The organism is Martelella mediterranea, from assembly GCF_021021415.1.
GTDB classification, from domain to species: Bacteria; Pseudomonadota; Alphaproteobacteria; order Rhizobiales; family Rhizobiaceae; genus Martelella; species Martelella mediterranea_C.
In genome coordinates this window covers 1-56828 of sequence record NZ_JAINWJ010000008.1, presented here as the reverse complement: position 1 = coordinate 56828, position 56828 = coordinate 1, and the positions used below count along the sequence as shown (strand labels likewise).

Below are 56828 nucleotides of genomic sequence, written 5' to 3'. Positions count from 1 at the left end.
TTGCGCAAGGATGCGCAGGTCACGGTTGAGGAGCTGCATGAATTCCTGGTTCCGCGCCTCTCCAAGATCGAATTGCCGCGCGACATCGAAATTCGCGATACGCTGCCGAGAACCATGGTTGGCAAGCTTTCGAAAAAGGAATTGATCGAGGAAGAGCGTCGCGCCTCTCATGATGGCGCAAAGGCGAATGCCGGGGAGGCAGACAGTCATGTTGACGCCTAGGTCAGGGGGCCGCTATGGTGAATCGTTCAGGAAAGAGAAGGTTTTACGTGGCGGATCAGTTTTTTACGGTGACCCAGTTGGCCGAAGAGCTCGGGCTCACGCCGCGTGCCTTGCGGTTCTACGAGACCAAGGGTTTGATAACCCCGGGGCGCGCCGGAAAGACGCGCATCTATACGCAGCGCGATCGCGCCCGTCTGATCCTGATTCTGCGCGGCAAGCGGCTTGGCTTCTCGCTCGAGGAGATCAAGGAGTTTCTGGACCTATACAAGGTCGACCATACGCAGCAGGAGCAGTTGACGGCGCTTTTGCGGGCGGTGCACGAACGTATCCAGCTTCTGGAAGAACAGAAGGTCGCGATCGATCTTACCCTGTCGGAGTTGAAGGCTGTGGTGAGCGAAACCGAAGAGCGGCTGTCGCAAAAGGCGGGCAAACTCGCCAGCTGATCGGCTCAGGCTGCGCCAGAGCGCCGGGCGATCATATGGCCGCCGGTTTTTCCGCCCCTTTCAAACGGATGCAGGCGTGCCCGTTTTCTGAAATCGCTGCCACAGTTTCACGGCCGGTTGCCCGCTCATGGGGAACCGGCGGACACCGCATTGTGCCTGAAGGCCGAAAGGCGCGGGCTTTTGCGGATCGATTTTCAAATCAAAACATCACCTTTCTTGGGAGTATGCCATGACCAACGTTGTCATCGCGGGCTATCAGCGCTCGCCGTTTTCTCTTGCCACAAAGGGCGAACTGGCCCGTGTCCGTCCGGATGATCTGGCTGCCCAGGTGGTGCGCGGGCTCGTCGAGAAGACCGGCGTCAAGGTGGAGGATATCGAGGACCTGATCCTCGGCTGCGCCTTTCCGGAAGCCGAGCAGGGCTTCAACCTCGGTCGTCTCGTCGTGCTGATGGCGGATCTGCCGCAGTCGATCGGCGGCGTCACGGTCAACCGCTTCTGCGGCTCGTCGATGCAGTCGATCCACATGGCCGCCGGCCAGATCCAGCTCGGCGCCGGCGAAGTCTTCATTTGCGCGGGCGTGGAAAGCATGAGCCGGGTGCCGATGACCGGCTTCAACCCGCTGCCGAACCCGGCGCTCTATGCCAAGGTGCCCGGCGCCTATATCGGCATGGGCGATACGGCGGAAAACGTCGCGACCAAATGGCAGATTTCACGCGAGCAACAGGAAGCCTTTGCCGTGAAGAGCCAGGAAAAGGCCACCGCTGCCCGCAGCGAAGGTCGGCTGAAGGACGAGATCGTGCCGATCAGCGTGAAGGGCGGAACGGTTTCTGAAGACGGCTGCATCCGTCCGGAAACCACGGCCGAGGCGCTGGCCGGCCTGAAACCGGCTTTCTCGTCCGACGGCACGGTCACCGCCGGCACCTCCTCGCCGCTGACGGATGGCGCTTCGGCCGTGCTGGTGTGCTCGGAGGAGTATGCGATGAGGAACGGCCTGACGCCGCTCGCCCGCCTGACCTCCGTCGGCATCAGCGGCTGCGCGCCGGAAATCATGGGCATCGGACCGGTCGGCGCCAGCCGCAAGGCGCTGGAGCGCGCCGGCCTCGATGCCGGCGCCATGGATGTGATCGAGCTCAACGAAGCCTTCGCCAGCCAGTCGCTGGCCTGCATCCGCGATCTCGGCCTTGCCGAAGACCGGATCAATATCGATGGCGGCGCCATTGCGCTTGGCCATCCGCTCGGCGCCACCGGCGCGCGCATCGTCGGCAAGGCGGCGTCGCTGTTGCAGCGCGAGGGCGGCAAGTATGCGCTCGCCACCCAGTGCATCGGCGGCGGCCAGGGCATCGCAACCATATTGGAGCGCATCTGATGTCTGATACAGCATTCAAGATCAACACGGTCGCCGTCATCGGCTCCGGCGTGATGGGATCGGGCATTGCCGCCCAGGTCGCCAATGCCGGTCACAAGGTGCTGCTGCTGGATATCGTTCCGGATGGTGCTGAAAACCGCAATGTGATCGCGGAAACCGCGGTCGCCAGGATGAAGAAGGCTGATCCCGCGCCGTTCATGTCGAAGCGGGCCGCGAAACTGGTGGAAACCGGCAATATCGAGGACGATCTCGAAAAGCTCGCCAGCGTCGACTGGATCATCGAGGTCGTTGTCGAAAAGCTCGATGTCAAGCAGGCGCTCTACCGGCGGATCGACGCGGTGCGCAAGCCGGGCACGGCGATCTCGTCGAACACCTCGACCATTCCGCTCGCCCGCCTTGTGGAAGGCATGCCGGAGGCGTTCGTCAGTGATTTCATGATCACCCACTTCTTCAATCCGCCGCGCTACATGCGACTGATGGAACTGGTGACGGGGCCTGATACCAACGAAGCGCTCGCCGCGGCCGTGACTGATTTCGCCGACCGCAAGCTCGGCAAGAGCGTCGTGGTCTGCAACGATCGTCCCGGCTTCGTCGCCAACCGTCTCGGCGTCACCTGGATCCAGCTCGGCGTGCTGAAGGCGATGGAAGAGGGGCTGACGGTGGAAGAGGCCGACGCGGTGATGGGCAAGCCCTTCGGCATTCCCAAGACAGGCATATTCGGCCTGATCGATCTCGTGGGCCTCGACCTGATGCCGCATATCGGCGCAAGCCTGAAGAGCGCGTTGCCGGACGGCGACATGTTCCACGCGACCAATCGCGACCTGCCGCTGGTCAACAAGATGATCGCCGACGGCTATACCGGCCGCAAGGGCAAGGGCGGCTTCTACCGGCTGAACCGCGAAGGCGGCCGGAAGATCAAGGAGGCGATCGATCTTGGCAGCGGCCGCTACAGCACGTCCGCAAAGGTCGAGAGCCCCGAACTGAAGGCGGCGCGCAAGCCGCGTCAGGTGATGGAAATCGACGGACCGCTTGGCCGCTATGCCTTCGGCGTCATGGCCAATACGCTGTCCTATGCGGCAAGCCTCGTCGGTGACGCAGCCGACGATATCGCGTCGATCGACGAGGTCATGCGGCTTGGCTACAACTGGCGCTGGGGACCGTTCGAACTAATCGACATGATCGGCGCGCCGTGGCTCGTCGCGCGCATGCGTGAGGAAAATATTCCTGTTCCCGACGTGCTGGAAAAGGCGGGCGAGCGCACATTCTACCGCATCGAGGACGGAAAGCGTCAGGCCCTCCAGCCGGATGGGAGCTACCGCGATATCGCGCGGCCCGAGGGCGTGCTGATGCTCGAGGATATCAAGCGCGTCAGCAAGCCGCTTCTGAAGAACGGTTCGGCCTCGGCCTGGGATATCGGCGATGGCGTCGTCTGCTTCGAGTTCACCTCGAAGGCCAATGCCATGGACGACCAGATCATGACGCTGCTCGACAAGACCATCGGGCTTGTGAAGAAGAACTACAAGGCGCTGGTGATCTATAATGAGGGCACGAATTTCTCGGTCGGCGCCAATCTGGGGCTGGCGCTGTTTGCCGCCAATATCGCCGCCTGGGGCGAAATCGAGAAGCTGGTCAGCAACGGTCAGGCGACCTATCGCAAGATGAAATATGCGCCGTTCCCCGTGGTTGCCGCGCCCTCCGGCATGGCGCTTGGCGGCGGCTGCGAGATCGTGCTGCATTCCGATGCGGTGCAGGCGCATGCCGAAACCTATATCGGCCTCGTGGAATGCGGCGTCGGCCTGGTGCCTGCCTGGGGCGGGTGCCGGGAAATGCTGACCCGCTGGCAGAACAATCCGGCGGCGCCCAAGGGGCCGATGCCGGCAACGGCCAAGGTCTTCGAAATGCTGTCGACCGCGACCGTCGCCAAGTCGGCCGACGAGGCGCGGGAACTCCTGTTCCTCGGCAAGGATGACGGCGTGACCATGAACCGCTACCGGCTGCTCGCCGATGCCAAGGCGCGGGCGCTTGCCATGGTTGACGGCTACCAGCCGCCGGAGCCGCGGGAAATCGTGCTGCCCGGGCCATCTGGCAAGATCGCTCTGGAAATGGCCGCCGAGGGCTTCGCCCGGCGCGGGATCGCCACGCCGCACGACCTGACGGTGGCGCGCGAGCTTGCGACCGTCTTGACCGGCGGCGACACCGATATCATCGATCCGGTGGATGAGGACACAATTCTCGAGCTGGAGCTCGACAGCTTCATGCGTCTCGTGAAGACCAAGAAGACGCTCGACCGGTTCGAGAGCGTCATCGAAACCGGCAAACCCCTGAGAAACTAGGAAAGAGGACGAAAACCATGCAAGTCTATAATGCGCCCATAAGGGACATGCGTTTCGTTCTGCAGGAACTGATCGGCATCGGCGACTATCCCGAGATTCCCGGCCTTGAAGAGGTCACGCCGGACCTGGCCGACGCCATTCTCGAGGAATCCGGCAAGTTCTGCACCGAAGTCCTGTTGCCGCTGAACGCGACCGGCGACGAAGAGGGCTGCGTGCTGGAAAACGGCGTCGTGCGCACGCCCAAGGGCTTCAAGGAAGCCTACAAGGCGTTTGCTGAAAGCGGCTGGACGGCGATGGCGTCGGCTCCGGAATGGGGCGGGCAGGGCCTGCCGGAATCCATCAACAAGCTGGTGGAAGAGATGAGCTGCGCGGCTAATCTCTCCTTCGGCCTCTATCCGGGCCTCACCCACGGCGCCTATCAGGCGATCGTCGACCATGCGAGCGAGGAGTTGAAGCAGACCTATCTGCCGAAAATGGTCGAGGGCACGTGGTCGGGCACGATGTGCCTGACGGAGGCCCATTGCGGAACCGATCTCGGCCTGCTCAGAACCCGCGCGGAGCCGCAGGATGACGGCTCCTACAAGATCACCGGCTCTAAGATATTCATCTCCGCCGGCGAGCATGACCTCACCGAAAACATCATCCATCTGGTGCTGGCGCGGCTTCCCGATGCGCCGAAGGGCGTCAAGGGGATCAGCCTGTTTCTGGTGCCGAAATTCCTGCCGAACGCCGATGGCACGCCGGGCCAGCGCAATGGCGTGACCTGCTCGGGCATCGAGCACAAGATGGGCATCAAGGCGTCCGCCACCTGCCAGATGTCGTTCGACGAGGCCACCGGCTGGCTGGTCGGCGAGCCGCACAAGGGCATGCGCGCCATGTTCACGATGATGAACAGCGAGCGTCTGTCCGTCGGCATCCAGGGGCTCGGTGCGGCGGAAGCGGCCTATCAGGGCGCCGTCGCCTATGCCAAGGAGCGGCTGCAGGGTCGCTCGCTTGCCGGCGCCAAACATCCGGACAAGCCCGCCGACCCGATCATCGTCCACCCCGACGTGCGCCGCATGCTGATGACCATGCGCGCCAATGTCGAGGGTTGCCGAGCGCTTGGCGGCTGGGTTGCGCGCAATCTCGACATGATGAAGCACCACCCCGATCCGGAAACGCGCAAGGAAGCGGAAGACTTCACCGCGCTGATGACCCCGATCGTCAAGGCGCTGTTCACCGATCTCGGCTTCGAGACCGCCTCGATCGGCATGCAGGTCTATGGCGGCCATGGCTTCATCCGCGATCACGGCATGGAGCAATATGTCCGCGACAGCCGCATTTCGATGATCTACGAGGGCACTAACGGCGTGCAGGCGCTCGACCTCGTCGGCCGCAAGATGCCGGCGCATATGGGCCGCTATCTGCGTGCGTTCTTTCATCCGGCGCTCGCGGAAATCGATGCCGCGATCGACGATGACCGGCTTTCCGATCTGGTTCAGCCGCTGTCGAAGGCCTTTGGCGGGCTGCAGCTCTGCACCGCCGAGATCGCCCAAAAGAGCCTGAGGGACCCGGAGGAGGCCGGCGCGGCCGCGACCGAATATCTGCGGCTCTTCGGCCTCGTCGCGCTCGGCGTGATGTGGCTGCGGACGGCCAAGGTCGCCCATGCCGCGCTCGATGGCGAATGCGACGATCCCGAGTTCTACAAGGCCAAGCTCGTCACCGCAGACTTCTACATGACCCGCATCCTGCCGCAGGCGGCCGGCCTCGTCGCCGCGATCCGCTCCGGCAAGTCCGCGATGATGGCGCTCGACGAGATGGCGTTTTGATGCGGCGAAGCGTCGAAAGGGAAAGGAACGACAATGGCTGAGATCGGCGCGCTTATCGCGGCAATGGAAGCAAAGTCCGATGCGCTCGAGGAACTGGGCTACCGGGTCCGATTCGACATGAAGGATGCCGGGTCAATTTTGCTCGATGCCACGGAGGGCAATGTCGAGATTGAAGAGGATGAGAGCGGAGAGGCCGAGGCCGACACGGTGCTCATTCTCACCTCGGACAATCTCGAAAAGCTGATCAAGGGAAAGCTGAACCCGATGCTGGCCTTTTCCACCGGCCGTCTGAAGGTGCGCGGCTCCCAGGGCGTGGCGCTGAAACTCGCCGGTCTTCTGGAGGAAGCCTCCTAAGTCCGCCTGAAACACGAAAGGCAGCGCCTGTTCAGGGCGCTGCCTCCAGGCTGCTGACAAAGCCACAGCGTCTGAGATTGTCACGCACGCCAACCCCACCCACAGGCGTCATGCTCGGACTTGATCCGAGCATCCAGGCGGGTCAACCGATTGATTTCCTAAGTCTTATCGCAGACACTGGCCGTGCTGCCTGGATCCTCGTGTCAAGCACGAGGATGACCCCGAGTTTAGGGACGGGTTGGCAACAAACTGAAGGCAGCGTCTGTTCAGGGCGCTGCCTCAATCTGGCGCGACCGGCCTGCCTTTCGGCGGCCGGTCGCGCGTTTTTGATATCTCCTATTTCGTCCGGCGCCAGGTCTGGCTCTTGCAGATCACGCCGCCCATGATGCAGCCGGAGAGCTTCAGCGTGTTGGCGTCGGTCAGCTCCATCTTGCCGGTATAGGTCTTGCCGTTCTCGAAATTGTAGAGCTTGCCTTTCCAGGCATTGTCGCCATCGGCCGAGAGGCCTGAGAGCATCTCAGTCCCGACGAGCGGGCGGCTGCGCTTTGCGGCGTCGGGGTTCTTGACGTCGTTGGACGGCGTTTTCTGCCAGACAATGGTGCCGCAGTAATTGCTGCCGCAAGGCGCGATCTGAACCTGTGTCTTGCCGCTCTCCGTCAGCCACTTGCCGTCCGGCGAGGCGGCGCCGGCCATCGAGGCCATCATCAGGTTTGCTGCGAGTGCAGCGCCGAGAACTTTTCTGATCATGAAACTCCTCCCGTTTCGTTTTTCCGAGCCATCGGCCGGTGCGGCGGTATCCTCCCCAGAAACCGCCACAGGCCGTGCCGCCCCCGGTTTCGGCCGGGGAGCGGCGCTATCTCTTTGTTTTTACGCAATTCCGGACGGTGAACCGGTGTCCACTTCACCTGGAATTGCTGTAAGCCTCAGAAGCGATAACGCAGGCTGGCCGATACGATATTGACGTTCGCATCGACGTCGCCGAAGAAGGCGAGACCCGCGTAATGCGGATTGTTGGCGTCGAGCTGGATGTCGGTGTCGCCGGTGGTGAAGATATGCTCATAGGCGAAGTCGAGCGACAGCTTGTCGTTCCAGCTGTAGGTGCCGCCGATCGAGGCATGAACGCGATCGCTGTCGGGCAGGCGCAGGTCGCGGTTGGTGGTCGAGATCGGCGACCATTCATAGCCGACGCCGCCGCGCACGGTGAACCGCTCGTTCATGGCATATTCGAGGCCGACGGAGAGGTAGTAGCCGTCATCATATTCGAAGGGCAGGTCAGTGAGCTGCATGCCATTGGTGAAACCGGACGTGCCGTAGACCGGGAAATTGTTGAAAACGCTCCAGTTGGTCCATTCGAAGCCGGCGTTCAGGGTCAGCTGATCGGTGAGCGCCTGGCTGAGGCCGACCGTGATCTGGTCGGGCAGTGTGATGTCGGTTTTCACCGGATAGGAGCCGGGCGGAAGCGGTCCCATCATGGCGCCGATATCGAGATGGCCTTCGAGGTTCTGCTTGATCTGCGAGCGATAGCCGACGCCGATCACCGTGCCGTCCATCGGCGTCAACGTGAAGCCGAGCGTGAAGCCGACGCCCCAGGAATCGCCCTCAAGCTCGGCCGAGGGCGCACCCGGGAACGGGCTCATCGCCTGCGTCAGCCGGGTCTTGAAATACATCGCCTCGATGCCGCCGCCGATCGCCAGCCAGTCATTGACCTGCCAGGCAATGGTCGGGTTGATATCATAGCTGAGAACTTCCGAGGTGCGGGCGTAAATCTGCCCCGCATAATTGAACGGATTCTTCGTCTCGAGGCCGAAGGGCGTGTTGAGGCCCAGGCCCAGCCAGACATCGTCGCTGACCTGATAGCTCACATAGCCGGCCGGCAGCGCCGCATCGAGCGCCATATCGCCGGTCGAACCGGTGCCGCCCAGCATCAGAAGTGCCGGCGCGGTCCCGCTTGTCGGCGTTATGTCGGAATAGGGGAAGATGCCTGAAAGGTCGACTTCGACCTGAAACCCTTCAAAGGCGGCCATCGTCGCCGGGTTCCAGTACATCGAGCCGATTCCGGCCTGTCCCGCCGCCGCGCCCGCAAAGGCCTGCCCCTGGCCGACAGCGCTCTGCTCACGCAACGCAAACGAGCCGGCGGATGCCGTTCCCGCTAACAGTACCGTGGCCGCGCCCAGCATCAGAAAATGTATTCGGCTGGTTTTGTTCATCGCTTGCTCCTCCTCACGCTAAACCGGAACGCTCTTGGCTCCTCGTCCCAAATGGAAAGATATATGACGTTAAGGTAATCTAGTATCCTAATAAGGAAGAAGGCGCCCGAATTTCCCAGCCTGTGGCCGAATCGTCACACATTTTGCGCGCCAGATGGCAGACGCACTGATGCTGGCGCGCCCGTTCCGGCAACTTTACGACTCTCGAATTTGTGGACTCACACCAGCGCCACATTCTCGCGGAGGCTGAAGATTTCAGCTGCGCGGGCGCATTTTCGCGCGCAGCAACCTCGATGGCTCGGCATCATGAACAGGCCGCCACGTCCCGACCCGTGGAATTGATTTCAGAATAATGATCAATGAGGGCTTTCGGCGGACGCCCGCTCGGAAAAATTGCCGGCGAGAAAAGCGTCATAGGCATCGCGGATACCGTCCTCAAGGCTGATCTTCGGCGTCCAGCCCATGGTGCTGAGCTTGTCCGCGCTCATCAGCTTGCGCGGCGTGCCGTCGGGCTTGGAAACGTCGTGGACGATCTCGCCGTCAAAGCCGACCACCTTGCAGACCAGCTTTGTCAGATCGAGGGTCGAGATATCCGTGCCGGAACCGACATTGACGTGCTCTTCCCCGGAATAATTCTCCAACAGGAAGACCAGCGCGTCGGCGCAGTCGTCGGCATGGAGGAACTCGCGCAGCGGTGTGCCGGTGCCCCACACCACGATTTCCTTCGCGCCCGAGGCCTTGGCCTCATGCGCCTTGCGGATCAGCGCCGGCATCTCGCATCGACATCGGCGGTATATTCCGGCGCTTCGAACGACACTGCCACATGGTATTCCCTGTCCGGTCGAGCTTCCCGATACCATCCGGTAACTGCCAGGGTTTTCCTTCGATATATGGAACGCCGCATCCAGGCTCGGGGCGGGAAAGGGATTATGGGTGCTGGTGTCAAGAAAGCGGCCGTCTGCGATGCCATTGCGTTGCCTTCTGAAAGGCCATGCCGGCGCGCGCCAGCGTGGCTTCGCCGTACAGCGGCCCGATCAACTGAATGTTGATCGGCATGCCGTCGGAATGAACGCCGCCGGGCATGGAGAGCACGGGATGGCCCGACATTGTGAAGGGGCATGTGAAGCGATGAATGCCGGAGATCATGTCGTCCGAGAGGTTTTCCATCGCTTCATTGGGTGGCGGCGAGAAGGCCATGGCTGGCGAGAGAACAAGGTCCAGATCGGCGAACAGCGCTTCGAAATCGCCGCGAAAAGCATTGGCGCGATTGATGACCATCTGGTAATCGGTACCTTGCAGCGCCCTGCCACGCGCGACCAGCGCTGTAAGCGCCGGGCCAAGCGCGCCCGGCTGCTCAGCGGTGACGGTGCCATTGACCAGCGCGTTCTGGACGGCGCAGACATCGAACCAGTCCCAGATGATCTGCCCGGAATTCGGCAGTGTGATGGCGATTAGTTCGGCGCCCAGATCACGCAGCGTGTCGGCTGCGGCCAGCATGGCCGAGACGTGTTCGGGGTCCGTACCGGCGTAGGAGAACGCCATGTCGATGCCGATCCGCATCCCCTTCAGAGAAGCATTGGCCTCCGCAAGATAGTTTTCAACGGGCCGGCGCGATGATGTCGGGTCGGCGCTGTCGCGTCCGGCGATGATGCCGAGCACCGCGGCTGCGTCTGTGGCGCTGCGGGCGATCGGTCCCGCATGGTCGAGCGAGGCGGCGAGTGGATAGATGCCGGCGCGGCTGACGCGGCCCCAGCTCGGCTTGAAGCCGGTGACGCCGTTCATGGCCGAGGGAATGCGGATCGAACCGCCTGTCTCTGTCGCCAACCCGGCAAAGAACAGGCCGGCCGCGACGCCGACGGCGCTGCCGCTTGACGATGCGCCGCACCAGCGATCTGGATTCCAGGGGTTGACCGGCGTTTTAAAGGGCGCGCGGTGTTCGGCGTAGGCGCCTTCCGTCAGGCAGGTCTTGCCGAGAATGACCGCGCCGGCGTCGATCAGCCTTTGGGTGACCGTCGCGTTGGCGGTGGCAATCGCGTCGAGGCGAGAGGGCATGCCGGCAGTGGTGGGCGTGCCCGCGAAATCATAAAGGTCCTTGAGCGCGATCGGGACTCCGTGCAGCACGCTGCGCCGCAGGCCCGTAGCGATGTCGCGGTCGGCGGCTTCAGCCTGGGCAAGCGCGCGCTCGGCGAGCAGGGTGATGAAGGCGTTGAGGGAGGCGAGGCTTTGGCAGCGCTCAAGCTGATGCCGCGTCACCTCGACGGCCGAAACCTGCCGGCTGGCGATCATCGCGCCGATTTCGACAAGGCCTTGATAGTGCAGAGCCGTCATCATCTTGTCCTGACCGCCTCAACGCCTGAGTCGGCGGTGTCAGCCTTTACCGCCGGTCGGTGTCTGTTCGAGAAGGGCAAAGGCGGCATGGACGAACAGGCGGGTGCCCATCGCCAGCGCATCCTCGTCGATATTGAAGGCGGCGTCGTGATGTGGGGCGGTGATCCCCTTTGCCGCATTGCCGGCGCCCAGCAGAACGAAACAGGCTGGCGCTTCGTGCGCGAAGGCGGAAAAATCCTCGCCGGGCATGATCGGCGGCAATTCGCCAATGCCGTCGGGGCCGAACAGGTCGGCGGCCACGGCGGACATGACCGCCGCGGTTTCCGGATCGTTGATCACGGCGTCGTAGATGCGGGTGTATTTGTAATCGCAACTCGCCCCATGGGCCGCGCAGAGTCCCTTTGCGACCTCGCCAATGCGGCGCTCGATCAGGTCGCGCACATCCGGATCGAACGTGTTTGTGCCGCCGCTGATCGTTGCGGTCGCCGGAATGACGCCGACCGAACGACCCGAGTAGAATTCGGTGACGCCGACCACGGCGGCATGCAGCGGATCGACCTCGCGCGCCGCCAGATGCTGCAGATTGGTGACGATCTGCGCGCCGATGGCGATCGGGTCGACGGCCGTGTGAGGCGTGCCGATATGGCCGCCCTTGCCCTTCACCTCGATCGAGAAAATATCGCAGGCCGCCATGACCGCGCGGGCGTTGATCTGCACCACGCCGGTTTCATAGGGCGACCACAGGTGCAGGCCAATAACGCGATCGACGCCGTCCATCGCGCCATTGGCGACCATGCCCACCGCGCCACCCGGCGGCTTTTCCTCTCCGTTTTCGAACAGAAAACGGATCTCTCCGGCAATCCGGTCTTTAAGGCTGGACAGCGCCGCCGCCGCGCCGAGAAGAATGGCCGTGTGCCCGTCATGGCCACAGGCATGCATGACGCCGGAATTCTTCGAGGCAAACGGAAGGTCCGTCGCCTCGGTGATCGGCAGTGCGTCGAAATCGGCGCGAATGGCGATCACCGGTCCAGGCTGCGCGCCCTTGAGACGACCGACGACGCTGGTGCCAGACGGGCGCGAGATCTCGATGCCGCCAAAGCTCTCCAGTGTGCTTGCGATAAACGCGCCGGTCTGGTGTTCTTCGAAAGAGAGTTCGGGATTGGCATGCAGATGGCGTCGCCATTCGATCACCTTGGCCTTCAGGTCATCACAAAGCGCGTCGAGCTGTTCTTTCATCTCTATCTCCCTGAAGGCCTGCTTTTTCTTGAACTGGAAGTCCCGTGGCCAGCGTCAGCCGAAATCCGGTGATTCCAACCGCATGCAGACCGCGCGCGGTTCGGTATAGGCATGCACGACCTCGCTGCCGAACTCGCGGCCGAGCCCGGAAAGCTTGGTGCCGCCGAAGGGCATGGCGGTATCGAGGATGTTGTGGGTGTTGATCCACACGGTTCCGGAATCGATCTGGCCTGCCAGCAAGTGCGCCTTGTTGATGTCGCGCGTCCAGATGCTGGCCCCGAGCCCGTATTCGGTGTCGTTGGCCAGCGCCTTGATCTGGCGCGGATCCTCGATCGGCATCGCCAGCACCACCGGTCCGAATATTTCCTCGCGGGTGATGCGCATGTTGGCGCGGGCGCCGGTCAGCACCGTTGGCTGGTAGAAATAGCCCTTGCCGTCGGCGGGGGCCGCGCCGCAGAGCGGTTCGGCGCCTTCTTCCACGCCGCTTTCAACCAGCGAGGACACCCGTTCCATCTGACGCGATGAAATCAGCGGGCCGAGTTGGTTGGACGGGTCGAAGCCGCTGCCGAGGCGCAGTTCCCGGGCGATCTGGGCGACACCCTTGGTTACTTCGTCAAAGATCGAGGCTTCGACAAAAAGCCGGGAGCCTGCCGTGCAGACCTGCCCGGAGTTGGGGAAGATCGCATTCGCAGCGCCAGGGATCGCCTTGTCGAGATCCGCGTCCGCGAGCACGATCGCCGGAGATTTGCCGCCGAGCTCAAGCGTCACGCGCTTCATCTGGCTGGCCGAGGATTGCAGAATGCGCTGGCCAGTCGCGGTTGAGCCGGTGAAGGCAATCTTGCGCACCAGTGGATGGTCGACGATGGCCTGGCCGGCATTGTGGCCGTAGCCGGTGACGATGTTGATCGCGCCGTCGGGAATACCAGCTTCGAGAATGAGCTCGCCGAGCCGCAGCGTCGTCAGCGAGGCTTCTTCCGATGGTTTCAGAACGATGGTGCAGCCGAATGCGATGGCCGGCGCGATCTTCTGGATCGCCTGGCCAAGCGGGAAATTCCAGGGCGTGATTCCGCCGACCACGCCGACCGGCCGACGCTCGGTGTAGGCGCGATAGGTGCCGCCGTCATCGAAGAAAGGCGAAAGCTGGATATATTCGCCGGCGATCTTGGAGGCCCAGCCGCCATAATAGCGCAGAGCGTCGACGGTGAATTTCAGGTCGACATTCTTCGAGACAAGATAGGGCTTGCCGTTGTCGAGCGTCTCGAGACGGGCGAGCTCCTCGGCGTCGCGTTCAACCAGAAGCGCGAGCTTTTCCAGCAGCCGGCCGCGGTCGAGCGGGCGCATTTTCTGCCACAGCGCGCTTTCGAATGTGCGGTGCGCGGCCTGCACGGCAAGATCGACATCGGCCGCTGTCGCCGCCGCGATGTCAGCGATCTTGTCTTCGGTGGCCGGGTCATAGACCGCGATCGTCTGCCCGTCGGCGGCGTCGCGCCACTTGCCGTCAATCAGCATCTTGCCTTCAGGAATGCGGATAGACGACCCGCCAGGCCTTTCGATCATCTCAAGCATGTGTTTACTCCCGGTGCCGCCGGAGAGTGCATTCCGGCTGGATATTTCAGGTTCCCAAGAAGCGGCTCCGCGTTCCATACCGGTCGCGAACCGTTCCATCTCATTGCTTTACGGCATTTTCGCAGACATCAGGTGATTGCGTCCGTCAGCGAAATGCTTTGGCGGCGTTTCCCGCTCGTCTTGTTCTGTTCGTTGATAAAGTCATCACCGGATGCGGCTCTGGGTCCAATAGTATTGAAGCGACCGACCAATCGCAAAATGCTATTGCGCAGCCTTCACGACTATTGTGTTTGCTCTCGAATGGGCTGTTTCAGCGTTTCAGCAATGTCAGGAAACGGCGCAGCGCCGGCACTGATTGGTTGGCGCGATAAATCAGCGCCAGATTCAGGCCGACGTCCAAACCTTTTACCGCAAGAAACTCGATACCCTGAGGCTTGCGCCATCTCTGGCATTCATTGACCAGGGCGCTACCGAGCCCTGTCGTGACCAGCGCCAGCATTTCCGCCTCGTTTTCAGCTTCGTGGACCACGTCAACAGTGACGCCGGCCTGGAACAGACCGCGATGTATTTCATCGTAGTAGGCGGGGCTCTCGCGCCGGTGAAACAGGATCAACGGCTGACCGGCCAGTTCCGAGACGTCGATGGATTTCCGCTGGGCGAACTCCGAGTTCGAGGATACCGCGAGCATTATGGCGTGGCGCGTTATCGGCAGGGTCGTCAGCAACGGATCATTGGGCGGATTATAGATGAAGCCGGCATCGATCCGACCGTCGTAAATGCCCTCTATCTGGCCGAGACTTGTCATCTGGCTCAGCACGAGCCGTACATCCGGATTGGCGCGGCGGAATTCCATGATCGTCTCGGGAATGACGCCGCTCCATGCCGCGACCTCGATGAAGCCGAGCTTGAGCATGCCGGCCTCGCCGCGCGCCACCGCTTGGGTTTCGCTGACCGCGTGGTTAAGGTTGACAAGGATCTGGCTGCAATGTTCGCGGAAGGTATGGCCGGCGGCCGACAGTTTCACTCCGCGCGGCAGGCGATCGAACAACGTCACTCCGAGTTCGGCTTCGAGCAATTGAATCTGCCGGCTCAGCGCGGGCTGGGCAATGTGAATCCGCTCCGACGCGCGCCCGAAATGCTCGTCTTCGGCAACGGCTATAAAATATCGAATTTGTCTCAAATCCATGGTGATTGATAGCAATTCGTTATGTGTCATGGCAAGCGATAATATTGGACCTGAAAGGTCGGCTGCCACTATCCGTTAGGGAAAACATGTCCTTGGCGGCATCCGTTGATTGCCGCGACAACGGCAAAAAGGGACCATCCATGCATTCCCCCTTCTCCGCTTTCCTGGCCCAGTCGAATGCGCGACCGGACGCCACCATGCTGCTTGCGCCCGCAAGCGCCGGCCTGTCCTACGCCCCTCAGGGGTTTCGCATCACCTATGGTGAAATGCGGGTCACGGTCGAGGCGGTCCGCAAACGGTTCGGCGATGCCGGATATGGCGTGGGCCATCGCGTGGGGTTGCTGTTGGAGAATCGGCCGGAATTCTTCAGCCACTGGCTGGCGCTCAACGCCCTTGGCGTTTCGATCGTGCCCATCAATCCGGATCTCAGGCCCGGCGAGCTGGACTATCAGCTTGAGATGGCGGATGTGGACCTGATCGTTACCCATTCGAAACAGGCTCCGACGCTTTCCGCTCTCGACCGCAACCGCATTCGGGTGATCGAGGTTGGCGAAGCGGTGCCGGCGGCGGGAGTGTCGGCGGTGCGCCAGAGCGGTCTTGCCGATGACGAGTGTGCGCTGCTGTTTACGTCGGGCAGTACCGGCAAGCCGAAGGGTTGTATTCTGTCCAACACCTATTTCATGATTCTGGCCGACTGGTATGTCACGCAAGGCGGTATCGCCGCGGTCGTCCCCGGCGAGGAAGTGGCACTGACACCGCTGCCGATGTTCCACATGAATGCGCTGGGCTGCACCGCGCTCGGCATGATCGTGTCCGGCGGCACCATCGTGCCGCTCGACCGCTTCCATACCAGCCGCTGGTGGCAGTCGGTCAGCGATTCCGGGGCGACCATCATCCATTGCCTCGGCGTTATTCCGGCCATCCTGCTGCGCCTGCCGGAAAGCCCCTACGATCGCAACCACCGGGTCAAATATTCGCTCGGTCCGGGCGTTGACGCCAAGCACAAGATTGAGTTCGAGGAGCGCTATCGCATCCCGATCGTCGAAGCCTGGGCAATGACGGAAACCGGCGGACGGGCGACCACGACGACGGCGTGTGACGATTATACACCCGGCCAGCGCTGTATCGGCCGGCCGCGCGAGGGCATGGAATACCGTATCGTTGACGATACAGGCGACGATGTGGAACTCGGAACGCCAGGCGAACTGCTCGTGCGCGCCGAAGGCGATGATCCCCGCCAGGGTTTTTTCAGTGGCTATCTCAAGGATGAACGGGCGACGGAGGAGGCTTGGACGGGTGGCTGGTTCCATACCGGCGACGTGGTCTATGAGGATGAGGGTGGACTTCTTTATTTCTTCGACCGCAAGAAAAGCATCGTTCGCCGCAGCGGCGAAAACATCGCGGTTCTGGAAGTGGAGGCGGCCCTGGCTGGCAATGACGCAATCGAGACGGTGGTTGTGACGCCGGTAGCCGATGACCTGCGCGGGGAGGAGGTTTTCGCCTTCTTCGTCCGGGCCGGAAACGGTGCGAGCGGTGACGATGCCAGACTGGCGGAGGATGTCATACGGGCAGGCGCGGAACGGCTCGCCTATCATAAGCTGCCGGGCTATGCCGCTTTTATCGACGCTCCGCCGTTGAGCTCGACCCAGAAATTGCAGCGGGGCGAGGTCAAGGCAATGGCCGCCGAGTTCATACGAACCGGCAAGGCGCTCGACTTCCGGGAGCTCAAGGCCGGCATGCGACGCAAGACGGAGCATGGCTGAAGAGCGTCGTATCCGGCGTTCTCCCGCTGCGCCGCGCGCGGCCCAGACAGGCGAGGCGCGAGGTTTTCGGCAAGCTCTGCTTGCCCAGGGAGGCGTCGCTCCGCGAGCTGTGACTGCAGGTTTCTTCCAGACGAAATTGTTCGGCTTCAGAGCGAAGCCGGACTATTCCTGACAGTTGACTGTTATCAAGGCTTCAATCTCCGATCGATCATTTCAGTCCCCCGGTTCATCGCAAATCGTTATGGAAAGCCGGCATCTATTTTATTGGATGCCCGCGCGAAATTCCGTTCTTCTGGTTTCATGCAAAGCGTCGGCCGAATGCCGCGCATTTGCCCGGTGCGACCGGAAAATGAGGAATTTCGGCGGTCGCGAACGACATCAAAAAACGAAAGGGGAATTCAATGACCATGAAATGCCTGAAAACGCTTCTCGGGACCACCGTGATCCTGTCGGCGGGCGCGTTTGGCGCTCATGCCGAAACGCTTGTCGGTTACATTTCGCCGATCGCCGCCCAGCCCGGTCAGCAGATGATCAACCAGGCGATCGAGGCCGCAGCCGCGGAAAACGACTGGACCTATCGCGTGCTTGACGCCAACCTGTCCGCCGACCGGCAGGTTTCTCATGTCGATACGCTGTTGACGATGGGCGCAAAAGCCATCGGCTCCTGGTCGCTCGACGCCAATGCCGTCGCCGGGGCCTATTCCCGCGCCAACGCGGCGAACGTTCCCGTCATCGGCCTGAACTCGGTCGGCCAGGGTGTGACCAACACCGTCTGGTGGGAAACCAATCTCTGCAAGCCGGGTGGTGCCTACGATCAGCAGGCCGCCTGGATCGCCGAGCGCAAGCCGGGCGCCAAGGTCATCGTGTTTGGCGGCCCGCCCGTTGAATCGATCATCAACAACAAGAACTGCTTCACGGCCGCCGCCAAGGCCGCCGGCCTCGAGGTGATTGATCAGGTCGACAACACCAAGGATTCGACGGCCAATGCTGCGACGCTGGCCGCCGACGAATTGTTGAGGTTCCCCGATGTCCAGGTGTTCTGGGCCTATAATGATTCCAGCGCGCTCGGTATCGCCGCTTCGGTCTTCGCCAATGGCAAGTCGATATATAACGGCGAGAATGAAGACGGCATCATGGTGTTCGGCATCAATGGCGATCAGGATGCGATCACCGCGGTCAAGGAAGGCCGTCTGACCGGCACCTGGGATCCGGACTCCTATGCCACCGGTCTTGCCGTTGCGACCGCGATGAAGCGCGCTATGGCCGATCCCTCGGCCGAGCAGGAGGATATCGTCGTCGCGGCCAAGCTGTTCACCTTCGAAAACATCGATAGCTGGAAGGACGGCACGGAGCGCGGTTACACGGTGGACGACTACCCGCTGGCGAACTGACGCGCTTCCACGGACTGTGGAGACCGGTTTGGCATCCGGAAATGTTCCGGACTGAAACTGAAAATCTAAGGTGAGTGGGGCCCGGAAGCATGCTTCCGGGCCCTTTTTGTGGGATAGGCGAGCGGCTGTGGAAGATGTTGGAAGAGACAGCGACGTCGGCTCATGGTCGGCGCAGAGGAAACCCGAACGACCACGCCGGTTGCAGTTCTTCGCGCAAAAAAGTGTCCCGCCTGAATGCCACAGGCAACCAGGCGGGAGGCCGCGCGCTATGGGGGGAACACCGCGCGCGAGGGAGGTTATTCCACGGCGGATTGACGGCGGCGACGCAGGATCTGGCGCAGTCCGCCGAGCCAGACCGCCAGGATCAGAATGCCGCCGCTGACCATGCCCTGCCAGAACGAGGAAACGCCGCTCAGCGTCAGGCCGTTCTGGATGACGCCGAGGAACAGCACGCCGATCATCGTTCCGAACACCCCGCCTTCACCGCCGGTGAAGGCGGTTCCACCGATCAGGACCGCGGCAAGCACGGTCATCAGCAGCGTGGGGTCGACATCCGCCGAAGCCGAGGTCAGCCGTCCGACCTGGACGATGCTGCCGAGGGCAGCCATGAAGCCGGCGATGATAAACACCGCGAGCACGACGCGCCGGACGTTGATGCCGTTGAGCCGGGCAGCCTCCTGATTGGAGCCGATGGCATAGAGGGCGCGGCCGAAGGCGGTATAGCGCAAGATTCCGCCGGCGATCAGCAGCAGGGCAAGATCGAAGACCAGAATGATCGGAAACGGACCGATGCTGCCATTGACGAATGTGTTCAGCGGCTTGAAGCCGGCGGTCGCGAACACGCTGACGCTGGTGCCGTCATTGATGATCAGCGAAAAGCTCTGGAACATCGATAGCGTGCCAAGCGTCACAACAAAAAACGATATCTTCAGATACGAGATCGCAAAGCCGTTGATCGCTCCCAGGAACGCGCCGAACAGGAGTGCGGCGACGATCGCGATCGGTGCGGATACGCCGGTGAGCAGGGTTAGGCCGAAGATCATTGCCGAGGCCGCCGAGGCGCTTGCCACCGACAGGTCGACGCCGCCCGAAATCACCACATAGGTCGCCCCCAGCGCCAGCACGAAGACCACGCTGTTGGATTTGACGATGTTCATCAGGTTCGGCCAGGTGAGAAATACCGGCTGGGTAAGGCTCAAAAACAGGCCGACGATCACAAGGCTGATCAGCGCGCCGGCGTAGCGGTTCTGGAAGATACGGGCAAGAATGGAGGGCGCCGGCGTATAGCGCGCGGCCGCCTGCGGCTTTTCTAGAGGGGTGGCGGTCATTGACGTGCTCCGGAGAGGTGGTTGTTTTGATCGGGTTTGTCGGCGCCGGCTACCGCCACATGGGCGATGGCCTGCTCGGTTGCTTCGCTGCGGTCGAATTCGGCCTGCAGATCGCCCTCGAAGAAGACGGCGATACGGTCACAGATGCCAAGCAGTTCCGGCAGTTCAGAGGAGATGACGATAACGGCGGCGCCGGCTTCGGCCGCATCCTGCAACATGCGGTAGATTTCACTTTTGGCGCCGACATCGATGCCTCGCGTCGGCTCGCTCAGCACCAGCACATCCGGTGCGCGAACGAAGGTGCGACCGAGGATGACCTTTTGCTGGTTTCCACCCGAAAGGGTGACGATCGACGTCGCATGCGATGAGGTCGCGATCCGATATTTGTCGATGGCTGCCATCACATCGCCGCGCTCGCGCCGCGTGTTGAGAATGCCTCCGGAACACAGCCGGTCCATCCAGGCAATCGAGAAGTTCTCGAGCACGCTGCGCACCAGCAGCAGAGCCGAGGCCTTGCGGTCGTCGGGCACATAGCCGATGCCGGCGGCAATGGCCTTGCGGGGATCGCCGAGCGACACGGGCTTGCCGCCGACCCTGACCGTGCCCGCCCCCTCGATCGCGCCGCCGAGCACCATGCCGAATTCGGACTTACCCGAACCGACAAGACCGGCAATACCGACAATTTCACCGCGCTTCACATTGAGCGTGGTCGGCTTCAGCAGGCCCTGCGGCGTGTGGAGGTCGCGGATTTCGATCACGGTTTCACCGGCGGGGATCTCGCGTTTACCGTAGAAATCGGTGATCTCTCGGCCAACCATCAGCCGCACCAGGTCGGTTTCCTGCGTTTCGGCGAGCGGCACGGTGGCAACCAATTGGCCGTCACGCAGTACGGTCGCGATGGACGCGACGGCATAGATCTCGGGCATGCGGTGGGTGATCATCAAAATGGCCATGCCCGCGTCGCGCTCCTGCCGCACCAGAGCGAGCAGACGTTCGGTCGCCGCCTCGGACAGGGAACTGGTGGCTTCATCGAGGATCAGCAGCCGGGCATTGGACGACAGCGCCCGGGCGATCTCGATCTCCTGGCGCAATTCGACGCTGTGATCGGAGACGATGGCCCGCGGCGAGACGTGGACGTTGAGCCGGTCAAGGGCCTCGGTGGCCGCCTGTTCCAGCCGCGGCCAGTCGATCAGGCCGAGCCGTGTGCGCGGCAGGCGACCGAGGAAGATATTCTCCGCCACCGTCAATGTCGGCGCGAGGGTCAGTTCCTGGCTGATCATCACGAATCCCATTTGCAGCGCATGAGCGGGGCTTTCGATGTGACAGGCCACACCGTCGACGAAGATTTCGCCTTCGTCGGGCTGGATCAGGCCGGCGATGAGTTTCGAGAGCGTGGATTTGCCGGAACCGTTCTCGCCGGTCAGCGCGTGCACTTCGCCGGCCCGCACGGTGAGGCTTACGTCGCTGAGCGCCCGCACTCCCGGAAAGCTCTTGGATATCCCCTCCAGGCGGACGATGACATCGTTCTCCGCCGCTCGTTCGCTCTGTGCGTTGAACGCGATGGCCTCACTCATGCTGCCCGCCTCCGTATAAGGTCCGCCGCCTTTTCGGCGATCATGATGGTCGGTGCGTTGGTATTGCCTGAAATCAGTGTCGGCATGATCGAGGCATCGACCACGCGCAAGCGCTCCACGCCGTGCACCTTCAATTCCGGATCGACGACCGCCATCGCATCGGTGCCCATCTTGCAGGTGCCGACCTGATGCGACACGCAGCCGCCATTCTCGACAAGATAGGCCTCGATCTCGGCGTCGCTCGCCGTCTCCGCGCCCGGCAGGTGTTCCGCGATCACGAAATCGGCAAGCGGTTTGCTTGCAGCCATGCGCCGGGCGAGTTTAAGCCCCTCGACCGCGATACGGCGATCGCGTTCGTCGGAGAAATAGTTCGGCGAAAGTCTCGGCTGATCGAACGGATCGGGCGACCGCAGTGTAATTTCACCGCGGCTTGCCGGGCGAACGGGACAGAGGAAATTGGCAAAGCCTGAGAACTTGAACAGCCCGTCTTCGTAATAGCCGCCGGAAAAGGTCTGGAACAGGAATTGCAGATCCGGCGAGGCCGATTCCGGCAACACGCGGGTAAACAAGCCGGCCTGTCCCGCCGGCACCGACAGCGGTCCCTTGCGCGTCAGCAGCCATTGGAGGCCGACGCGCAGCTTGCGGAACCGGCTCAGCATCACGTCGTTCATCGTGATCGGCTGGTTGCATTTCCACGTTATCTGTCCGCCGTAATGGTCCTGCAGGTTCTTGCCGACGCCGGGCAGATGATGAACGCTGGCGATGCCGTGCCCCGAGAGCGCTTCCGCATCGCCGAGGCCCGACAGCATCAACAATTGCGGCGACTTGACCGAGCCGGCGGCGAGAACGACCTCGCGGCGCGCCTTCACCGTCACCGGAGCACCGTTCCGGCGAAAGCGCACGCCGGCGGCGACGCGGCCGTCGAACAGGATGCGCTCAGCTTCGGCATTGGTGGCGACGGTGAGGTTGGTCCGCGTCATCGCCGGCTTGAGATAGGCGGTTGCCGCCGAAGCGCGCCGCCCGTTTCTGATCGTTGCCTGGAAATAGCCGGCGCCTTCCTGTTCGGCGCCGTTGAAATCATCATTGCGCGGAATGCCCTGCGCGCCGGCGGAGCCAATGAAGGCATCGCATAGCGGATTGCGCTCGGTAAGGTTGGTCACGGCCAATGGACCGCCGCGGCCGTGGTACTGATCGGGTCCGTTTTCCTGGTCCTCGGCCTTGCGGAAATAGGGCAGCACGTCGTCATAGGACCAGCCCGGATTGCCAAGCTGGCGCCAATGATCGTAATCCTCCGCCTGGCCGCGAATGTAAATCAGACCGTTGATCGAAGAGGAGCCGCCGAGAACGCGGCCCCGCGGCCAATAGATCTCGCGACCATTCAGCGCCGGATTGGGGTCGGTCTTGAACTTCCAGTTGACCCTGGGGTCGACGATGGTCTTGCCGTAGCCGACGGGAATGTGAATCCAGAAGCTGGAATCCTTGCCGCCGGCCTCCAGCAGCAGCACCGTCGCGTTTGGGTCTTCGCTGAGCCTTGCTGCGAGCACGCAGCCGGCCGAGCCGGCGCCCACGACGATGTAATCGAAACTCTGTCCGTCGAGCACGGATACTCTCCCGGTAGTCCGGCGCTCGTGCGCCGGTGCCTCGTCTCAATCCCCGAGCGCTGTTCCCGCTTTTCCGGCTTTTGTTTTCGACCGGGGACTTCGTATGTCAGTTTGCGCAGGCCGGTGTTCAGGCGGCCTGACCGCGGATCATATCCGCGGCTTTTTCAGCGATCATGATCGTCGGCGCATTGGTGTTGCCGGAGATCAGCGTCGGCATGATCGAGGCGTCGACCACGCGCAATCCGGAAAGACCATGAACCTTGAGTTCGTTATCGACCACGGCGAGCGGGTCCTGCCCCATCTTGCAGGTGCCCACCTGATGGGCGATCGACAGACCGGTCTCACGGGCGTAGGCGAGGATTTCGTCATCGGAGCGCACCTGATCGCCGGGTGCGTATTCGGCGATGATCTGGGCGGCGATCGCGCCTTTTTCCGCAACCTTGCGCGACAGTTTGATGGCTTCGACGAGCACGCGGCGATCGGTCTCGGAGGACAGGTAATTGGGCTGCATCAGCGGCATGTCGGCCGGGTTGGCCGAGCGCAGCCTGAGCGTGCCCCGGCTTTCCGGCCTTACCGGACAGACGGCATTGGCAAAGCCCGAAAACGGGTGCAGACCATCATCATATTCGTCATGGCTGAAAGTCTGGAACAGGAACTGGATATCGGGCGTGGCAAGTCGCGGATCGGACTTTGCGAAGGCGCCGACCTGTGCGGCGGAAATCGTCAGCGGACCGCTGCGCGTCAGGATATACTGAAGCCCGGCCCGCAACTGCTTCATCCGGCTCATCATGATATCGTTGACCGTAACGGCGAGGCGGCTCTTGTAGGTGACCAGCGCGCCGTAGTGATCCTGCAAATTCTCGCCGACGCCCGGCAGGTCGTGCACGGTTTCGATGCCGTGCCGCGCCAGTTCAGCTACGGGACCGACGCCCGAAAGCAGCAGAAGTTTTGGCGAGTTGATCGATCCGGCGCTGACGATGACCTCGCGACGCGCCTTGATCAGCGTGCGTATGCCAGCGCGCTCGAGAAGCACCCCGACGGCGCGCTTGCCGTCGAACACGATGCGCTGGGTTTCCGCGCGGGTGATGACGCGCAAGTTGGGCCGCTTCATCGCTGGCTTGAGATAGGCCACGGCCGCCGAGCAGCGGCGCGCTCTGCGCGTCGTGGTCTGGTAGTAACCGACGCCCTCCTGGACAGCGCCGTTGAAATCGTCGTTTCGCGGGATACCGGCCTCGACGGCGCTGGCGATGAAGGCCTCGCACAGCGGATTGCGCTCCTTGAGATTGGTGACTGCCAGCGGGCCGCCGATGCCATGGAATTCGCTCTCGCCGTTTTCCTGATCCTCGGCCTTGCGGAAATAGGGCAGGACATCGTCATAGGACCAGCCGGCATTGCCGAGCTGGCGCCAGTGGTCGTAATCCTCCGCCTGGCCGCGGATATAGAGAAGGCCATTGATCGAGGAGGAGCCGCCCAGAACCTTGCCGCGGGGCCAGTACATCGGCCGGTTCGCGATCTCGGGTCCGTTTTCGGTTTCGTACCGCCAGTTGAGGCGCGCGTCGACGATGGTCTTGCCGTAGCCGATCGGAATATGAATCCAGGGATTGCTGTCCTTGCCGCCGGCCTCCAGCACTGTCACCTGCGTACGACCATCCTCGCTCAGGCGCGCGGCCAGCGTGCAGCCCGCCGACCCGGCGCCAACGATCACAATATCGGTTTCTATGGATTCCGGATGGTTTCGCATGGGGTATCAAGTTGCCCGATCTCTGCCATGGCAAGTGCGGTCATGGCCCGCCCAGGCCGTTTCTGTCTTTATCCCGGTGAGGTTTGTCGGCAAGATGCCCTCCCACACGCCACCTACAAGAGAACTACAGAGACCGATAGAATTCCAATAAAAACATTGGGGTCGATTCATGCCGGAATGATATTGGTGCCTATGTAAAGACAGAGTTTCTGTCCGCCGCGAAAGGGAGTGAACCCCTGACAATCGCGCTGTCTGGTCTGTGGCGGGCGGACGGCGCAAGCCGACAGGCGACTCCACCAAAGTTTCGTCATTCCTCGGCCGACTGTCGAAAGGCGGGGGGCAGGCGCGGATGAGACCATCGATCCGGACGCCGCGTCGGTCTCACCGACTTACCTACATCGCCTTTGTCCTGTACCTCAAAGATGGACCAGATTTCGTGGAAATCATCAGTACTGTTTGTCGTGCAAGGGCTTCCGGGTCATTGCCGGTTAGTGAGCTGCCTGGAAATGCGCTCGGAGCAACAGATTGCATGCGATAGCGTGATCGCCCGAGACAAGCTTGCGCGAGATCGGGCGGAATGACGCGATAAAAAGGTCTCATGTTTCAGCCGTCCCGCCATCGTCGCAGAACGGCATGCCGGCTGAACGGGGCAATCGTCGTCGGCTTTTCAGTCGGTACCCACGCGCCGGTCAATCCGGAGGGGTGTAGCCGTCGGGGAATTGCAGCAGGCGGTCGCAGGCGCCGCGATTGCCGTAAAGGGTCTGATATTGATCAGCCTGCTGACGGGCGCGCAGGCGGGCTGCTTCGATGTCGGCTTCGGTTGCGCCCGCCTGGAGCGCCTTTGCGAAGGTCGCGTCGGCGGCGTCGTTGAGGCGGCGGGTGGCGCGCAGGCCGCCATAGGACTGGCAGTTCGCGGCGCCGAGTTCGGCGCGTGCCGCCTGATCGAGCATGATCTCGTCCGGTGTTTCCGGCGCGGCCGTCTGGCAGCCGGCGAGCGCAAGCATCGCGGCAAGCGGAATGGCAATACGGAATGGGACGGTCATCTGGCACCTCCTGAAATCGCCCGCCGGCGGGCAGGGCATTGCCGCGAATATCCGATACTCGCGGCGGGAGCGCAAGCGCCCCCGTGAAATGATTGTTCTATCCGCGCGACGCCGCCTTGAGGGCAGAAATGCAATCCTCGCGACTGCCGCCGCTTGCAAGAAGGAGCTGCAGCAGCAGTCGCGCCTTCAGGCCGCTGAGTCTGCCGGCACTGACGAGGCCTTTCGAAAGCAGGTCGATCTCTCCGCCCTTGTAGCCGTAGGTGCTGCTGAAAACCGGTCCGTTCCCGGTACGGCTGGCAAGCACAACGGGCATGGTTGTAGCCAGCGCGCCGAGCGACTCCGACAAACGTTCCGCCACATGGCCCGCGCCCATCGCCTCGATGACGGCGCCCTTGTAGCCAAGGCCCGGCAATGCCTCCACCAGCCTGGCATCTTCGCCCAGCCCGAGCTTCAATAGCGCCACCGGCGGCACGGGCACCGAGGGAGGTACGATTGCCGGAAGCCGGCGCGGCGAAGGCGGCGCGAAGAAGAAGGGGCGTCCCTCCATGATTTCGCCGGCGGGGCCGATCGCGCCAGATGTAAAGGCCGAGCAAAGTCCGGTGTGGGATTTCACCACGGCGCGGGCCGTGTGAATGCAGTCATTCATCACCACCAGCGCGCCGCGCGAACGGGCCTGATCGGAAGACGCGGCGATGACCGAGGCCAGGATATTGGCAGGACCATCGGCGCTGGCCGCTTCCGGCCCGCGCATCGCGCCGGTGACGATGATCGGGGCGTCCTCTCCCCACATGCAGTCGAGGGCGAAAGCGGTTTCCTCGATCGTATCGGTTCCCTGCACGACCACAATGCCGGAAGCGCCGTCTTCGACCGCACGCCTGGCAGTCCGCGCCACCTCGCCAAGTTGCTCGAGCGTGAGCGATGCGCTTGGAAGCTTGAACGGTGAGAGCGGCTCCACATCTGCAATCTCGGCCAGACCGGGTACGGCGTCGACCAGCGCCTGCGCACTCAGCTTTGGCGTTATGCCCCCGCCGACGTCGGCCGTCATGGTGATCGTACCGCCGAGGACGATCAGCGTAACCTTCGCCTTGGTGTTTCGAGCCGTTTCGATCATCGGTGTACCTTTCTTTTTGTGTCGTCGCCGCATGCCGGTGGCATCAGATCCGGTGCATGGCCTCGATGAACTGCTTCGCCTTCTGCGCAATCGCCGCGACATCCGCCCCTGGCTTGTAAAGCGCGCCGCCGATGCCGAAGCCGGATGCGCCGGCCTCGACGTAGGCTTTCATGTTCTCGGGCGTCACGCCGCCCACGGCGAAGACCGGGATGTCCTTCGGCAAGACGGCTTTCCATGCCTTGATGGCGATCGGCGGGATGGCCTCGGCGGGAAAGGCCTTGACGCCGGTGGCACCGGCGGCGATGGCGGCGAAGGCTTCCGTTGGCGTGGCGACGCCCGGCAGGCTGATCATGCCCCGCGCGGCGGTCGCTTCGATCACGGCCGGGTTGGCATTGGGCGAAATGATGACGCCCGCGCCGGTCGCGGCGACATCGGCAACCTCAGCCGGCGTCAGCACGGTTCCCGCGCCGATCAGCGCGTGATCGCCGAAACGGGCCTGCAGCTTTTCGATGCTCTTCAGAGGATCAGGCGAGTTCAGCGGCACTTCGATGATGCGCCAGCCGGCCTCGATTAGGGCCTCGCCGATCGGCTCCGCTTCCTCCGGCCGGATGCCGCGCAGGATCGCGATCAGATTGCAGGCTTCAAGCGCTTCGGTGAAATTCATCTCGTTCATTCCTGTTCCGTCAATTGCAGTTTGCCGATGATCCGTTGGACGCCGAGGGTCGCGGCATCTTCGGGGCCGGGTTTGATCGTAAGGCCGAAAAGCGGCGCGACCCGCCCGTAGCGTTCGCTCAGCGCCGAGTTGCCGATGATGCCGATCGCGTCTCCGGGGTGAAGCCACCCGGCGGCGCGCGCCTGCCGGAATTCCGAGGCGATCAGCAGGCCGGAGACGTAATCCCCGACCTCTTCGGGCTGAAGCGCCCCGGCCAGAATGCCGCTGCGGGCGCTGAAGACGGCCGAAAGCAGGGCATCGGCGGCGGGCTCGTCGCTCGCGGCAAATTCCGCGGCGCGATCGAAGGCCGACCAGGCCGGCTCGCTGCCGGGGGCGGGCTCGGCGGCGCGGGCGATGAAGGAATGCCGGGTGAGCAGGGCATAGATTTCGCCGGTGGCATAGGTCTGGAAGGCAGTGATCCGGCCTTGAGCAATGCGCGCCCACTTGCTGTGGGTGCCGGGGAGCACCAGCGTGCGGTCTTCCGCAAGCCCGTAGCCGACGATCTGCGTTTCCTCGCCGCGCATCACGTCGGGAAACGGCTTTGCCGCAGGGTCGCGCAAACCGGGGAGGAAGGTCATGGTCGCGCCGTTTTGCAGCGTGACGCGCCTTGCGCCCGCGGCGAGTTCCGCAAGACCCGCCGGCGCATCCACATACGGCACCTCGACCCAGCCGCTGCGGCTGGTGATCATGCCGCAGGCAGCGACCGGGAACGGGCCATGCTCCTCAAACCACGCGCCGATCGCCGTCATCAGCGCCGCCTCGAACGCGCCGCCTTCCACGAACTGGATGCCGCCGTTCCGGCTTTCGCGTCTGTCGAGCACACGGCCATCAGCGGAAAGCAGCGTGGCGCGGAGCGAACTGGTGCCCCAGTCGACAATGGCGGAGACGGTTTGGATCATGTGTCAGGCCTCATTTCAGGAACAGGCGGCTTGGTGAGTTGCAGATATCTCAGCCCTTCTTAAGGGTTTTCACCGGCGGTTTCACCTGCCCGCAAAAGCTTTGGGGCCGCGGACGGCGATCCGCAAAATGGAGGAAGCTAGTTTTGGGGTTTATGTATGATCTTTTTAATGATTTTTAATCATCCTGATGTGTTTTGGCGGCGATCCGGGTCCGGCGCAGCGCATCGGTCATCTCGCTTCTGGCAACGCCAATGAGCTGTTCCATGGCATGGCGCGCGGCATCCGGCCGCCGCATCCTGATGGCTTCGAGCACGTCCTGATGGGCGAGGATTGCCTGTTCATGGGATTGGCTGGCGCGGTTCGTCAGGCGGAAGCTCGCCAGCAGAGCGGCGCGGATGGCGCTGGCGAACTGGCGATACACCCAGTTGCCGCTGGCATTGATGATCGCGGTGTGGAATTCGAGGTCGGCCCGGCTCCACGCCTCGTTGTCGCGGGCGTTCGCCTCGACCATATCCTCGAATGCTTTGGCGATCTGGTAGAGTTGCCGCGCATTGGCGTTGGCGGCCGCCTGTGCCGCCGCTGCCGGTTCCAGCAATTGCCGGGCGTCGATCAGCGATGAATAGAACGAATCGTCCGCGCCGACCGCCAGCATGACATCCAGCACGACCGGATCGAGATAGTTCCAGTTTTCCCGCGGCAATACGATGGTCCCGGCGCGGGTGCGGGAGCGCACCATGCCGAGGGCGGAAAGATACTGCATCGCCTCGCGCAGGCTGGTGCGGCTGACCCCGAACCTCTCCGTCAGCTCCATCTCGTTGGGAAGTGTGGCGCTCTCGGCAAATGTGCCGGAAACGATCAGCTCAATGAGGGATTGGAGCAACGCTTCCCGTACGCTGCGCTTGCCGCGCTGGGCAATCGGCGTGCCGTGTTCCGTCAGTATTTGAGTCATCGCTTCGTCCGGGTCCCCTTCGTTGCGAATGCTTTCCCGCCGCGTGTCTCAGGCGGACCTCGCTCCCGCATTCATTGTCGGTAATATGATCGATATATCATTCTCATTCAAATTCAAAAATAAATCATATTTATAATTGACATTGATCTGACCTATTATAATTATCGTGCCGCCGGGACGGCATGGCCTCCGGCAGGGAAAACGTCCACAGGGAGGAGCACAAATGAAGCTCATCATCAAGGCGGCCTTGTTGGCCGCCGCCGCATTGTCGAGTGCGACAGCCGCATCGGCGCAGGAAGACCTCAAGGTCGGCGCGATCTACATGGACGCGCAGGGCTTCTATGCCGGTGTCCGCAAAGGCATCCAGGATGGCGCGGAAGAGGCCGGCCGCAACCTCGTCATCGTCGAAACCAATGCCCAGGGCGATGTCAGCAAGGAATCCTCCTTCATCGACTCGCTGATTTCCGCCGATGTTCAGGCCATCATCGTCTCGCCGGTTTCCGCCGACGGTTCGTATCGCGCGATCCGCCGCGCCCATGACGCCGGCATCCCGGTGGTGTGCTACAATACCTGCCTCAACGAACAGGACATGAAGGAATATATCTCCGCCTATGCCGTCGGAGACCCCTATGATTTCGGTCACAAGCTCGGCGATGCCGCCGCCGACTACTTCATCGCGGAAGGCAATGACGCGCCGAAGATCGCCGTTCTGAACTGCGAATTCGTCGAAGTCTGCGTCACCCGCAGGAAGGGCTTCGAGGATGCGTTGATGGCCAAGGTGCCGGGCGCCGAGATCGTGGCCAACCAGGAAGGCGCGATCCTCGACAAGGCCGTTTCGGTCGCCAGCACCATGCTGACCTCCAATCCCGAGATTGACGCCTTCTTCGGCGAGGCCGGCGGCGCGACGCTGGGCGCCGCCCGCGCCGTGCGCTCTCAGGGCAGGGAAGGCGAGGTTGTGGTCTTCGGCGGCGACATGACCACCGAAATCGCCCAGGAACTTGCCGATTTCACGGTCATCAAGGGTGTCGTCGACATCTCCGGCCAGGGCCTTGGCAAGCTGGCGCTGGCGCAGGCGATCAAATCCATCGACGGCACCCCGCCGGAAGGCATCGAGGTTCCCTATGATATCGATCTCTACGAGTCGTCCGAGGACGGCAAGGGATGGCTTGAGGCTCACGCCGACGGTATTCCGTGATCGATAGCCCGGCGCTGCGGCGCTGCTGAGGCAGCGCGCTGAAGGCAAATTCCGATGCCGCCGTAACCCGGCGGCATCGCCATCAACGGGAAGAGCAATGACGTCCGCATCTCAGATCAAAAAGCCGGAAGCAACCGCGCTCGTCTCCATGACGGGGTGCACGCGGCGCTATCCCGGCGTGCTGGCGCTCGACAATGCCGATTTCGCAGTCGCGCCGGGCGAAGTGCGCGCGCTTCTCGGCAAGAACGGCGCCGGCAAGTCGACCCTCATCCGCATGCTGACCGGCGCCGAAGTGCCCGACAGCGGAACAGTCTTCATCGACGGCGAGGAGCTGACGCATGTGGGTTCCGCCCGCGCGCAGCAGGCGTTTTCGCACGGCGTGCGCGTGGTCTATCAGGAACTCAGCCTCGTTCCCGGCATGTCGCTTGCCGAGAACCTGTTTCTCGGGCGCTGGCCGCGCAAGGGCGGGGTCATCCGCCACCGCGCCATGATCGCCGAGGCCAAAGAGGCGATGCACCGTCTCGGTCTCGATCTTTCGCCCGATACCCTCGTCTCGGCGCTCAGTCCTGCCGAGCGCCAGCTTCTGGAGATCGCAAGGGCGCTGCTCGGCAATCCCAAGCTGGTGATCCTCGATGAGCCGACAAGCTCGCTGGCGGCGGCCGAAGCCGAAAAGGTGATGGCGGCGGTGACGCGCGTCGCCGCTGAGGGCATCGCGGTCATCTATGTCAGCCACCGGATGAACGAAATCCGCCAGATCGCCCATTCCGCCACGATCATGCGCGACGGCCGGATCATCGACACCGTCGATGTGCAGAATGCCGACACCCGCGAGATCGTTCGCCTCATGCTCGGCTCGGAAGGCGCCGAGGCGGCCGTGCTCGAGGATGCCAGCCAGTCCGAGACCGTGCTTGAGGTCAGGGAACTGGCGGTGGCGCCGAAGCTTTCCTCCGTGTCCTTTTCGCTGAAGAAGGGCGAAGTCTTGGGAATTGCCGGCCTGCTCGGCTCCGGCCGCACGGAATTGCTGCAGGCGATCATGGGTGTGCGTCGCGGCGAGGCCGGCGAGATTTTCGCAAACGGCAAGCCGGTGAAAACCCTCGGCTACAAGCAGATGATCAAGCTCGGCTTCGGCTATACGCCGGAGAGCCGCAAGGAAGAGGGCATCGTTCCGCTTCTCGGCGTTGACGAGAACACGCTGTCGACGCGCTTTGAGGGCGTCACCGTCAATGGCGTGCTTTCGGCCCGCCGCATGGCCGAGGCGACGCGCGGGATCATCGATCGGCTGCATATCAAGACGGCGCGCACCGATACGCCGATCGGCACGCTTTCGGGCGGCAACCAGCAGAAGGTCGTGATCGGCCGCTGGGTCTATGCCGGCAGCCGCATTCTTCTGCTCGACGAGCCCACACGCGGCGTCGATATCGAGGCCAAGGCCCAGATCTATTCAATCATTCGCGAACTCGCCGCCGAAGGCCGCAGCATCGTTTTCGTCTCCAGCGAGATCGAGGAACTGCCGCTGGTGTGCGACCGGGTGCTCGTCCTGAGAGACGGCGCGCTCAGGGACGAGTTCCGTTCCCCCAACATCGATCAGGACACCTTGATGGCGGCCTGCATTTCAGGACACTGACGGAGACGATGATGTCGCACAACAACGCTGCCGACACGGCCGCCCCGAAGAAGAAGAGCGGCTTCGGCGTTTCGAAGCATATCAACGAACTCAGCCTGTTCCTGGCGATCGCTTTGCTCTATGTGATTTTCGGCACGACCGCCTACGGCTTCCTGTCGTTCAACAATCAGGTCAATATTCTGCGCGATGCGGCCACGATCGGCATTGCGGCCTGGGCGATGACGTTCATCATCATCTCCGGCGAAATCGATGTCAGCGTCGGCCCCATGGTGGCTTTCGTTTCCGTCGCGCTGGCCTACCTCTTGCAATGGGGTTTTCCCACGCCGATCGCCTTTCTGCTGGCGGTGGCGCTCGGCGCCGGGCTTGGCGGTATTTCCGGCGTGTTACGGGCCTATTTCGACGTGCCGTCCTTCGTGGCTACCCTCGGCATGTGGAGCGCGTTGCGGGGGCTGGCGCTGTTCTTCACCGATGCCCTGCCGGTTTCGATCGGCCGCAATGACGTGCTGGATGCGCTGGACCGCTCGGTGCTTGGCATCCCGCCGGCGGCGATCATCATGCTCGTGCTGTTCGCCGTGTTCGCCTTCGTCAGCCGCAAGACCGCGTTCGGACGCTCGGTGTTCGCGATCGGCGGCAATGCCCATGCGGCCTATCTCAGCGGCATCAACGTGGCGCGTATCCGGGTGGCGATCTTCGCGATCGGCGGCGCAATGGCGGCGATCTCCGGCATTCTGCTGGTGTCGCGTCTCGGTTCGGGCAATGCGACGGCGGCAAGCGGTCTGGAGTTCGATGTGATCGCGGCCGTGGTCGTTGGAGGCACGGCGCTTTCCGGAGGTCGCGGCTCCATGCTCGGCACGCTGCTCGGGGTGCTGGTGATCACGCTGATCGGCAACGGTCTGGTGCTGCTTGGCATCAATCCGTTCTTCCAGCAGGTTGTCCGGGGCCTTATCATCGTCATCGCGGTGCTCGCCAACATGCAGGCGATCAAGCGCAGCCTGGCCCGCAATAAGGGGTGAAGGGCATGGCGGTCGTTGATATCAGCTCCGGGGCCCTGTCGCTGCGCGCCTCGACAAAGGGCGGATTGATCCTCGGTCTCTGGCGGGATGGCGCTGAGGGGCGGGTGCCGCTCCTGCGTGAAGCGCCGGCTGGAGCGGATGCGCTGTCGTCCGCCTGCTATCCGCTGGTGCCGTTCGGCAACCGGGTGCGGGATAACAGGTTCGCCTTCAACGGCAAGCAATACACCCTGACCGCGAATACCGACTGGGACCCGCATTACCTCCACGGCGAGGGCTGGCTTTCGCAATGGTCGTTGGAAGAACACGAGGCCGACCGGCTGGCGATGCGTTTGCGGCATGCGGGCGGCGGCACGCCCTATGTCTACGAGGCATGGCAGCATTTTTCGCTTGCCGATGGCGAATTGCAAATGACGTTGAGCGTCGAGAACCGGGGAGACGAACCACTGCCGTTCGGGCTCGGATGGCATCCCTATTTTCCGATGACGCCGCAAACCACGCTCACGGCGCCCGCCCGGAAATTCTGGACCGAGGTCGAGGGATGGCTGCCGGGCGAGGCCACGGACATTCCCGCCGATCTCGATTTCAGCAAGCCTTCGCCCCTGCCACACCGCTGGGTCAATAACGGCTTCGAGGACTGGTCCGGCGAAGCGGTGATCGCCTGGCCGGAACGGGCGACGAAGCTATCCCTGAAGGCGGAACCGTTGTTCCGGCACGCTTTCCTGTTTGTCTCTGATACCGCGTTCGACCCGGATTTTGAACGGGACTATTTCTGTTTCGAGCCGATGTCGCATCTGGCGGACGGACACAACATGCCCGATCTCGGCGGGCTTCGCATTCTTCAGCCCGGCGAGAAACTGACGGGCAGCATCTGGATGGGAGCGCAGGACCTATGAGCAAGACGAGCGACGGACGGTACGACTATATCCTCGTCGGCGGCGGCAGTTCGGCCTGCGTGGTTGCCGCCGGTCTGGTGAAGTGCGGCGCGAGCGTGCTTGTGCTGGAGCGCGGCCCGGCCAAGGCCAATCCGATCATGCATTTCCCCGCCGGCTACATGAAGTTCCTGGCGAAGGACACCTATCTTGCAATGCACAGGACCGCGCCGCAGCCCCAGCTTGACGGGCGCGGGCCGATCGTGCCGCAGGGCAGGGTGCTTGGCGGCGGCAGCACGGTCAATGCCATGGTCTATATGCGCGGTCAGGCGGCCGATTTCGACCACTGGAACGAACTGGTGACCGAAGGCGACGATGCCTGGAGCTATCGCGATCTTCTGCCCTATTTCAAGGCGCAGGAGGATAACGACCATCTCGCCGGTGAATATCATGGCGTTGGCGGTCCGCTGAAGGTCTCCCATCTCGGCCACACCAGCCCGATGACCCGAACCTATGTCAAAACCCTTCAGGACATGGGCATTCCCTACAATCCGGATTTCAACGGCGAAAGCCAGTTCGGCGTCGGCTTCATGCAGCACACCATCGACTGGCGCACGCGCCGGCGCTGCAGCGCTGTCGATGCGTTTCTAGCTCCGGTCATGAATGATCCGCTGCTGACGATCGTGACCGGCGCAACCGTCACCGCGATCCGCATGGAAGGCGACCGGGCGGTCGGCGTCGATTACGTGCAGGGCGGTGACCGGAAGTCCGCCTTCGCGGACAGCGAAGTGATCCTTGCGGCCGGCGCCTATCAGACCCCAAAACTGCTGATGCTGTCCGGGATCGGACCGGAGGATGAACTCGCCCGCCACGACATTGCGGTCAAGCTCGCGCTTCCCGGCGTCGGGCGCAATCTTCAGGATCACTATGAATGCCCGGTGGTCGCCACCACCAAAGGGTCGTTCGGCTATTACGGCCAGGATCGCGGCTGGCCGATGATCAAGGCGGGGCTGCAATACCTGCTGTTCAAGTCCGGCCCGGCCTCCACCACAGGCGTCGAAACCTGCGCCTTCCACGATCCGGAAGGCAAGAGCGATCGACCGACGATCCAGATGTTCTGCGTGCCGACCGTCTATCTCGACCGCGATGTGATGGGCACCGATCCCGGCGACGGCGTGACCATCAACTCGCTGCTGCTGCGTCCGAAATCACGCGGCTCGGTGACGCTGTCCTCCAGCGATCCGTTCGCCGATCCTGTGGTCGACACCCAGATTTTCAGCCATCCGGACGACCTCAGGATAACGATGGCGGGCTTTCGTTACGCGCGCACCGTGCTTGCCGCTTCGCCGATGCGCGAACTGATCGACAGGGAAATCTTTCCCGGCGCCGATGTGACCAGCGACGAGGCAATCGCCGCGCATTGCAAGCGCACCGTCAAGACCGGCTATCACCCGGTCGGCACCTGCCGGATGGGCCGCGACGATGATCCGGATGCCGTGCTCGACAGTCGCCTCCGGGTTCGGGGAACGCGTGGCCTCAGGGTCATCGACGCCTCGCTGATGCCGACCATCGTCAGCGGCAACACCAATGCCGCCGTTCTTGCCGCCGCCGCCAAGGCGACCGACCTCATACTTCCCTGATCGGAACCAGTCATGAAGATCACCAAGCTCACCACCTATCTGGCCCCGCCGCGCTGGCTGTTCCTGAAGATCGAGACCGATGAGGGCATTGTCGGTTGGGGCGAACCGGTTGTGGAGGGCCGCGCGTTGACCGTTCAGGCGGCCGTCAACGAGATGGCGGATTATCTCGTCGGCAAGGACCCCTTGCTGATCGAGGATCACTGGACCGTGCTTTATCGCGGCGGGTTCTATCGGGGCGGCGCGATCCACATGTCGGCGCTGGCCGGCATCGACCAGGCGCTGTGGGATATCAAGGGCAAGGCGCTCGGGCAGCCGGTCCATGCGCTTCTCGGCGGCCAGTTGAGGAACCGCATCAAGGTCTATTCCTGGATCGGCGGCGACCGTCCTGCCGACGTTGCGACGAACGCGAAAGAGGTGGTCGCGCGCGGCTTCAAGGCGATCAAGCTCAACGGCTGCGAGGAAATGCAGATCGTCGATAGCCATGAGAAGGTGGAAAAGGCGGTCGAGACCATCGCGATCATCCGCGAGGCCGTCGGCCCCCATATCGGCATCGGCGTCGATTTTCACGGCCGGGTCCACAAGCCGATGGCCAAGGTTCTGGCGAAGGAACTCGAACCCTACAAGCTGATGTTCATCGAGGAGCCGGTGCTTTCGGAAAACGCGGAAGCGCTGAGGGAGATCGCCAACCATTCCTCCACGCCGATCGCGCTCGGCGAACGGCTCTATTCGCGCTGGGATTACAAGCCGATATTCGAGGGCGGCTATGTCGATATCATCCAGCCGGATCTGTCGCATGCCGGCGGCATCACCGAATGCCGCAAGATCGCCGCCATGGCGGAGGCCTATGATGTGGCGCTGGCGCCGCATTGTCCGCTCGGGCCGATCGCGCTCGCCGCCTGCCTTCAGGTGGACGCCGTGTCCTACAACGCCTTCATCCAGGAGCAGAGCCTGGGCATCCACTATAACGAGACCAACGATATTCTCGATTACATTTCGAACAAGGACGTGTTCGAATATGCCGATGGCTTTGTCGGCATACCGCAAGGGCCAGGGCTCGGCATCGAGATCGACGAGGCCTATGTGATCGAGCGCGCCAGAGAAGGTCACAACTGGCGCAACCCGATCTGGCGTCATCCGGACGGCAGTTTCGCCGAGTGGTGAGGAGCGGAAAATGACGGGACGGCTTTCGGGCAAACGCATATTCGTCACCGGCGCGGCCCAGGGTATCGGCCTGGCGATCGCCAGGGCCTTCGTGAAGGAGGGCGCGGCGCTGTTCATGGTCGACCGCGACGGCGCACTGCTGGAGAGGGAGGCCGCGACCCTCGTTGCGCCTGACGGGTCCCTTGGTTGGGCCGCCGCCGATATAACAGATGCCGGGGCGATCGCCGCCGCCATGCGTCAGGCGACGGATGAGATCGGGCCGGTCAACGCGCTGGTCAACAATGCCGGCGTCAATGTGTTTTTAACCCCGCTCGAAACGAGTGACGAAGACTGGAACCGGTGTTTCGACATCAACCTCAAGGGCGCGTGGAACTGCTGCAAGGCGGCGCTGCCGGGGATGATCGAGGCCGGCGGTGGCGTGATCCTCAACATTGCCTCGACCCACGCCTTCACGATCATCCCGCATACCTTTCCCTATCCGCTGGCAAAGCATGCGCTTCTCGGCATGACCAAGTCGCTTGGCCTTGAATATGCCGCGAACAACGTCCGGGTGAACGCGCTCGCGCCCGGCTATGTGGCGACGCAGAAGGTCATCGATTACTGGAACGGCTTTCCCGACCCGGAGGCCGCGAAAGCCGAGACGCTGAAGCTCCACCCCGGCGGACGGATCGCAACGCCCGAGGAGATCGCGATGGCGGCCGTGTTCATGATCTCCGACGAATGCCCGTTCATGAACGCGACCTGCCTGACCGTTGACGGCGGCCTCAGCGTCCAGCAGCATCCCGCCTGAGCCAGACCCGCTCAGAAGAGCCATGGGGCTTGCGCGTGCACCGGTTCAGCAAGGGATGCTGATCACGGCGCGCAGGCCGCCGAGCGGGCTGTCGCCGAGCGTGACATTGCCGCCGTGGGAGCGGGCGATGTCGCGGGCGATCGCGAGGCCGAGCCCGGTGCCGGAGGAATCGAGGTTGCGGGCATTGTCGAGCCTGAGGAACGGCTTGAACACTTCCTCGCGCATCTCTGGCGCGATGCCCGGCCCGTCATCATCGAAGGTCACTGTCAGCCATTTTTCGCCGTGCTCGGCGGTGATTTCCAGATTGTCGGCATGGCGTTTGGCATTGGAGGCGAGATTGGCGATCAGGCGGGCGAAGGCGTTGGGCCTGACCGTCACATCGTCCGGCCCGATCACCACATAGTGCAGCGATTTGCCGGAAAGCTCGAAATCCTCATGCTGGCGGCGGAACAGCGCCGAGAGGCTGGCCGTGCCGGTGGTTTCCTCGGCGTCGCCGCGGGCAAAGTCGATATAGCCCTGCAGCATTTTCTGCATTTCCTCGATATCCTCGTTGAGGGCCTCGACCTCCGGGCTCTCGCCGATCAGGGCAAGCTGCAGCTTGAAGCGGGTGAGGATGGTGCGCAGATCGTGGCTGACGCCGTTCAGCATGGTGGTGCGCTGTTCGATCTGGCGCTCGATACGCTCGCGCATCAGGATGAAGGCGAGGCCCGCCCGCCGGATTTCGATCGCGCCGCGCGGCGTATAGGGCACTTCGGAGCGATGACCCTTGCCGAAATCCTCCGCGGCCTGGGTCAGCTTCAGGATCGGCCGGATCTGGCCGCGCAGGAACAGCGTCGCGATCCCGATCAGCACCAGTGATGTGCCGACCATCCATAGAATGAAGATATGGGTGTTCGACGCATAGGTCATCGAACGGCGCGCGAAGATGCGCAATATGCCGTCATCGAGGCTGATGCGGATTTCGACGAAGCGGGAATCGCCGAGCGTGTCGATCCAGAACGGCCGGCCGATCTTTTCCGATATCAGTTCCGCCAGCACCTGGTCGAGCAGGCCGAAAAACGGCTTCGGCAGCGGCGGCGGAAGCTTGGCGCCGGGCTCGAAGGCGACCCTGAGACCCATGTCGCGCGCGGCAATCGAGACGATCTCGCTTTCATATTCGTCGCCGGTCACGTCGATCAGGTCGATAATCGCGGCGATATCGCCGGTGACGGCGTCGGCAAGGCGGCGGGTCACCATCTGCCAGTGGCGCTCCATGAACACGGTGGCGACCACCGCCTGCAGCAGCAGCATCGGGATGATGATGATCAGCAGCGAGCGGGCAAACAGGCCGCGCGGCAGACGATGATGGGTCCAGCGGGCGATAACCTTGTAGGCGCCGGCGATATGGCGTAGCCCGGGCAGCCGCTCGAGTTCGCGCGTGCGCCGTCTGAGAGCGTACGCCGCTCTTTCACAGGCCGTTTGAACGCTTGCGGGCCAGAGTTTCAATGTCGGGTCCTAATCCCGGCTCAGGCGGTAGCCGATACCGCGCACGGTCTGGAGATAAAGCGGGTTCGCCGGATCGTTTTCGATCTTGCGGCGCAGCCGGTTGATCTGCACATCGATCGTGCGCTCGTTGATCTCGCTGGCGCTGCTGACTAGATCGTAGCGCGCGACCGTTTCGCCGGCCTTTTCGGCGAGCATGGCCAGAATGTCCTGTTCGCGTTCGGTGAGCCGGATCGGGGTTGCGCCTCTCTTGAGTTCGCGCCGCGCGAGCGAGAAGGAATAGGGGCCGAACACGACCTGTTCGATCGCCGGCGTCTTCGGCGTATCGGCGCGGCGCAGGATATTGCTGATGCGAAGCAAGAGCTCGCGCGGCTCGAACGGCTTGACCAGGTAATCATCGGCGCCGGCCTCCAGGCCGGCAATGCGGGCATCCGCCTCCGCCTTCGCCGTCAGAAGCAGCACCGGGATCGGGCGAATTTCCCTTAAGTGCCGGGTCAGCGACACGCCGTCCTCGCCCGGCATCATCACGTCGAGCACGAGAAGATCGAAGTCGAGCCCTTCCAGCTTGCGCCGCGCCTCGGCGGCATCGGCGGCCGTGGAGACGCGGTAGCCGTTTTCGCCCAGATAGCGTTTGAGCAGTGTGCGGATACGGGTGTCGTCGTCGACAATCAGAAGGTGGGCGGCGTCATCATCGACTGCTCTGGCTTCGCTCATGCTTCCTCCCCTTTCTGCGGCAAGGCCTCAATGCCGGCATGTGGATCATGATCGCACATGCGCGTCAGAAATTCGCCGACCGCCCGGCGCTCGTCCTCGCCCATCGCCGCGAATGCCCTGTCGATGCGCCGCAATTGCGGCGAAAGCAGTTCCGCGCGCAGCCGCTCGCCTTCCGCGGTCAGGAACAGCCGACGCTGACGCCGATCCTCCGGCCCCGCCGTCTGGCGGATATAGCCGCCGTCGATCAACTGCTTCAGCACCCGGGCGAGGCTCTGCTTGGTGATCCGCAGGATGTCGAGCAGGTCGGCAACGCTCATGCCCGGCCGGCTTCCGACGAAATGGATGACCCGGTGATGCGCGCGGCCGAAGCCGATCTCGCCGAGGATCGCGTCCGGATCGGAGATGAAATCGCGATAGGCGAAAAACAGAAGTTCGACCACCGCCAGGTCCGCGACGCCGCTCTCGGGCGCGTGTTCGGGCATGATCGCCTGATGTTTCACTCCCAAAGCCTGTTTCCTTTCGCCCGCCGGGCTTTTGTAATCAAATCCAGTCTGACATAGATATCGTATCAGGTTTAAAACGGACGCAAGCGAAATGGAAGCCGTTGACGGCGGCCGTCCGCAAGGGAGATATCAGTTTCATGGCGCAGCTCCAGGCCGGGATCATTCCCGTCACCCCCCTTCAGCAGAACTGCACCGTGCTGTTCGATCCCGAGTTGCGCGAGGGCGTCGTGGTCGATCCCGGCGGAGATGCCGATGTCATCATCCAGACCGTGGAGGAAAACGGCATAACGCTGAAGGCGATCTGGCTGACGCACGGCCATCTCGATCATGCCGGCGGCGCGATGGAGCTGAAGGAGCGTCTGGGGCTGGAGATCATCGGCCCGCATGAGGATGACCGTTTCATTCTGGAGAACATCGAGGCAAGCGCGGAGCGTTTCGGCATGGCGGGCATGGTGCGCGATTGTTTCCCGGATCGTTTCCTGAGCGAAGGCGAAACGGTCGGTTTCGGCGACCATGTGTTCGAGGTCTATCACACCCCTGGCCACGCACCGGGCCATGTGATCTTCTTCAACCGCGCCCAGAAATTCGCCCATGTCGGCGATGTGCTGTTTCACGGCTCGGTCGGGCGGAGTGATCTGCCGGGCGGGGACCACGACACGTTGCTCGCCTCGATCCGCGACAAGCTGTTTCCGCTGGGCGACGATGTCGGCTTCATCTGCGGCCACGGCCCGGGCGGCCGCATCGGCGAGGAGCGCCGCAACAACCCGTTTCTCAAGGGGCTTTGATCGGCCTCAATCCCGCGCGAACGGGATGGTCTTTTGCTCCGCGCGGCCAAGCGCCTGCAGCAGGGCTATCCGCGTCTTGCGCCGGCGGCGGTTCATCTTGTTTGAGAGGCTGGCCAGAGCGCGCCTGACCGGAGCGTTGCTTTCATGCTTCAATGGCGGGCTGGCATGGCGGTCGTAAATTATCGACGCAATACCGAGCCGTTCGGTTCCAGGCCCTTCCAGATATTGATCCTGAACACAGATGGCCGGGTCGATCTGATAGGCGCTGAGCCGGCCAAAGACCCGGTAATGCGCCCCGAAGATGACATCATCCACCGGTAGCGGCAGCGGATCGCTCGCCGCGCAAAGGCGCTCCATTGCGCGGCGGCTGATGATATAACCCGCCGAGCCGTAATGACTGCTCAACAGCTTTTTCAGCCGGTGCGGGGTGTCCATCAGGACACTGCCCGAGCGCGAAACATGCGTCCGCATAGCAAGCGTTTCGAGCTTGATCAGGTCGGCGCCGTCCGGCAGCCATTCGGCCGCCGTCGAGAGAAGCTTGCCAGCATCGGGGGCAAGGTGGATGTCGTCCTCGAAGATCGCCGCGTACTCGAGACCGCGCGAGAGCGCCATTTCCCAGACCTTCTTGTGGCTCAGATAGCAGGCGACTTCGCTCGGGGTCAGGTTGCGGGCATATTTGCTGATCGGCGGCACGACGATGTTTCTGACGAAATCCTCGGAGAGCGTCGCGGCATCGACCGCATCGATCCGCTCGAAGGCAAGGCCCTGGGCGTTGAAAACCGCGCGCATGTGCGACAGGCGGTCATGGCTTCTGGCGAGGTTTATGAGGAAGATTTCCAAGACGGTTCGAGCCTCTTTTCGGGCAGCGTTCTCTCCGGTGGCAGCGTTCTGCCGTTGGACGCGGGGCTATCCCGCGATCAAAATCTGTTCGGCCCCGTCTGTGCCACGGTTGGTGAAGACGGCGCGGCCATTTTCCATCCGCACCTCGCCAGCGGCAAGCCGCCTGAGTGCGGCGGGGTAGAGCCTGTGCTCGACCGTCAGTATCCGCTTTGCGAGCGCATCCGTCGTATCGCCCGGCATGATCGGGACGGCGGCCTGGCCGATGATCGGCCCCTCATCCATGCCTTCGGTGACGAAATGCACCGAGCAGCCGGCGATGCGCATGCCGGCGTCGAGCGCGCGCTGATGGGTGTCGAGCCCCGGAAACAGCGGCAGCAGCGAGGGGTGAATATTGATGATCCGGCCCGCATAGGCGCGGATGAAATCGCCCGAAAGCAGCCGCATGAACCCGGCAAGGCAGATGAAATCGGGCGCGAGATCGGCAAGCAGGCCGAGCATCGCGGCCTCGTGCGCCTGTTTGCTGTCGTAATCCTTGCGGGCAAGGGCGTGGGCGGCAATGCCCCGCGCCTTCGCTTTTAGCAGTCCGCCGGCGTCAGGCTTGTCGGAGATGACGGCGACGATCTCTGCCGGGAAACCCGGCGCTTCGCAGGCCTCGGCCAGCTTTTCCATGTTCGAGCCGCTGCCCGAAATGAACACGACAACCCGCTTGCGTCCGCTCATAGCGCGATCATGCCCTTATAGACCGTGCCGTCCATGCCGTCCTTGCGGGCGACGATGCGGCCGAGCCGGAAGGCGTTTTCGCCCTGGTCCGCAAGCGCCGCAAGCACGGCATCGAGCCGGTCTTCGCGGCAGACGCCGATCATGCCGACGCCGCAATTGAAGGTCCGCATCATTTCAGCGGGTGCTACGCCGCCCGCGCGCGCGATCCAGGAGAACACGGCAGGCACGGTGATCGCCTCGAGATCGATCTCGGCGGAAAGTGTTTCCGGCAGAACGCGCGGTATATTCTCCGGAAAGCCGCCGCCTGTGATGTGGGCAAGCGCCTTGATCGCGCCGGTTTCGCGGATCGCGGCCAAGAGCGGCTTGACATAGATGCGGGTCGGTTCCAGCAGCGCCTCGCCGAGGCTCTTGCCCGGTGCGAAGGGGGCAGGGGCCTGCCAGCCGAGACCGTTCATTTCGGCCACCCGGCGCACCAGCGAAAACCCGTTGGAGTGAACGCCGGAGGAGGCGAGGCCGAAGATCACGTCGCCTTCCTCGAGGCTCTCGGACGGCAGCAGCGCGCCACGCTCGGCGGCCCCCACCGCGAAACCTGCGAGGTCGTAGTCGCCCTTGGCGTACATGCCCGGCATTTCGGCTGTTTCGCCGCCGATCAGCGCGCAACCCGCCTGACGGCAACCCTCGGCTATGCCTTCCACGATCACAGCGCCTTCATCGGGATCGAGCGCGCCGGTGGCGAAATAGTCGAGGAAAAACAGCGGCTCCGCGCCCTGGACCACGAGATCGTTGACGCACATGGCGACCAGATCGATGCCGACCGTGTCATGCTTGCCGGCCTCGATCGCGATCTTCAGCTTGGTGCCGACGCCGTCATTGGCGGCGACCAGGACGGGATCGGTAAAGCCTGCCGCCTTCAGGTCGAAGAGGCCACCGAAACCGCCGATATCGCCGTCCGCGCCGGGACGCCGGGTCGATTTCACCGCGGGCTTGATTTTCTGGACCAGAAGGTTGCCGGCATCGATGTCGACGCCTGCGTCGGAATAGGTCAGGCCGTTTCTACGTGTCTCGCTCATGGGGCGGTCCCTCATGCAAAAGTCAAAGCCGGGCATTGCATGGAGTTTTGCCCGATGCAAGTGTGTTGCCGAACCATGAGGCCGATATCGACAATTAACGCGCGCGCGACCGCGTTGGACACAGTGGATATCGGGGAGGGGCGCGTGGCACCGGCCTTGTCGCTTGACGCTGGCGGCGGTTTGCTGAACAAACGCTATGGGCCTTCATCCATGTTGCGGGCCCTGGTACCACAATCGCTTGAGCGCGAACCGGAGCGGGAGTTTTTTCATGGCGGGTCGGATCAGTGCCGCGGGATTGCGCAGGCAGGTCTATTTCTGGCTGCTGTTTGCCGCCTTTGTCGCGCTCTTTCTCTATGTTTTCCGCAGCATATTGCTGCCCTTCGTCGCCGGGATGGCGCTGGCCTATTTCCTCGACCCGATTGCCGATCGGCTGGAGAAGCTTGGCTTCAACAGGCTGTGGGCGACGACCACGATCATGTTGTCCTTCCTGGTGATCGTCATCGCCGTGCTTTTGCTGTTCATTCCGCTTCTGGTGTCGCAGGCCTATGATGTCGCCCAGCAGGTGCCGAAATACATGCACCAACTGGAGCAGTACCTGGAGACGACGGAGTTTTCCAAACTGATCGACTGGGGCAACGACCAGCTTGCTTCGCTCAGCGAGAATATCGGCAAGATGCTGTCGGGCGGCGCCTCGATCGCCGGTCAGGTATTTGGCAGCATCTGGAACTCGTCGATGGCGGTGGTCAATCTCGTCTCCTTCTTCGTGCTGGCGCCGGTGATCGCCTTCTACCTTCTGCTCGACTGGGACCGGATGGTCCAGAAGATCGACCAGTGGATACCGCGCGGCCAGGTGGACGATGTCCGCTACCTTGCCCACGAGATCAACGCGGTGATTTCCGGTTTCGTGCGCGGGCAGGGGTCGCTCTGCCTCATTCTCGCGATCTACTACGCCATCACGCTCAGCCTCGCCGGGCTCAATTTCGGCGCCCTGATCGGGATTTTCGCCGGTCTTGTCAGCTTTATTCCCTATCTCGGCTCGACCTCCGGCCTGATCCTGTCCATGGGCGTGGCGCTGTTCCAGTTCTGGCCGGATTTCTGGATGATCGCGCTGATCTTCGGGATTTATCTGTTTGGCCAGTTTCTGGAAGGCAATGTGCTGCAGCCCAAGCTGGTCGGCTCCAGCGTCCGGCTGCATCCGGTCTGGCTGATGTTCGCCCTGTTCGCCTTCGGCGTGCTGTTCGGCTTTGTCGGCCTCTTGGTCGCGGTGCCGGTGTCGGCGGCCGTCGGCGTGCTGGTGCGCTTCGCGATCGATCGCTATCTCACCAGCGATCTCTACTGGGACGGCATCGAGCACCATGCCGAAGAGCCGTCGCCGGTTGTTGAAGAGGGGAAGTGAGCCTGACCGTGCTGCGTGAAAAAGCGATGCAGTTGCCGCTGGAGCTTGGCCACGACCCGGCGGCCGACCGCGATCACCTCTTGATCTCGCGGTCGATCATGCCGGCGATCGACCTGATCGACCGCTGGCCGCACTGGCATACGCCGGTTACCGTGCTTGTCGGTCCGCCGGGATCGGGCAAGACCCATCTGTCGACCATCTGGAAGGGGCTGAGCCAGGCCCGCCCGGTGACGGCGGAGCTGAGGGAAGGGCGGCCGGTCGCGGCCCGCCACGGCGCGTTCCTGTTCGAGGATGCCGACCGCGAGGCCTTTGACGAGACCGGGCTGTTTCATCTGATCAACACCGTGCGCCAGCACGGCGGCAGTCTGCTGATCACCGCACGCTCGCTGCCGCAGCTCTGGGCGATCACGCTGCCCGACCTGAAATCCCGGCTTGCCGCCGCCACCACGGTGGAAATCGGCGCGCCGGATGACGCGCTGCTGCAACAGGTGATCTTCAAACTGTTCGCCGACCGCCAGCTTGAGGTCGACGACCGTCTCGTCGCCTATGTCGTCACGCGCATGGAGCGCTCGCTCGATGCCGCAAGCCAGATCGTCGATCAGATCGACAAGCTGGCGCTGTCGCGCAACCGCCGCATCACCCGGGCGCTCGCCGCCGAGGTTCTGGCGGAGCGCGAAGCCCTCTGAAGACCGCTCACTCGCCTTCGTCGAACAATCGGAACTGGGTAAGATCGGCATCCTTCGGCGGCGTGAGGCCGAGGTGCTTCCAGGCCGTTGCCGTCATCACCCGCCCGCGCGGAGTGCGCTGGATCAGGCCCTGCTGGATCATATAGGGCTCGATGATATCCTCGATCGCGTCGCGCGGCTCGGAAAGTCCCGCCGCAATCGTCTCGATCCCCACAGGCCCGCCGCCGAAATGCTGGCAGATCATGTTGAGATAGCGCCGGTCGAGCTGGTCGAGCCCCATATGGTCGACCTCAAGCCGCGTCAGCGCCTCGTCGGCGATCGCGCGGCTGACCTCGGTTGCGTCCGCCACTTCGGCGAAATCGCGCACCCGGCGCAGCAGCCGGCCGGCGATGCGCGGCGTGCCGCGCGCGCGGCGCGCGATCTCGCGCGCGCCGTCATCGCTCATGCCAAGCCCCATCAGCCGCGCGCCGCGGCGGATGATCAGTTCCAGCTCCTCGACGGTGTAGAAATTGAGCCGGACCGGAATGCCGAACCGGTCGCGCAGCGGCGTCGTCAGCAGGCCGAGCCTTGTTGTGGCAGCCACCAGTGTGAATTTCGACAGGTCGATCTTCACCGAGCGCGCCGCCGGGCCTTCGCCGATGATCAGGTCGAGCTGAAAATCCTCCATCGCCGGATAGAGGATTTCCTCGACCGCGGGGTTGAGCCGGTGGATCTCGTCGATGAACAGCACGTCGCGTTCTTCGAGATTGGTCAGAAGGGCCGCCAGATCCCCGGCCTTGGCGATCACCGGGCCGGAGGTCGAGCGGAAATTGACGCCGAGCTCCTTGGCCATGATCTGGGCGAGCGTGGTCTTGCCGAGCCCCGGCGGGCCGACGAACAGCACATGGTCCAGCGCTTCGCTGCGCCTTTTGGCGGCCTCGATGAACACCTTCAGATTGGCGCGCGCCTCCGCCTGGCCGGTGAAATCGTCCAGCGTCTGCGGCCTCAGCGCCGCATCGAGATCCTCTCCGCGCTTGTCCGGCGAAATCAGGCGGTCGGCTTCACTCATGTCAACAATTCCATTCCCGGTATGGCGGCGGCTGCGGCGCGGTCGAGCGTCATCGTGGCATGGCAGCCGGATTTTGTGTTTCGAAGCGCGATCAGGATATCGGGAAATTCGGCCGGCGTACGGTTCATCAGATCCAGCGCCTCTTCAACCTGCCATTCATCCTCAACCTCGATATCGCGCGCCTCCAGAAGATCTGCGATCGCCGCTGCAAGTTCGGCGCGCCCCACCCTCAGCCGCTTTCGCAGGAACCAGGAAAACTCCATCAGCGTGATCGCGTTGATATAGCCCGGCCCGCGTTCCGGCAAGCATTCCATCAGTCGGTCCACCCGCCGGCATTGCTCGGCGTTGTCCTGCAGAACCAGCCGAAGCAGAATATTGGTATCGAGGCCGATCATGACCGCTCGGCGACATGTTCGGCAACCGCCTCGCCGACGGCGTCTTTCATGTCTTCCAGCGTGACCGGCTCCCTGTCGGCATCGTGGAAGCGGCCCTTGAGGTCGCTCGCCTGCCTGTTCTTCGCCCGCACGATGATTTCGCCGTCGCGGATGATGTAGCGGATACGGTCGCCCGGCTTCAGATTCAGCATCTGGCGCACTTCAGCGGGAATCGTCGTCTGCCCCTTCGAAGTCAATGTGCCGTAAAACACGCTCATGCTCATTTTCCTTACCATGCGGAATTTGTAAGGAGTATCCTATCAAGAATGGATCACTGCGACAATTCCTTCAGGCCGAGCCGGATCAGCGTCGCGCTCGCGGCATCCTCGCCGGCCTGTTTCAGGGCGGCGGAGATCGCGCCGGCGGCCTGGTCGCGGGAATAGCCGAGATTGGTGAGCGCGGAAATCGCATCGGACACGGCGGCGGGCGCGGCGCCTTCGCCGACCTCCCTGCGGAAGGAAATCGCCTCGCTGTCGCCAATCGACAGCCCGGCCGGCACCTTGTTCTTGAGTTCCGTGACAATCCGGGTCGCGACCTTTGGCCCGACGCCCGGCGCGCGTGATACCGCGGTCTTGTCGCCAAGCGCGATCGCATTGGCTATCTCGCCCGCCGACAGCGTTGAGAGGATCGCCAGCGCGACCCGCGCGCCGACGCCCTGGACGCTCTGCAGCAGGTTGAACCAGCCACGCTCCTCCGCGCTCATGAAGCCGTAGAGCCGCAACTGGTCCTCGCGCACGAAGGTTTCGATGAACAGCACCACGGCCTCGCCGGGCGAACCGATGCGCGACAGCGTGCGCGCCGAGCAGAAGGCGACGTAACAGACGCCATGCACATCGACCACAACATGGTCATCGCCGATCTCATCGATCACGCCCTTGAGCTTGCCGATCATGCAGTTTTTTCCTTCCGACGTGACGCCTTCACGCGTATGCCTCTTGTTCTCGCAGCGTGCGCTGCTCGCCTTTCGCTCGCCGCATCGCCCCCAAACCTTCTCGCCCCGGAGGGGAGAGATGTCGCGAAAGCGACAGTGAGGGGGGAGCCTATCCCCGCGAGCGCCCTCATGATCTGATACGCCGCACCACCCTCCCTGCCCCTTTCGGGCATCTCTCCCGCCAGCGGGAGAGAGTATTGGGAGCAAGCGTCACTTTTCATAATCAATCATTCATTCCGTGCCTGCCGAATCTATCGACAGACCGCCGGCATCACCCCGCCGCCATCGCTGCCTTCATCATCTTGTTGCCGCCGCGATTGTGGCTGTGGCAGATGGCAATGGCCAATGCGTCCGCGGCATCGCTGCCCTTGAACTGCACGCGCGGCATCAGAACCTTCAGCATCATGTGGATCTGCTGCTTGTCGCCATGGCCGACGCCGATCACCGCCTTCTTCACCGCATTGGGCGCGTATTCGGCGACCGGAAGGCCTGCGAGCGAAGGCACCAGCAGGGCGATGCCGCGCGCCTGGCCGAGCTTCAGCGTCGCGACCGCGTCCTTGTTGACGAAGGTCTGCTCCACCGCCGCCTCGTCCGGGCGAAAGCCGTGCACAACTTCCGACAACCCGTCGTGCAATTGGCGCAGGCGCGAGGGCAGATCGAGATCGCCGTCAGAGGTGACCGTGCCGGAATCGATGAATTTGAGCGAGTTTCCCAACGTTTCGATAACGCCCCAGCCGGTGCGCCTCAGCCCTGGATCGATGCCTATGATGCGAATCGTCTTTTCCATGAATTCACCCTATCGTTCTTGCCCCGAGGCTTCCAGATAAAAGTGAACAAAACAAAAACATGCGGAGCGCCGGGCCGGGCGTTCCGCACGTATCGTGTCAGGACGTTGGTATGCGATCAGGCAGCGATGGCGTCGAGCCGCTTCAGATGTTCCTCGCCGAGCGTCAGTTCGGCCGCGGCGATATTATCGCGCAGATGGGCGCGCGATGATGTGCCGGGAATGACAAGAATATTCGGGCTGCGCTGCAACAGCCATGCGAGCGAGACCTTCTGGATGGAGGCATCAAGTTCGCTTGCGACCTGATCCAGAATATCGGCCTGATAGGGCAGGAATCCGCCGAGCGGGAAATAGGGCACATAGGCGATGCCCTGTTCGGCGAGGCTGTCGATCATGGCATCGTCGTCGCGGTGGATGAGATTATAGTGGTTCTGCACGCAGACGATCGGGGCGATGTCCTGGGCAATCTTCACCTGGGGCGCGGTCACGGTCGAGATGCCGATATGCGCGATCATGCCTTCCTCCTGCATCTGCCGCATTGCCTTCATCGGTTCGGCGATCTCGCCGTCCTCGCTGAAGCCGTTGACGCTGCCCATGCGCAGGTTGACGATCGCGATCCGGTCCAGCTTCAGCCGCTCCAGATTGTCCTCGACAGATCTGCGCAGGAAATCCGGCTCGTGGTTCAGGTTCCAGCCGCCCTCGTCGTCGCGCCAGGCGCCGATCTTGGTAACCAGCGTGAGATTGTCGGGGTAGGGGTGCAGCGTTTCGGCGATCAGCCGGTTGGTGACGTAGGGACCGTAAAAATCGCTGGTGTCGATATGATCGATGCCGAGCGCGAGCGCCTCGCGCAGGACCGCCCGGCATTCGTCGGGATCCTTCGGCTCGCCAAAGACATGGGGGCCGGCGAGCTGCATGGCGCCGAAGCCCATGCGGTTGACGGAAATATCGGTGCCGGGAAAGGTGAAGCGGCCGGCGGCCGAGGCTGGCGATACGCTGGTCATGGGTGCGTTCCTTCTGATTTCATTCGGAATGAGCACAATATAGGCGGCCGCACGATGCTTGATAATCCGCACAAACGCGAATACGGTGATCGGCATGCCGAACAATAGCCCGCTCCCGTCCTTCGATGATCTGCTCACTTTTCTGGTGATCGCCCGCACCGGCGGATTTCGCGCCGCCGCCAAGCGCCTCGGAAACGCGCCATCGACCGTGAGCGAAACGATAAACCGGCTCGAAGCAGAGCTCGGCGTGCCGCTGATCATCCGCACAACCCGCAGCGTTCACCTGACCGAGGTGGGCCGGGCGCTTGCCGAACGCCTTGAGCCGGTGGTTGCCGAGACCCGCTCGGCCATCGCGGAGGCGACCAGCAGCGAGGGCGTTGTGCGCGGGCGGCTGAAGCTTCAGGTGCCAGGCGCCGTGATGGAAGACATCCTTCCGCCGATCCTCGACGGGTTCGCGAGGGCCAATCCGCAGGTGCGGGTGGAAATCCTGGTCGACGACCGTTTCAACGATATGATCGGCACCGGCTGCGATGCCGGCATCCGCTATGGCGAACATCTGGCTCAGGATATGATCGCGATCCCCATCGGCCCGCCCGTGCAACGCCCGGCGCTGGCGGCCGCGCCGGATTACCTCGCCCGGTTCGGCAGTCCCGCGCATCCGCGCGATGTGCTCTCGCATGATTGTATCCGTCTGCGTTTCGCCTCCGGCGCGCTGACGGAGTGGGAATTCGAGAAAGATGGCGAAACGCTGCAGCTTGATCCGGCGGCCCGGCTGATCATCGGCACCGCCGGCTGGCGCGCCGCCGTCAAACTGGCGATTGCCGGCCACGGCCTGATCTACGGTTTCCGCAACTGGCTGGAACCGCATTTTGCAACCGGCGAACTGGCGCCCGTGCTGGAGGACTGGTGCGCGGAGTACGAGGGACCCTTCCTCTATTATTCCAGCCGCCTCACGCCGCGCCCGCTGCGCGCCTTCATCGATTTCGTGACAGCGCAACGGCGACAGGCCGCCGGGACAGGGTAGCGGGCTCTTTCTTCGACCATCGCAACGGCCAGGCTTTGCAAATCGAGCGAGCAGTTCCTAATTATGTGTCAAAGACACACATTCCGGGACAGGATTTTCCATGACTAAATTCTCCATTCTCGACCTTTGTCCGGTTGTCGAAGGCGGCACCATTTCGCAAGCGCTGGAGGCCACGCGGCAAATGGCGAAAAAGGCCGAGGAGGCGGGCTATACCCGTTTCTGGCTCGCCGAGCACCACGGCATGACCGGCATTGCCAGTGCCGCCACCTCGCTGGTGATCTCGGAGGCCGCGCGGGCGACCAGCACAATCCGCGTCGGCTCCGGCGGCATCATGCTGCCCAATCACTCGCCGCTGGTGATCGCCGAACAGTTCGGCACGCTGGAAGCGCTTTATCCCGGCCGCATCGATCTCGGCCTTGGCCGGGCGCCGGGAACCGATATGAACACGGCGCGGGCGCTGCGCCGCAATCTCGATGCAGGCGCCCAGACCTTCCCGAATGATATCGTCGAATTGCAGCAGTTGATGGACGATCCGGTCGAGGGCCAGCGTCTGCTTGCCAATCCGGGGGCAGGGGCCAAGGTGCCGATCTATATTCTCGGCTCCTCCACCTACAGTGCCCATCTGGCCGCCATGCTCGGCCTGCCCTACGCCTTCGCCTCGCATTTCGCGCCCGACATGCTGTTCGAGGCGCTCAACATCTACCGCACCAACTTCAAGCCCTCGGCGCAGCTCGAAAAGCCCTATGTGATCGTCGGCGTCATGGGCGCGATGGCGGATAGCGATGACGAGGCGGATTATCTGTTCACCTCTGCGCTGCAGAGCTTCGTGGCGCTGCGCCGCAATGCCCGCGGCAAGACGCCCCGACCGGTCGACAGCATGGACGGCCTCTGGACCGAGATGGAGAAGATGTCGATCGAGCACACCTTCCAGTTCGCCGTGGTCGGCGGTCCGGAGAAGGCAAGGGCCAAGATGGCGGGCTTCGTTGCCGACACCAAGGCCGACGAAGTGATCATCTCCGTGCCCGTGCATTCGGTGGAAGCGCGGCTGAAGGCCGTCGGCATGTTCGGCACGCTACGCAGTGAACTGAAGGTAGCAGCCTGATCCCGCGCTATTTCGGGAACACGAAGCTCACCACGGCCCGGAGCCCCCAGCCTTCCGGGCCGTTGTCCGGCGCGGTCGCCCAGTAGCGCGCGCCAAGCGTCAGGCTGATCGGCTGCCGGCCCGCCATCACCAGCTTGCCGACGGTGAAGTCGATCGGCACGATCCAGTCCTCGCCCACCCAGTCATATTCCGCCTCGCTGGTGAGCGAGAAGGTCCAGGCTGATCTGGTGTTGTAGGAGATGAAGGGCTGGGTCATCGTGGTCGAGATGCGGCTCTTGTCATCCGCGCCGGCATAGGACCAGACGTGGTTGGCGAGAAGCCCGGTCGTCCATGGCCCGTGTTCGAAGGCGACGACCCCGGTCGGGCCCGCGCCCCATTTCTCGCTCCCGAGCAGGTCGTCGGTCGCCGTGGGCAACAGGAAAACCGGCCCCGCGCCCCAGATAAGCCCGTCCACGCCGCTGTCGACGGGCGAGAAAAACAGCGACAGCAGCGTGTCGCCAAGGCCGAACTGGTCGCCGGAAGGACCGGCGATATCGCTCTGCTGCTCGATGGGGACGATGGTGCGGCTGATCAGATTCCAGTCCGCGTTCAGACTGAAGGGGATGATCGGCTGAACATTGAGCTGCAACTGGTCGCCCTTTTCGGGGCCATAGCCGCGATCATAGTTGAACTGGAACGGCAACACCGTCAGCGGCGCGACCGGATTGGAAAGCTGCTTGGCCAGATCGGCCTGGGAATCGTCCGCCAGCGCGCTGCCGGTCGTCGCCAAAGCCAGAATTAATCCGCATGTTGTGATACGCATCTATCCCTCCGCCGCAACTGTAAAGAAATGTGATTCACGCATAATCTCTTAAAGTTGCAAGTCGATTCCGGGTGTATAGGGTGCAGGTATTCTTCTTTTTCGTGTCGTTGTGCAGAATTACAACGGTCAGTTTGCCGCGCTGTTCGAGTGTCAAACGCGCAAGAGCGACCTCTCCGGTCTTTATTTCCCGGCTTTATTACGCTTGCATAGATCGATATATATACTTAAATTTATTTAGAAAATTATTTACAAGTTATTTATGTTAATTGATTTAATTATTATTATTATTGATGGTTTTGCTCTATCTTATTTCGTTATATTTACGTATATCGGGAGGAAAGCATATGCGTAGAGCAAACTTCGTGCCGGTCGTGGTGATGGGCATGTTTTTCGCGGGTACCGCCGCAAGCCAGAGCGCGTCGGGCACGGATGCCGACATTCCGGAGAAGCTGGCGAATCCGCTCGCTTCGATGGTCGTCGTGCCGGTGGAAATGAACGATGACACGGGTTACGGGCCGGCAGACGGCGATCGTTCTGACCTCAAGTTCAAGCCGATCATACCGTTCGAACTGAACGACAACTGGAACCTGATCACCCGAACAATCATCCCGGTCGTCTATCAGAATGATGTCTTCGGGCCATCCGGAGAGCAGTTCGGATTTGGAGACACCACGACCAGCCTGTTTCTGTCGCCGACGAATAGCGGCATTCCCGGCCTGATCTGGGGCGCTGGCCCGATCTTTCTGTTGCCGACAGCAACGGATGATTACCTCGGGGGAGAGAAATGGGGCGCCGGGCCGACTGCGATGATCGCCAAGCAGACGGGCCCGACCACGGTCGGGTTCCTCGGCAGCCACGTGTGGTCCTTTGCCGGCAATGGCGACAGGGCCGATATCAGCGCGACATTCCTTCAGCCCTTTATGACCTATCGGTTTGCGAAGACGTGGAGCCTCGGGCTGACCACCGAGACGACGTATGACTGGAAGAACGATATCTGGTCGGTCCCGATCGATCTGACGCTGAGCAAGCTCGTGAAGTTCGGCAAGCAGCCGGTCAATCTGACGGCGGGTGTTCGCTACTGGGCGGAAACGCCGGAGGGCGGGCCAGACCGCTGGGGCGCCCGTTTCGGCTTGACTTTTGTGTTTCCCAAAGGCTAGCGCCCGTCCGGGCAGAGAAGAGGCCGCTGATGCGGCGGCCTTTCAATACGTGATAACGCAGTGGAGTCTCAAGCCGAAAGCTTGGCCATCACCTCGTCGTCGACCTCGAAGTTCGAGTAGACGTTCTGGACGTCGTCGTCGTCTTCAAGATTGTCGATGAGCTTCATCAGCGAGGTGGCGCGTTCCTCGTCGACGGGGATGGTGTTCTGCGGCTTCCAGATCGCCTTGACGCTTTCGGCCTCGCCGAGCGCCTTTTCAAGCGCGGAGGAGACCTCGTTGATATCCTCGAAGCCGCAGTAGATGGTGTGGCCGTCCTCGTCGGAAACGACATCTTCGGCGCCGGCCTCGATCGCGGCTTCCATGATCGCATCGGCATCGCCGGCTTCGGGCTTGTAGACGATCTCGCCGACATGATCGAAGGAGAAGGCGACCGAGCCGGTTTCGCCGAGCGCGCCGCCGGCCTTGGTGAAGATCGAGCGAACGTTGGACGCGGTGCGGTTGCGGTTGTCGGAAAGCGCTTCGACGATCACGGCGACGCCGCCGGGGCCATAGCCCTCGTAGCGCACCTCATCGTAGTTTTCGGCATCGCCGCCGGCGGCCTTCTTGACGGCGCGTTCGATATTGTCCTTCGGCATCGACTGCGCCTTGGCGTTCTGGATCGCGAGCCGCAGGCGCGGGTTCATGTCCGGGTCCGGCGTGCCCATCTTGGCGGCGACGGTGATTTCGCGCGCAAGCTTGGAGAACATTTTCGAACGGACCGCATCCTGCCGGCCCTTGCGGTGCATGATGTTTTTAAACTGTGAATGGCCAGCCATGGCTCCGCCCTGTCTTTGTTTGTCTGAATGCGCGCCCTTATACGGGCGGCAGGCCGCGCATTCAAGCCCGGGGACGCTACCAAACGCCCTGCAGGAGCAGGATCTGCGGCGGGCGCGGCAGCGAGGCGAGCGACAAAGTTACGGTGCGGCTGTCGGAATAGACGATCTCATAGTCCTCGGCGAACATGGCGGCGAAATCGCGCACGCGCGGGCCGGTGCGGTGCATCGGCAGCACCAGCGAGGAATGCAGGCGCTCAATCACGTTTCTCATGCTTTCTGCGCCAAGCGTCAGCCCGCCGTCAACGGGCACCATGACCACGTCCAGCCGGCCGATCTCGGCGATATGGCTGTCGGCGAGTTCGTGGTGGAGGTGGCCAAGGTGCCCGATGCAGAGGTCCGCCACCTCGAAGATGAAGATCGAATTGCCGTCCTCCTCGAACGCGCCCCAGGCGCGGATATCGGTGGTGACGTTGCGGATATAGACGTCGCCCACCACCAGGTCATGGTCGATCGGCTGGCCGGGGGTGTCGCCCCAGCCATGCAGCACCATGCCGATGCCGGGATCGGGCGTCAGCGTGAAATGGCTTTCATGCGCCTTGTTCATGGTGGCCACGTCCGGCGGGCCGCCGGGTAGCAGAAAACCGGAATAATCGGTGGCGATCCGCACCCCGCCGGGGCTTTCGATCAGGAAGGTCGAATGACCGATGAAGCTGATCGAGACTTCCGGCGCCTCATAGGCGACCGGCACGAAGCTTGCGAATTTCACTTGCGGCAGGCGTTCGGCGATCGCCTGGCACTGGCTGACGGGCGGGCGCGCCTCCTGGGCGGCGCCCGTTGCGGCGAGCGCCAGAAACGCCGGGATAAGCATCGCGCATGAGCGAAGCATTGCCATTCCCCAGATTGTCCTGATCGTGCCATTGTGCGGTAGAACCGCCCAAAGGTCCATGTGAGGCGGCGTTCCGGCTCATCACACATTCGTGATTGCCGGCAATGTCGACGCCTGAAAATGTCTCCGCCGCTCACTTGCTTTCAGCGCGAAATTTCCCCATCTCGAAGGCCGATCTGGGTCACTGCGGAGAGCGTGCGGATAATGCGTGAAAAGGTAAAGGCTTGGATGAGTTCCCGTTCCTGGGAAACCTTCATCCTCTCCGTCATCGTCATCAACGCCATCACTTTGGGTTTCGAGACGTCCGAAACCGTCATGCAGAGCTTTGCCGGCCCGGTGCTGCGCTTCTTCGACGCTCTGGTGCTCACCATTTTCGTGATCGAGATCACGCTGCGGCTTTATGCCCACAGGCTGCGCTTCTTTCGCGATCCCTGGAGCCTGTTCGATTTCACGATCGTCGCGATCAGCCTCGTGCCGGCCAGCGGACCGCTTCAGGTGTTGCGCGCGCTCAGGATCCTGCGCGCGCTGCGTCTGCTCTCGATGATCCCGTCGCTCCGGCGCGTGATCGGCGGGCTGGTGGCGGCCCTTCCCGGCATGGGGTCGATCATCGTGCTGATGGCGCTTGTGTTCTACATCTTCGCCGTGATCGCGACCAAGCTCTATGGCGAGGCCTTCCCCGAATGGTTCGGCTCGCTCGGCGCTTCGATCTATTCGCTGTTCCAGATCATGACGCTGGAAAGCTGGTCGATGGGGATCGTGAGGCCGGTCATGGATGTCTATCCCAACGCCTGGCTGTTCTTCGTGCCCTTCATCCTGTCGACGGCGTTCACCGTGCTGAACCTGTTCATCGGTATCATCGTCTCGGCCATGCAGAAGGAGCACGAGCAGGAACTGCTGGAGGAAAGCCGACAGGCGCGGGAGCCGGAAATGCTGCAGATATTGTCCGAGTTGAAGGCGCTGCGGCAGGAAGTGGCGGCGCTGAGGAACGAGCGGTCCACGCCATAAGCGCGGGCCTGGAAGGATGACAAAGCAATAAGCTTTGACCATCATTTGTCATAAGCCCTTCGTTCTTGTGTCATGCTCGGACTTGATCCGAGCATCCAGGCGGTTTAAGTCGCTGAATTTGCGAAGCTTTATAACGAACCCTTGCCAGGCGGCCTGGATCCTCGGGTCAAGCCCGAGGATTGTTTGTTGA

The 56828-nt window shown here is 62.7% G+C and carries 52 protein-coding genes and 1 pseudogene (1 of these 53 running past the window's edge); 22 read left to right on the top strand and 31 right to left on the bottom strand.

Annotation, left to right across the window (positions count from 1 at the left end; genetic code table 11):
• The 6 genes from K7H91_RS05915 to K7H91_RS05890 all read left to right on the top strand — a co-directional run.
• A protein-coding gene (locus K7H91_RS05915) for a long-chain-fatty-acid--CoA ligase (RefSeq protein ID WP_230719279.1) crosses the window boundary here: on the top strand, positions 1-222 show its 3' portion. It extends 1548 nt beyond the left edge of the window; the window shows 222 of its 1770 coding nt (coding positions 1549-1770); the start codon falls outside the window, past its left edge; the stop codon is at positions 220-222.
• Between the two features lie 14 nt (positions 223-236).
• On the top strand, positions 237-665 hold the full coding sequence (locus tag K7H91_RS05910; protein ID WP_230719278.1) for a MerR family transcriptional regulator: 429 nt from the start codon (positions 237-239) through the stop codon (positions 663-665).
• A gap of 229 nt (positions 666-894) precedes the next feature.
• Positions 895-2031 carry a thiolase family protein gene (locus K7H91_RS05905; RefSeq protein ID WP_230719277.1) on the top strand — a complete coding sequence of 379 codons (1137 nt, stop codon included), beginning with the start codon at positions 895-897 and terminating at the stop codon, positions 2029-2031.
• Complete coding sequence (locus K7H91_RS05900; RefSeq protein WP_230719276.1) at positions 2031-4364, top strand: 3-hydroxyacyl-CoA dehydrogenase/enoyl-CoA hydratase family protein; 2334 nt, start codon at positions 2031-2033, stop codon at positions 4362-4364. The genes K7H91_RS05905 and K7H91_RS05900 overlap by 1 nt, the downstream gene beginning before the upstream one ends.
• 17 nt (positions 4365-4381) lie before the next feature.
• Complete coding sequence (locus K7H91_RS05895) at positions 4382-6172, top strand: acyl-CoA dehydrogenase C-terminal domain-containing protein (protein ID WP_230719275.1); 1791 nt, start codon at positions 4382-4384, stop codon at positions 6170-6172.
• A gap of 33 nt (positions 6173-6205) precedes the next feature.
• Positions 6206-6526 (top strand): SCP2 sterol-binding domain-containing protein, encoded by a 321-nt coding sequence (locus K7H91_RS05890; protein ID WP_230719274.1) that lies wholly within the window; start codon positions 6206-6208, stop codon positions 6524-6526.
• 336 nt (positions 6527-6862) lie between these two features.
• Here K7H91_RS05890 and K7H91_RS05885 read toward each other — a convergent pair whose 3' ends face one another.
• The 7 genes and pseudogenes from K7H91_RS05885 to K7H91_RS05855 all read right to left on the bottom strand — a co-directional run bounded on the left by K7H91_RS05885 (position 6863) and on the right by K7H91_RS05855 (position 15118).
• Positions 6863-7273 carry a DUF2147 domain-containing protein gene (locus K7H91_RS05885; RefSeq protein ID WP_230719273.1) on the bottom strand — a complete coding sequence of 137 codons (411 nt, stop codon included), beginning with the start codon at positions 7271-7273 and terminating at the stop codon, positions 6863-6865.
• A gap of 176 nt (positions 7274-7449) precedes the next feature.
• Positions 7450-8733 (bottom strand): OmpP1/FadL family transporter, encoded by a 1284-nt coding sequence (locus tag K7H91_RS05880; protein WP_230719272.1) that lies wholly within the window; start codon positions 8731-8733, stop codon positions 7450-7452.
• Between the two features lie 356 nt (positions 8734-9089).
• Positions 9090-9506, bottom strand: a pseudogene (locus K7H91_RS05875) (NAD-dependent epimerase/dehydratase family protein); the annotation flags it as partial.
• Positions 9507-9675: 169 nt separating this feature from the next.
• A complete protein-coding gene (locus K7H91_RS05870; RefSeq protein ID WP_230719271.1) occupies positions 9676-11061 on the bottom strand; it encodes an amidase in 1386 nt (461 codons plus the stop codon).
• A gap of 39 nt (positions 11062-11100) precedes the next feature.
• Positions 11101-12297 (bottom strand): amidohydrolase, encoded by a 1197-nt coding sequence (locus K7H91_RS05865; RefSeq protein ID WP_230719270.1) that lies wholly within the window; start codon positions 12295-12297, stop codon positions 11101-11103.
• A 54-nt stretch (positions 12298-12351) separates the two neighbouring features.
• Entirely contained in the window at positions 12352-13863 is a 1512-nt protein-coding gene (locus K7H91_RS05860) for an aldehyde dehydrogenase family protein (protein WP_230719269.1), read from the bottom strand.
• A gap of 310 nt (positions 13864-14173) precedes the next feature.
• A complete protein-coding gene (locus tag K7H91_RS05855; protein ID WP_230719268.1) occupies positions 14174-15118 on the bottom strand; it encodes a LysR substrate-binding domain-containing protein in 945 nt (314 codons plus the stop codon).
• 71 nt (positions 15119-15189) lie between these two features.
• Between K7H91_RS05855 and K7H91_RS05850 the strand changes: the two genes are divergently transcribed.
• Both K7H91_RS05850 and K7H91_RS05845 read left to right on the top strand, forming a co-directional pair.
• Entirely contained in the window at positions 15190-16812 is a 1623-nt protein-coding gene (locus tag K7H91_RS05850) for an AMP-binding protein (protein ID WP_230719267.1), read from the top strand.
• 401 nt (positions 16813-17213) lie between these two features.
• On the top strand, positions 17214-18203 hold the full coding sequence (locus K7H91_RS05845; RefSeq protein WP_230719266.1) for a sugar ABC transporter substrate-binding protein: 990 nt from the start codon (positions 17214-17216) through the stop codon (positions 18201-18203).
• A gap of 296 nt (positions 18204-18499) precedes the next feature.
• On the opposite strand, the gene K7H91_RS05840 is transcribed toward K7H91_RS05845, so the two are convergent.
• From K7H91_RS05840 to K7H91_RS05800, 9 genes are all read right to left on the bottom strand, one after another.
• Positions 18500-19531 (bottom strand): ABC transporter permease, encoded by a 1032-nt coding sequence (locus K7H91_RS05840; RefSeq protein ID WP_230719265.1) that lies wholly within the window; start codon positions 19529-19531, stop codon positions 18500-18502.
• Entirely contained in the window at positions 19528-21105 is a 1578-nt protein-coding gene (locus K7H91_RS05835) for a sugar ABC transporter ATP-binding protein (protein ID WP_230719264.1), read from the bottom strand. The genes K7H91_RS05840 and K7H91_RS05835 overlap by 4 nt, the downstream gene beginning before the upstream one ends.
• Positions 21102-22706: a GMC family oxidoreductase gene (locus tag K7H91_RS05830; RefSeq protein WP_230719263.1), complete on the bottom strand. Its 1605-nt coding sequence runs from the start codon at positions 22704-22706 to the stop codon at positions 21102-21104. Before K7H91_RS05830 ends, K7H91_RS05835 begins: the two co-directional genes overlap by 4 nt.
• A gap of 127 nt (positions 22707-22833) precedes the next feature.
• Positions 22834-24447, bottom strand: coding sequence for a GMC family oxidoreductase (locus K7H91_RS05825; protein WP_230719262.1), 1614 nt, complete (start codon positions 24445-24447; stop codon positions 22834-22836).
• Positions 24448-25136: 689 nt separating this feature from the next.
• Positions 25137-25490 carry a hypothetical protein gene (locus K7H91_RS05820; protein ID WP_230719261.1) on the bottom strand — a complete coding sequence of 118 codons (354 nt, stop codon included), beginning with the start codon at positions 25488-25490 and terminating at the stop codon, positions 25137-25139.
• Positions 25491-25587: 97 nt separating this feature from the next.
• Positions 25588-26601: an asparaginase gene (locus K7H91_RS05815; protein WP_230719260.1), complete on the bottom strand. Its 1014-nt coding sequence runs from the start codon at positions 26599-26601 to the stop codon at positions 25588-25590.
• Positions 26602-26644: 43 nt separating this feature from the next.
• On the bottom strand, positions 26645-27274 hold the full coding sequence (locus K7H91_RS05810) for a 2-dehydro-3-deoxy-6-phosphogalactonate aldolase (protein ID WP_230719259.1): 630 nt from the start codon (positions 27272-27274) through the stop codon (positions 26645-26647).
• Positions 27271-28212 (bottom strand): 2-dehydro-3-deoxygalactonokinase, encoded by a 942-nt coding sequence (locus K7H91_RS05805; RefSeq protein ID WP_230719258.1) that lies wholly within the window; start codon positions 28210-28212, stop codon positions 27271-27273. Before K7H91_RS05805 ends, K7H91_RS05810 begins: the two co-directional genes overlap by 4 nt.
• 175 nt (positions 28213-28387) lie before the next feature.
• Complete coding sequence (locus K7H91_RS05800) at positions 28388-29161, bottom strand: FadR/GntR family transcriptional regulator (RefSeq protein ID WP_230719257.1); 774 nt, start codon at positions 29159-29161, stop codon at positions 28388-28390.
• A gap of 223 nt (positions 29162-29384) precedes the next feature.
• Here K7H91_RS05800 and K7H91_RS05795 point away from each other — a divergent pair, with 223 nt between their 5' ends.
• The 7 genes from K7H91_RS05795 (at position 29385) to K7H91_RS05765 (ending at position 37453) form a co-directional block, all read left to right on the top strand.
• The gene (locus K7H91_RS05795) at positions 29385-30356 is read left to right on the top strand and encodes a substrate-binding domain-containing protein (RefSeq protein ID WP_230719256.1); all 972 of its coding nucleotides are present in this window, start codon (positions 29385-29387) and stop codon (positions 30354-30356) included.
• A 97-nt stretch (positions 30357-30453) separates the two neighbouring features.
• A complete protein-coding gene (locus K7H91_RS05790) occupies positions 30454-31980 on the top strand; it encodes a sugar ABC transporter ATP-binding protein (RefSeq protein ID WP_230719255.1) in 1527 nt (508 codons plus the stop codon).
• 11 nt (positions 31981-31991) lie between these two features.
• Positions 31992-32993, top strand: coding sequence for an ABC transporter permease (locus K7H91_RS05785; protein WP_230719254.1), 1002 nt, complete (start codon positions 31992-31994; stop codon positions 32991-32993).
• Between the two features lie 5 nt (positions 32994-32998).
• Positions 32999-33886, top strand: coding sequence for an aldose 1-epimerase (locus K7H91_RS05780; protein WP_230719253.1), 888 nt, complete (start codon positions 32999-33001; stop codon positions 33884-33886).
• Positions 33883-35502, top strand: a complete 1620-nt coding sequence (locus K7H91_RS05775; protein WP_230719252.1) for a GMC family oxidoreductase — start codon at positions 33883-33885, stop codon at positions 35500-35502. The genes K7H91_RS05780 and K7H91_RS05775 overlap by 4 nt, the downstream gene beginning before the upstream one ends.
• Positions 35503-35514: 12 nt before the next feature.
• Positions 35515-36663, top strand: coding sequence for a galactonate dehydratase (gene dgoD / locus K7H91_RS05770; RefSeq protein ID WP_230719251.1), 1149 nt, complete (start codon positions 35515-35517; stop codon positions 36661-36663).
• Positions 36664-36673: 10 nt separating this feature from the next.
• Positions 36674-37453, top strand: coding sequence for an SDR family oxidoreductase (locus K7H91_RS05765; protein WP_230719250.1), 780 nt, complete (start codon positions 36674-36676; stop codon positions 37451-37453).
• A 45-nt stretch (positions 37454-37498) separates the two neighbouring features.
• Here K7H91_RS05765 and K7H91_RS05760 read toward each other — a convergent pair whose 3' ends face one another.
• The 3 genes from K7H91_RS05760 to K7H91_RS05750 form a co-directional block, all read right to left on the bottom strand.
• The gene (locus K7H91_RS05760; protein ID WP_230719435.1) at positions 37499-38854 is read right to left on the bottom strand and encodes an ATP-binding protein; all 1356 of its coding nucleotides are present in this window, start codon (positions 38852-38854) and stop codon (positions 37499-37501) included.
• 93 nt (positions 38855-38947) lie between these two features.
• Positions 38948-39649, bottom strand: a complete 702-nt coding sequence (locus tag K7H91_RS05755) for a response regulator (protein ID WP_230719249.1) — start codon at positions 39647-39649, stop codon at positions 38948-38950.
• Positions 39646-40131: a MarR family winged helix-turn-helix transcriptional regulator gene (locus tag K7H91_RS05750; protein ID WP_230719434.1), complete on the bottom strand. Its 486-nt coding sequence runs from the start codon at positions 40129-40131 to the stop codon at positions 39646-39648. The genes K7H91_RS05755 and K7H91_RS05750 overlap by 4 nt, the downstream gene beginning before the upstream one ends.
• Before the next feature lie 158 nt (positions 40132-40289).
• On the opposite strand from K7H91_RS05750, the gene K7H91_RS05745 reads away from it, so the two are divergent.
• The gene (locus tag K7H91_RS05745; RefSeq protein ID WP_230719248.1) at positions 40290-40937 is read left to right on the top strand and encodes an MBL fold metallo-hydrolase; all 648 of its coding nucleotides are present in this window, start codon (positions 40290-40292) and stop codon (positions 40935-40937) included.
• A 6-nt stretch (positions 40938-40943) separates the two neighbouring features.
• Here the strand turns inward: K7H91_RS05745 and K7H91_RS05740 are convergent, their stop codons facing one another.
• From K7H91_RS05740 to purM, 3 genes are all read right to left on the bottom strand, one after another.
• Positions 40944-41777, bottom strand: a complete 834-nt coding sequence (locus K7H91_RS05740; protein ID WP_230719247.1) for a glycosyltransferase family 25 protein — start codon at positions 41775-41777, stop codon at positions 40944-40946.
• A 66-nt stretch (positions 41778-41843) separates the two neighbouring features.
• A complete protein-coding gene (purN, locus tag K7H91_RS05735) occupies positions 41844-42497 on the bottom strand; it encodes a phosphoribosylglycinamide formyltransferase (RefSeq protein WP_230719246.1) in 654 nt (217 codons plus the stop codon).
• The gene (gene purM / locus K7H91_RS05730) at positions 42494-43567 is read right to left on the bottom strand and encodes a phosphoribosylformylglycinamidine cyclo-ligase (RefSeq protein WP_230719245.1); all 1074 of its coding nucleotides are present in this window, start codon (positions 43565-43567) and stop codon (positions 42494-42496) included. Before purM ends, purN begins: the two co-directional genes overlap by 4 nt.
• Before the next feature lie 268 nt (positions 43568-43835).
• Between purM and K7H91_RS05725 the strand changes: the two genes are divergently transcribed.
• Positions 43836-44963 carry an AI-2E family transporter gene (locus K7H91_RS05725; RefSeq protein ID WP_230719244.1) on the top strand — a complete coding sequence of 376 codons (1128 nt, stop codon included), beginning with the start codon at positions 43836-43838 and terminating at the stop codon, positions 44961-44963.
• 26 nt (positions 44964-44989) lie between these two features.
• Complete coding sequence (gene hdaA, locus K7H91_RS05720; protein ID WP_230719433.1) at positions 44990-45649, top strand: DnaA regulatory inactivator HdaA; 660 nt, start codon at positions 44990-44992, stop codon at positions 45647-45649.
• Between the two features lie 7 nt (positions 45650-45656).
• Here the strand turns inward: hdaA and ruvB are convergent, their stop codons facing one another.
• The 6 genes from ruvB to K7H91_RS05690 all read right to left on the bottom strand — a co-directional run bounded on the left by ruvB (position 45657) and on the right by K7H91_RS05690 (position 49847).
• Positions 45657-46697: a Holliday junction branch migration DNA helicase RuvB gene (ruvB, locus tag K7H91_RS05715; RefSeq protein WP_018067402.1), complete on the bottom strand. Its 1041-nt coding sequence runs from the start codon at positions 46695-46697 to the stop codon at positions 45657-45659.
• Positions 46694-47092: a PIN domain-containing protein gene (locus K7H91_RS05710; protein WP_230719243.1), complete on the bottom strand. Its 399-nt coding sequence runs from the start codon at positions 47090-47092 to the stop codon at positions 46694-46696. The genes ruvB and K7H91_RS05710 overlap by 4 nt, the downstream gene beginning before the upstream one ends.
• On the bottom strand, positions 47089-47349 hold the full coding sequence (locus K7H91_RS05705) for an AbrB/MazE/SpoVT family DNA-binding domain-containing protein (protein ID WP_018067404.1): 261 nt from the start codon (positions 47347-47349) through the stop codon (positions 47089-47091). Before K7H91_RS05705 ends, K7H91_RS05710 begins: the two co-directional genes overlap by 4 nt.
• A gap of 53 nt (positions 47350-47402) precedes the next feature.
• A complete protein-coding gene (gene ruvA / locus K7H91_RS05700) occupies positions 47403-48023 on the bottom strand; it encodes a Holliday junction branch migration protein RuvA (protein WP_230719242.1) in 621 nt (206 codons plus the stop codon).
• Between the two features lie 310 nt (positions 48024-48333).
• Positions 48334-48849 (bottom strand): crossover junction endodeoxyribonuclease RuvC, encoded by a 516-nt coding sequence (gene ruvC / locus K7H91_RS05695; protein ID WP_230719241.1) that lies wholly within the window; start codon positions 48847-48849, stop codon positions 48334-48336.
• A 116-nt stretch (positions 48850-48965) separates the two neighbouring features.
• Positions 48966-49847: an oxidoreductase gene (locus K7H91_RS05690; protein WP_230719240.1), complete on the bottom strand. Its 882-nt coding sequence runs from the start codon at positions 49845-49847 to the stop codon at positions 48966-48968.
• 94 nt (positions 49848-49941) lie between these two features.
• Between K7H91_RS05690 and K7H91_RS05685 the strand changes: the two genes are divergently transcribed.
• Both K7H91_RS05685 and K7H91_RS05680 read left to right on the top strand, forming a co-directional pair.
• Positions 49942-50871: a LysR family transcriptional regulator gene (locus K7H91_RS05685; protein ID WP_230719239.1), complete on the top strand. Its 930-nt coding sequence runs from the start codon at positions 49942-49944 to the stop codon at positions 50869-50871.
• A 100-nt stretch (positions 50872-50971) separates the two neighbouring features.
• Positions 50972-51973: an LLM class flavin-dependent oxidoreductase gene (locus K7H91_RS05680; RefSeq protein WP_230719238.1), complete on the top strand. Its 1002-nt coding sequence runs from the start codon at positions 50972-50974 to the stop codon at positions 51971-51973.
• A 7-nt stretch (positions 51974-51980) separates the two neighbouring features.
• Here the strand turns inward: K7H91_RS05680 and K7H91_RS05675 are convergent, their stop codons facing one another.
• Positions 51981-52775 carry a transporter gene (locus K7H91_RS05675; RefSeq protein WP_230719237.1) on the bottom strand — a complete coding sequence of 265 codons (795 nt, stop codon included), beginning with the start codon at positions 52773-52775 and terminating at the stop codon, positions 51981-51983.
• Positions 52776-53119: 344 nt separating this feature from the next.
• Between K7H91_RS05675 and K7H91_RS05670 the strand changes: the two genes are divergently transcribed.
• Positions 53120-53932 (top strand): transporter, encoded by an 813-nt coding sequence (locus K7H91_RS05670; RefSeq protein WP_230719236.1) that lies wholly within the window; start codon positions 53120-53122, stop codon positions 53930-53932.
• Between the two features lie 68 nt (positions 53933-54000).
• Here K7H91_RS05670 and K7H91_RS05665 read toward each other — a convergent pair whose 3' ends face one another.
• Positions 54001-54747, bottom strand: coding sequence for a YebC/PmpR family DNA-binding transcriptional regulator (locus K7H91_RS05665; protein ID WP_026173928.1), 747 nt, complete (start codon positions 54745-54747; stop codon positions 54001-54003).
• A gap of 76 nt (positions 54748-54823) precedes the next feature.
• Entirely contained in the window at positions 54824-55633 is an 810-nt protein-coding gene (locus K7H91_RS05660) for an MBL fold metallo-hydrolase (protein WP_230719432.1), read from the bottom strand.
• Positions 55634-55837: 204 nt separating this feature from the next.
• Here K7H91_RS05660 and K7H91_RS05655 point away from each other — a divergent pair, with 204 nt between their 5' ends.
• Positions 55838-56638 (top strand): ion transporter, encoded by an 801-nt coding sequence (locus tag K7H91_RS05655; protein WP_230719235.1) that lies wholly within the window; start codon positions 55838-55840, stop codon positions 56636-56638.
• The last annotated feature ends 190 nt before the right edge of the window (positions 56639-56828 follow it).

Excerpts from the sequence above, each read along its gene's own strand:
- dgoD (WP_230719251.1), top strand. The coding sequence starts at position 35,515 with ATGAAGATCACCAAGCTCACCACCTATCTGGCCCCGCCGCGCTGGCTG.
- K7H91_RS05665 (WP_026173928.1), bottom strand. The coding sequence starts at position 54,747 with ATGGCTGGCCATTCACAGTTTAAAAACATCATGCACCGCAAGGGCCGG.
- K7H91_RS05910 (WP_230719278.1), top strand. The coding sequence starts at position 237 with ATGGTGAATCGTTCAGGAAAGAGAAGGTTTTACGTGGCGGATCAGTTT.
- K7H91_RS05685 (WP_230719239.1), top strand. The coding sequence starts at position 49,942 with ATGCCGAACAATAGCCCGCTCCCGTCCTTCGATGATCTGCTCACTTTT.
- K7H91_RS05820 (WP_230719261.1), bottom strand. The coding sequence starts at position 25,490 with ATGACCGTCCCATTCCGTATTGCCATTCCGCTTGCCGCGATGCTTGCG.
- K7H91_RS05845 (WP_230719266.1), top strand. The coding sequence starts at position 17,214 with ATGACCATGAAATGCCTGAAAACGCTTCTCGGGACCACCGTGATCCTG.
- K7H91_RS05870 (WP_230719271.1), bottom strand. The coding sequence starts at position 11,061 with ATGACGGCTCTGCACTATCAAGGCCTTGTCGAAATCGGCGCGATGATC.
- K7H91_RS05775 (WP_230719252.1), top strand. The coding sequence starts at position 33,883 with ATGAGCAAGACGAGCGACGGACGGTACGACTATATCCTCGTCGGCGGC.
- K7H91_RS05705 (WP_018067404.1), bottom strand. The coding sequence starts at position 47,349 with ATGAGCGTGTTTTACGGCACATTGACTTCGAAGGGGCAGACGACGATT.
- K7H91_RS05865 (WP_230719270.1), bottom strand. The coding sequence starts at position 12,297 with ATGAAAGAACAGCTCGACGCGCTTTGTGATGACCTGAAGGCCAAGGTG.
- K7H91_RS05805 (WP_230719258.1), bottom strand. The coding sequence starts at position 28,212 with ATGATCCAAACCGTCTCCGCCATTGTCGACTGGGGCACCAGTTCGCTC.
- K7H91_RS05750 (WP_230719434.1), bottom strand. The coding sequence starts at position 40,131 with ATGCCCGAACACGCGCCCGAGAGCGGCGTCGCGGACCTGGCGGTGGTC.
- K7H91_RS05690 (WP_230719240.1), bottom strand. The coding sequence starts at position 49,847 with ATGACCAGCGTATCGCCAGCCTCGGCCGCCGGCCGCTTCACCTTTCCC.
- ruvB (WP_018067402.1), bottom strand. The coding sequence starts at position 46,697 with ATGAGTGAAGCCGACCGCCTGATTTCGCCGGACAAGCGCGGAGAGGAT.
- K7H91_RS05795 (WP_230719256.1), top strand. The coding sequence starts at position 29,385 with ATGAAGCTCATCATCAAGGCGGCCTTGTTGGCCGCCGCCGCATTGTCG.
- purM (WP_230719245.1), bottom strand. The coding sequence starts at position 43,567 with ATGAGCGAGACACGTAGAAACGGCCTGACCTATTCCGACGCAGGCGTC.
- K7H91_RS05675 (WP_230719237.1), bottom strand. The coding sequence starts at position 52,775 with ATGCGTATCACAACATGCGGATTAATTCTGGCTTTGGCGACGACCGGC.
- K7H91_RS05860 (WP_230719269.1), bottom strand. The coding sequence starts at position 13,863 with ATGCTTGAGATGATCGAAAGGCCTGGCGGGTCGTCTATCCGCATTCCT.
- K7H91_RS05810 (WP_230719259.1), bottom strand. The coding sequence starts at position 27,274 with ATGAACGAGATGAATTTCACCGAAGCGCTTGAAGCCTGCAATCTGATC.
- K7H91_RS05755 (WP_230719249.1), bottom strand. The coding sequence starts at position 39,649 with ATGAGCGAAGCCAGAGCAGTCGATGATGACGCCGCCCACCTTCTGATT.
- ruvA (WP_230719242.1), bottom strand. The coding sequence starts at position 48,023 with ATGATCGGCAAGCTCAAGGGCGTGATCGATGAGATCGGCGATGACCAT.
- K7H91_RS05655 (WP_230719235.1), top strand. The coding sequence starts at position 55,838 with ATGCGTGAAAAGGTAAAGGCTTGGATGAGTTCCCGTTCCTGGGAAACC.
- K7H91_RS05785 (WP_230719254.1), top strand. The coding sequence starts at position 31,992 with ATGTCGCACAACAACGCTGCCGACACGGCCGCCCCGAAGAAGAAGAGC.
- hdaA (WP_230719433.1), top strand. The coding sequence starts at position 44,990 with ATGCAGTTGCCGCTGGAGCTTGGCCACGACCCGGCGGCCGACCGCGAT.
- K7H91_RS05880 (WP_230719272.1), bottom strand. The coding sequence starts at position 8,733 with ATGAACAAAACCAGCCGAATACATTTTCTGATGCTGGGCGCGGCCACG.
- K7H91_RS05725 (WP_230719244.1), top strand. The coding sequence starts at position 43,836 with ATGGCGGGTCGGATCAGTGCCGCGGGATTGCGCAGGCAGGTCTATTTC.
- K7H91_RS05800 (WP_230719257.1), bottom strand. The coding sequence starts at position 29,161 with ATGACTCAAATACTGACGGAACACGGCACGCCGATTGCCCAGCGCGGC.
- K7H91_RS05825 (WP_230719262.1), bottom strand. The coding sequence starts at position 24,447 with ATGCGAAACCATCCGGAATCCATAGAAACCGATATTGTGATCGTTGGC.
- K7H91_RS05660 (WP_230719432.1), bottom strand. The coding sequence starts at position 55,633 with ATGCTTCGCTCATGCGCGATGCTTATCCCGGCGTTTCTGGCGCTCGCC.
- K7H91_RS05780 (WP_230719253.1), top strand. The coding sequence starts at position 32,999 with ATGGCGGTCGTTGATATCAGCTCCGGGGCCCTGTCGCTGCGCGCCTCG.
- K7H91_RS05670 (WP_230719236.1), top strand. The coding sequence starts at position 53,120 with ATGCGTAGAGCAAACTTCGTGCCGGTCGTGGTGATGGGCATGTTTTTC.
- K7H91_RS05905 (WP_230719277.1), top strand. The coding sequence starts at position 895 with ATGACCAACGTTGTCATCGCGGGCTATCAGCGCTCGCCGTTTTCTCTT.
- K7H91_RS05765 (WP_230719250.1), top strand. The coding sequence starts at position 36,674 with ATGACGGGACGGCTTTCGGGCAAACGCATATTCGTCACCGGCGCGGCC.
- K7H91_RS05745 (WP_230719248.1), top strand. The coding sequence starts at position 40,290 with ATGGCGCAGCTCCAGGCCGGGATCATTCCCGTCACCCCCCTTCAGCAG.
- purN (WP_230719246.1), bottom strand. The coding sequence starts at position 42,497 with ATGAGCGGACGCAAGCGGGTTGTCGTGTTCATTTCGGGCAGCGGCTCG.
- K7H91_RS05790 (WP_230719255.1), top strand. The coding sequence starts at position 30,454 with ATGACGTCCGCATCTCAGATCAAAAAGCCGGAAGCAACCGCGCTCGTC.
- K7H91_RS05680 (WP_230719238.1), top strand. The coding sequence starts at position 50,972 with ATGACTAAATTCTCCATTCTCGACCTTTGTCCGGTTGTCGAAGGCGGC.
- K7H91_RS05900 (WP_230719276.1), top strand. The coding sequence starts at position 2,031 with ATGTCTGATACAGCATTCAAGATCAACACGGTCGCCGTCATCGGCTCC.
- ruvC (WP_230719241.1), bottom strand. The coding sequence starts at position 48,849 with ATGGAAAAGACGATTCGCATCATAGGCATCGATCCAGGGCTGAGGCGC.
- K7H91_RS05885 (WP_230719273.1), bottom strand. The coding sequence starts at position 7,273 with ATGATCAGAAAAGTTCTCGGCGCTGCACTCGCAGCAAACCTGATGATG.
- K7H91_RS05710 (WP_230719243.1), bottom strand. The coding sequence starts at position 47,092 with ATGATCGGCCTCGATACCAATATTCTGCTTCGGCTGGTTCTGCAGGAC.
- K7H91_RS05890 (WP_230719274.1), top strand. The coding sequence starts at position 6,206 with ATGGCTGAGATCGGCGCGCTTATCGCGGCAATGGAAGCAAAGTCCGAT.
- K7H91_RS05835 (WP_230719264.1), bottom strand. The coding sequence starts at position 21,105 with ATGAGTGAGGCCATCGCGTTCAACGCACAGAGCGAACGAGCGGCGGAG.
- K7H91_RS05815 (WP_230719260.1), bottom strand. The coding sequence starts at position 26,601 with ATGATCGAAACGGCTCGAAACACCAAGGCGAAGGTTACGCTGATCGTC.
- K7H91_RS05895 (WP_230719275.1), top strand. The coding sequence starts at position 4,382 with ATGCAAGTCTATAATGCGCCCATAAGGGACATGCGTTTCGTTCTGCAG.
- K7H91_RS05840 (WP_230719265.1), bottom strand. The coding sequence starts at position 19,531 with ATGACCGCCACCCCTCTAGAAAAGCCGCAGGCGGCCGCGCGCTATACG.
- K7H91_RS05850 (WP_230719267.1), top strand. The coding sequence starts at position 15,190 with ATGCATTCCCCCTTCTCCGCTTTCCTGGCCCAGTCGAATGCGCGACCG.